We start from the raw sequence: 46,521 nt of genomic DNA, 5'->3' as shown, positions 1-46,521 counted from the left end.
ATACAATTTGACTCATTGATTTTATTAATGAGTTTAAGTTTTAATGCTGTTTTTAAGTTTATTTCTAGAAGGATATAAGTTATGATTAAGTCTTGATAGACTAACAATAAAATTATATTATATTTTCTGCCAGAAACCACCCTCATTCTTTATTGCTTCTTATTGAGAATGTATCTGAATCAATTTTCCTATCTAAAATTTGTTTTTTTATAGATAAATGTATTCTTTTACTCATTTTTCATCAATTTACCTCCGTAATCACCGTTTGTGACAGTCAAGGGTGCGGAATGTGGGTTATAGATAACGAAGATATACACCTTCACCACATTGATGGCAATCACAATAACCGGAAACCCAACAATTTGATGGCAGTACATCAATCCTGTCACCAATATATCCACACCAGCAAAAGGGAAGCCTGAGACTGTCGGGAGCCGGATACACGGAAACGGGTATGTCCGGTTCTAATTGGGAGGGGCGGGAGATAATACTCCCCCTCGACCTAACTCAATACCAAAAAGGCTGAAAGTTTTACTTCACCTTACCCTGTGCCAGTCACTATGCAATTTGCTGCTCATCCATTGGAGTCAGATGAATTACTAACCGCTGATTAAGAGCATGAGCGATTTTTTGCAGCATGGAAAGAGAATGTCCTTCATAGTCAGCATCTTCTAGCCGTGCAATTACTGGTTGTTTTGTGCCAATCAGTTCAGCCAACTGTTTCTGCGTTAACCCAGCTTTGGTTCTGGCTTCATATATTAACTGTGCCACTTCTGCATTAATGGTAGATACCGCTACCATTGCCTCAAGTTGAGGATCAGTACGAGTCATCTTGTCGATAATTTTAATCGCATCCTTAGTCTTGGACATCATCATCATCATCATCCTCGTGGTAAGTGTGCGCTTCTGGGCTTTCCTCAAATAAACGCTTTCGCGCTATCGCTCGTTCGATATCAATTGCTGGTACTGCTGCTTGTTCTTTCGTAATGGCTTGTGCCAGAATCGCCACGTTTTGCCCATGAAAGAAGTACAAAATCCGGTACTGGACACGAATATGCTTTGCCCGCAATTCATAAATTCCATCTCGCAGGTAATCCGCTCCAGGGCGACGCAGTTCGTATCCTAATGCCGCAAGCTGCTTGATGCGGGCTACACAGTTTGCATATCCTTTGCGGTCTTCTTTTAAAAGTCGCGTCAACCATTCCAGAACAGGTACTTCCCCATCCTCCTCCTGGTAAAAAACAACCTGGGTTTCAGGCACTGCACACTCTCTCACCATATCAATATTGTTATTATACACCAACTCGGATACTTTGGCACAATGACCTCTATGTTGGACTGGTTGCGGACGAGTGTGGGAATAACAGTTAAGCCAGGAACTAAAGGCATTATGATTAAAGGTCAAAACAATACTCTGCCGGCTTTGCTCGTTTGGCTGTAAGGTTTATCCTGAGAGCAGTTGCGACATCCTTGAAGCCTACAAAGAGTATCAACCGAGACTACGCAAAGAAGAAGAATCGCCCCCAACTAGAAAATGAGGCGATAGCGAAGCGCTCTGTAGGAATCGCCAGTAGACTAGAAAATCTGCTAAGTCCAGCGATCGCTGCTTATACTCAAAACGGCTAGAAGCTGGACTTTTTTATCATACAAAGAATAAGTTCAAAGCCTCTCCAGTATTAAATATTATTCCTTTTCCCTCTCCTCTTAGGAGAGGGTTAGGGAGAGGTGCAAAGGAGAGGTTTACCAGAGGGGTTTCATATTTGGTTAAACTATGAACCGTTTGCAGTATAAATTATTAATAATGGTGCGTTACGCTGTCGCTAACACACCCTACTGTAGAGTACCAAAATCAAATTTTCGATGATTATGGTGTTTCTGGAAATGTTTGCACTTTGCTATCAGGACTGAGGATAACTCGGATTCTCAAGTTTTGCCCAGCTTTATTACTAGAAACAAAGGGTTTGCCAATTTCGGGAATACCACTACTATCAATGTATTCTCTGGCGACTTGATTTAATGGTAAAATTCTTTCGATTTTGCCGTCAATACTCAATGTTAAACTATATTCTAGAGTTTGAGAAAGTCCGGTTGGTGGTTGCCAACGCTTGTTGAGGTATTCTCTCGCTTCTGCTATTTGAGGTGTATCAAATAACGTTTTATTATCAGTAGATGGGGTATCTGAGGTGGGTTTGGTTGCGGTTCTTAATCTGCTTGCTAAACTATCTTGATTTTCTGTTGGAGATGGCTGTTGTGGGGTAGTATTTCCGGCAACACTTGGCAATAATTCCGCAGCAGCAGGGGTGGGAATTAGGTTAGGAATATTACTCAAATTGTTGTTGGGGATGGTGGCAATAGACTGGGATGGTTGGGTAATCTCAGATGGTACATTCTTGGATTTGGGGGGATTTATTCCTTTTTTATTGGGAATAGTTGAAGCATTGGGGATGGCTTTTGTTACTTTTGTGATGTTGGCATTGGGGATGATGCCTGGTAGGGGAACTTGTGAAGTTAGGGGATAGGAGGAAGTATCGGATGGTATGGTTAATGGCGGTTGAGATGTTTTTGATGGTGCGGCTGGGATGGTTGCATTAGGAAAGGAAAGGGGTGGTGCGGGGGTACTCAGGTTAGGAAGTGGTGGTGTTAGTTGGGGTTGAGGGGTGATTAACGGCAGAGACGGTGTTGGTATAGGATCTTGTCGAGTAGGTTCTATAGCAACTGGTTCGGGAGACTGGAGGGCGTTTTTGGCGACTTTCTGGCGATTTTTCTGAATGTTATTGGCATATTGCCAGGTGAATGGTGTTAAACCGGCTGCTAATACTAAGACTGCGGCGATAGGGGCCCACTGAGGTAGACTCGGTTTAATAATTTGATGGCTGGTAGTTGGTAAGACGACCATATCAGATGAGTATTCGTCTAAAGCTGTTGCTAAATCAAATAGTTGTAGTAAACTCAGTTCAATTACTTGTCCAGATGTTTCGTTAGCAAGATCACCAAAAAAGAGTTGATGAGTTAAATTATGACTGGGTTCTAAATATGCTTTTGTTTGGGAAGTTTGGGTTTTAAAGGATGGGATATTTTGGGTAGGAAGGAGAGATGGGAGAATGTCTGTTAATTCTGGTTCTGATGTTGCGTGGGGATGATCACTGCCTAATAAGGTAATACTAAAATCTTCCGCAGATTGTTGCAGAAGCTGTTGAACGTAGGTGGTAACGACATCACATAAAATTTCTAGTTGCTGGCGATCGCCCTCAATGAGGATTTTACTTGCTTCTGGTAGTCGCGGATCATCAAATCGCAAGCTAAAACTGAGATCACTAATCACCGTTTTGTCTGTCCACCTTGACAAAGGGGAATTTTGCGCTGATATTTCTAATGTACAAGTCGGGGGGGTATAGCGACGAATTACAGAATTGGATGGAGACATAACAACAATTACAAAGAAAAAAAATAGTTATTTTGGATTTTAGATGGGGAATGAAAATCAAAAATCCCAAATTATTTTGTGGAAAGGTCTATGAGTGCTAACCACAACCGCCGATGTCCACCAGATGCACTATAAAAGAGTAAATTTATTAACAGTTTCAGGGCGAGGTTGGTCAGCAAATCTGTTGATGTTGCTTCTTCCTCTTCCATCCGGTCTTGGTAGGTATTACAAAAAGCGTCTATATAGTCTCCTAATAGGGCGGCTTGGTGAGGTTTTTGCTTATTTGCTGTCAATTGTTCTAATAAACCTACAGCCCGACGAATTAATTCTTGGTGTTGTTTGGCGAGATGGCAGATAATGAGAACTAGCGATCGCGCTTCTTCCACATCTAACTTTTTCCGTCCCCCTTGACTTTTGCGGAGGGGATTGGACTGCCGCAATCGCCACAATGCTACCCGATCTGGTACTTTGGATTCTAAGTTCAGACTAACTGCGGCTGACAGCATGGCTTCTGAACCAATACCAGTTAAGGTTTCTAGGGCTAATAGCACTAAATCTAACTGAGTTTTAATATTTTCCCATTGAGTTGTGTTTGGGACTGGGATTTGGTTTAAATCCTCCCAAGGTGATTTTGGTATAGTCGGATTAGCGGTTGAGTGCATAACTTTTAGCATAAATGATCAGGCTGAAAGAAGTTGTGACCAAAAATATGGGATACAAGCCCCGTTCTTCTAGGATGGCTTTATGGGAAACTAGATATAGTCGCCATAGGGCATTAGGAGACTATAAACGAACGTCGAGGGATGGTAAGACTAAATCGAAATAGCACAACCCAATGAAGCGTTAAGGAATCCTCGGACTGATTGACGAGGAGGTATGTCAATGTTACCTATTTGGAAACGAGATTGGGAATGGGTAATTGGTGATTGGGAGTTATTTCTCCCTGCCCCCTGCCCCCTGCCTGTTCCCTGTTCCCTTTAGATATGAGCAATAGTAACACCAGTACCACCATCGGCTTGTTCTGCTGGTTCGTAGTGGGTAACTCTGGGGTGTTGTTGTAAGAAAACGTGGACTCCTTGCTTGAGTTTACCAGTACCGTGTCCATGAATAATCCATAGGGGGCCAGCGGCTTCAGAAATAGCTTTATCTAAGATGTATTCGGCATCGGCTACTCGTTTTCCGCGCAAATCCACAGTATTTTTGGAGGTACGAATAGCTGGGGCTGGTGGTGGTGTAACTATCGTTGGGGCTGGTTTTGGTTTAACTATGGGTTCGGGTTTTTGTCCATCTAAGGATTCTATATCTTGGAGTTGGACTGTCATTTTCATGATGCCAAAACGGACATTAAAGTTGCCGTCAGCATCAGGAATTGTTAAAACTTCGGCGGTTTGACCTAATTTGGGAATTCGTACGCGATCGCCCACTTTCGGCATAAACCCAGGCTTAGGTTTAGGTGGTGGTGCAGGTTCGTATTTTTGGGCAATTTGACTTAGGGATGCGGTGGCTTGTTGGGCATCTTGGGCGTTAGGTGTGCCTTTTTGCAAGCGGCGGATTACTTGGGCAATTTCGCCTTTGGCTTGGGTAATTGCTTGTTGAACGGCGATTTCTTGGGAAGCCCGCAAATCTTTTTCTCTGGCTTCTAAGGACGCGGCTTTGTCAGAAACTTCTTTATATAATCTTTCGGCTTGACGTAATAATTTTTGGGCTTCGGCGGCTTTGGTTTCCTGATTGCGACGTTGGGCTTCTAAACCGGCGATAACTTGGTTTACTTCGTCTGTGGCTTCTCCCACTTGAGTTTTCGCTGCTGCTACTACCTCTGGTTTTAAGCCTAAACGCAAGGCAATACTCAGGGCGTTAGAACGTCCAGGAATCCCCCACAATAGACGGTAAGTGGGTGAAAGTGTGGTTTCGTTAAATTCTACGGAAGCATTTTCAAACCGAGGATCTTCGTATTTTAATGCCTTGAGTTCGCCAAAGTGGGTACTAGCCATTGTTAGCTGGGTATGATTGGCGAGATATTTCAGTAAAGCGATCGCTAATGCACTTCCTTCAACGGGATCTGTACCTGCACCAACTTCATCAAGTAGAACTAGGGACTGGGGACTGGGGATTGGTAGTTTTATTTCTTCTTCTTTCTCCCGACTTCTGGGCGGGGTTTCCCCGCCCCTACTGACTTCTGACTCCTGACTCCTGACTCCTTCTTCTTTTTCTTCCTGATTGTTGGGCGCAGGCCCTGCGCCCCTACCTCCTGACTCTAATGCTTCTAATATTCGACTAATGCGGCGAATATGCCCTGAAAATGTGGATAAACTCTGTTGTAAAGATTGTTCATCCCCAATATCAGCTAAAACTTGCGAAAACCAAGGCATTTCTACGGGTTCACGGGCGGGAACAAATAAACCTACTTTCGCCATGATAGCGGCTAATCCCAAGGTTTTTAAGGTGACAGTTTTTCCACCTGTATTGGGTCCGGTAATTGTAACTACCCGAATTTGGGGACTAATTAACAAATCTACAGGTACGACTGGATTTCCTTGTTCATGCTGCTGTTGCCAGACTAGCAAGGGATGGCGCAGATTTCGCAAGGTGATAATTTCATTGTCTTCTCGATTCACAAAACGTGGGGGATTAGAACCTATCCACAGACTGTAACGGGATTTGGCAACTGCTAAATCTAAGGTGGTGACAATAGCTAATAATCTTTCTAAGTCTGGGGTAACTGCGGCCACCTTCTCTGTTAAAGTCCGGCGAATTACTTCTGCTTCAGTTTGTTCTTTTCTGATGACTTGCCGCAGTTGATTACCCAATGGTACGACACTATTAGGCTCTATATACAGGGTTGCACCACTGGTAGAGGTGTCGTGAACAATGCCGGGAATTGCGTCCTTTTGGGGGGCTTTAACGGGGATAACAAAGCGATCGCTTCTTTGGGTAATTAACTGTTCTTGAACAGCGCCCGATTTAGCTTGAATAATATTTTGGAGTTTTTGGGTGATTTGTCCGCGAATTCTCCGCAATTCTATGCGAATTTCCCCCATTTTCTGACTAGCACGATCAGTTACTTGCCCCCGTTCATCAATACAACGGTGGATTTCCTGTTCTAATTCGGGGTAAGTCCGCAATTGGGAAACTAAATCGGATAAAACCGGGACATTTTCTTGATTATCAATAACACGACGTAAATTTCTTGTTCCTGCCAAGGTAGTAGCGATCGCCAACAGTTCCTCACCAGGTAAAATACTTTGGAGTATTGCCCGTTCCAGGGAATCACCAATATCCTGTATTCCCTCAAAGGACAACCCTGGATGTAAACGACTTTCCAGTTCGTAAACTTCTTTGGTTTGCGCTAATAACTGTTCACTTTCTACCTGAGTCTCAGGAATCGGCAGGTTACGCGCAACTATCGCCCCTAACTTAGTTGCCGCAAAGGTGGAAAGGTGCTGGCACAGACGGGGCCACTCTAGTAATTCTAAGGTTTCAGATTGGATCAAGGTTTCAACAACAAATCTGAAATTATCGTAACAATTTTAGCCCCTAGAAGACTACATTTTCCAGGATAAAATTTTCCGGTGTCCATTCGTGGGGGAAGCATGGGGAGAAGAGAGGTAGGGGAGGTAGGGGGTAGGGGAGGTAGGGGAAGTAGGGGGGGGCAGGGGAGGGAAGAACAGAAGTTTTTTCCGTCAAACCCACATTCAGCATGAGTAACTTAGAGCTTTCTTAAGTAATTGGACAAAAATATTTACAGTCATTGCGAGCGAAGGGAAGCAATCACAACCCTTGGAATTGCTTCATTTCACTTCGTTCCATATGGCTAACGCCACGCAACGCTTACGCAATGAAATTGTGTAATTAATTCTGTCTCACTACTTAAAGTATTTGATTATGGAGGTAATTGCTGAAAATTTAGAAAAATTTCCGATTTTATCCCGTATTATTACAGACAAGCATATATCATAATAATCAACTCTTTAAAAAAACTTCTCAGGTGCAATATGAGTTCAGAATCCCATGTTAAATTCACAATTACTCTTTCCAATCCAGATTTAGATGCAGAGGAGCAGGAACGGGAAACACGGAATCTGCTGCGAGACATTAAAGACTTAGATGTGGAAAGTGCTGGACTTGTAGAAGTGACAGAAGTACCAGAAGGAGGTAAATCTGTTGGTGGTTTTTTGGTCGGGGCTTTACAGGCTGAGGTCACTATTAGTAATTGTTATAAATTGTTGGCATGGTTGGGCGGCTTGCGTAACAAAACTATTGAATTGGAAATTGAAGTCAACGGCAAAAAAGTGAAAGTGAAAGCCAATGGTCAGAAAGAACTAACAGCAGCACTGGAATTAGCACAAAAATTTATTGCAGGTAACTAAGAAATTACACAATATAAGGAAAGAATAACGAGATGGCGAAAGTAGCACTACTAATTGCAGTTAGTGAATATGAATCTGGACTGAACCCATTGCCAGCGACAATTAAAGATGTTGAAGCCATGCAGCGAGTTTTACAAAACCCAGAAATTGGTGGTTTTGAGGTGGAATGCCTATTAAATCCTGATCCTCTGCAAATGCAAACAGCTATTGAGAACTTGTTTTTAGGTAGTCAAAGAGATGATATTGTGCTGCTTTATTTCTCTGGACATGGGATTAAACATGATAATGGCAAACTTTACTTGGCTACTAAAAGTACCCGAAAAAATGAACAGGGAGAACTGAGTAGAGCCTCCACAGTTCCAGCCGATTTTGTCCATGACATCATTAACGATAATCGTAGCCGTTCCCGAAGACAGGTCATAATTTTAGATTGCTGCTTTAGTGGTGCTTTTTCTCCTGGTACTAAAGGTGAAGATGATATATCTTTGAATTTTGAGAAGGTTCAATTGGGTGGAGAAGGTCGAGCCGTTCTCACATCTAGCACTTCAACTCAGTATTCTTTTGAATCTGTTTACACTCAATATTTAGTCCAAGGAATTGAAACTGGTGAAGCTGATGAAAATAATGATGGTTTTATTTCTGTTAATGAATTACATCAATATGTTCAAAGAAAAGTTCAAGAAGGTAAACATGAAATGAAACCGCAGATTCAAGCGGTGATTAAAGAAGGTTTTAACATTGTGCTAACTAAAGCACCTATTCACAACCGGGAAGATATATACAAGGTAATAGTTAAGTCTTGGATAGCTGATGATGGTCAGATTTCTAAGACCGCACGTGTGGCATTAATGGAGCAACAAAATCGGCTAGAAATAGAACCTGACAAAGCTAATGCAATTGAGGCAGAAGTTTTAAAACCTCATAAAGATTACTTGAGAAGATTGGATTTATATAAGACACAATTTCTCAGGATAACCCAGGAAAATAATCCGACTAGCGAGATTAATCATGATGAATTAAAAAGGCTACAACAAGAATTGAGATTGAAGAATGAAGATGTGGACAAAATTAAGAATCGTAAAATTTCCCCAATCCCTCCACTGAAGAAAATTATTCTATATTTGCCTAAGATCAATCTTTTACAATACGTAGTAGTTGGCATGATTGGAATAATGATTGGTTATGTATTTCGACAACCACCTATTGCAAATTCCTGTGATAAAGAGACATATAGCTCGAATGACAGAATTAGTTTAGGTGAAAAAATTCTCTTAACACAAGATAAAAACCCAGATAAAGAAGCTGGAGTTAAAGCATTTTTAGATGGTGATTGTAAAACTGCTATTGAGAAGTTCGAGAGCTATCGCAAAGCTAAACCAACAGACCCAGAAGCATTGATTTACTTGAATAATGCTAAAGCTCGTGAAAATAGAAATAGGCTCAAAATTGCTGTCAGCGTACCCATTGGTACTGATCCGAATGTTGCTAAAGAGATGCTACGCGGTGTTGCTCAAGCTCAAGATGAGGTGAATAATAATAATAGTGGTATCAATGGTAAAGCTTTAGAAGTAGCGATCGCTAATGATGATGAAAATCCTTTCACTGCTCGAAATATTGCCAAGGCATTCGTTACCGATAAGAAAGTATTAGCTGTAGTAGGCCATTCTTCTAGCGATCTCACAAAAGAAGCAGGTAAGGAATATAACTCTGGAGAACTTGTAGCTATTTCTCCTACTAGCACTTCTATTGGAATTTCTAATTTTAGCCCCTATGTTTTTCGCACAGTTCCTAACGATAGACTCGCAGCAGAGAAATTAGCCGAATATATGGTGACAAATTTGCAAAATAAAAAAGCAGCGGTTTTCTATCATTTTGATAGTGCTTATAGTGATTCCCTAAGAAAAGAGTTTGCTAAGGCTGTTCAAAGCAAGGATGGACAGGTACTTGAGACATTTGACTTGTCCAAGCTTAATTTTAATGCAACTACTGCTGTAAAAAAAGCGATTAGTCAAAACGTAGAAGTCTTGATGTTAATACCCAATTCTATCACAATGGACAAAGTACAGGAAGTAGTTAAAGAGGTTAAAAAGAATCAAAAACAGTTAAATTTACTGGGGGGAGACGTGCTTTATAGTCCAAAGATTTTAGGAATTTGGGGAAAGCAATTTGAAGGTATGGTGGTAACAATTCCCTGGAACATTGATAGTAATCCCAAATCAAACTTTGTCAAGAATTCCAAGACATTGTGGAAAGCTCCTGTGAGTTGGCAAACGGCGACAAGCTATGATGCAACGCAGGCAATAATTGGAGCTTTAAAGATAAATAACACTCGTAATGGAATACAAAAAACGCTTCATAGTTCAAGTTTTTCAGCTAATGGTGCAACAGGAAAAATTCAGTTTTCAGAATCAGGCGATCGCATAAACAATAACATTTTCTTAACCAAAGTTCAACAAAACTCCACCACTAAAAAATACGAGTTTGTGCCGATTAAACCTTAATTTTACAACTTTACTAAATAGCAATTACAAATTATCCCTAACCCAACTCCTAAAATTCCGCATAGCCTGACTTCTCCCAATAGTCAAACACTGCTGCACATACTCATTAACTAATTCAATAATGGGAATATCAGGAAAATTAGGACTAGATGAAGATTTTATATATTTCCCTTCCCGTAACAAGAAAATCTCCAAACCTTGTTGTTGATATCGCCAAAGTTCAGGAACTCCCAAAATCTCATAATTGTCAAATCGAGTCCGAGAAGTAATATCAATTTCAATAGCCAAATCTGGTGGTGGATCTATATTTAAATCAATCCGATTTTTCCCAATTACAGCAGCTTGATTTTGAATATAAAAACTGGTATCTGGTTCTACAGCTTGTCTCATTCTTTCATTTTTAAGTGTTGTCGAACCAAAAGGCTCAAAATCAATTTCTAATTTATCTAATAAAATTCTGACTAATTCACCAAATATTTCTTTGTCTTTTTCATGTTCAGGTAAAGGAACCATAATTTCTAACCAACCATCACTATAAGAAATACGTGCAGCACGTTTTTCTCCCATTTCTTCTAAAATATTTTCTAACTTCTGCCAACTAATATCCTTGAGTAACATTTGTTGACCAGGGTTGACAATAATTTGTTGCAGTTCTAAAAGCATATCGCCTCAGAGATAGATATGTACCTCATAACACCGGGAAGTGCTGTAAGAGCTATATTAGCTGGGATGGATACTGCACTTCTTCTAATTTGTTGAACCATAGCATATAGCTCGTCTTTGGGAAAAAGTTTAGTGAGGAAATAGCACTTTTCAGCAATATCCATGCCTTTTTGCCAAATCATTAAGTCTTTAAAGTCATTAATATCCGACATTCTTCCTGTTCCCTGTTAAGAGTTCCCTGTTCCCTAATCTTGTTAGTTTAGCATACTAAGTCCGGCAGATCCCCTTAAATTCAGTTACAGGTTTACTAATTACTAACTTAGTCGGTAATAAAAGAGTCTCATCCTTGGCTTTACCATCATTGGGTTTAGATAACATCAGGTAAGAAACTTTCTCCCCATTTGACTTGAACTTTACCGCTAGGACTAAATACAACCTTAAATTCAGTTACAGGTTTACTAATTACTAACTTAGTCGGTAATAAAAGAGCCTCATCGTTGGCTTTACTATCATTGGGTTTAGATAACAATTTTGGTAAAGGAGTAATTGACAGTAAATCAACTGCTAATTTATCAATTGGTTCATAGGAAACAATTCCGCCATCCGTATCTATTAACACCCGATAAACCAAATCCCGATCAAAATTAGCAGATGTTTCCGTAGATTCTTTTTTACTAGATTTTTGCCAATTCTGGAAAATTAGTTTTTGGAGATCCTCTTGTAATTTCTGGATCTTTTTCTGATCGGTAATAGCTGTCAGCGGATTAGCAACAGAAGAGTCTAAACTAGAGGGAATTTGTTTAGGTATCAGAATAGCTCCAGCTTGCAGAGGAATTGGTGTTTTGAGACTGTTTTTTTCTAAATTCAGAGCATCACCAATTAAATCATTAACTTTTTTCTGATCATTAACACTTAACAACTGATGCTGAAACACGACATATTTATATTCCATAGAAATTTTCCTCTCAATCACACTGATTGCGTGTGCAGCAGCTTCATGAGCCTCATAACTAGGGGATTCATCTACAATTGATTGTAGCGGTTGATTGGGATCGAGCAGCATATTTGCAAACTTAAGAGTTAAAGGCACAATGCCATACACATTTATCTTTTTCTCTAAACCCAATTCCTTAACTGCTTGCAGAGCAATTTCTGTAGTCATTTCCGAACCACCCCATAAAACATTTATCTTTGGGTGGCGTTTGAGCATCGCTTTCACCTTATCCACATCTTTTGGGGTTCTAGCATCAGTTGTTCCCGTTTTCGTCCACTTGACATTGGCATCTTTCATCCCTTTGAAAAAGCCCTGTAAATAAGGATAAAGACGGGTTGAATCTGCCCCATCCACTAAACCCAAATTTAGCTCTTTTACCTGTTTTCTATTATTATCTAATGCCGCACTTCCGATATACCGCCCTAGATCGTAACCCATATTAAAAGAGTCGCTTTCGTAACAAGCAAACACGACTTTCTGAGCTGCTTTGGGCAAGCAATCACCAATATTAACTACCACTACACCGGAAACATAAGCCTGGAGAATACCAGGTACAGATTTCTGTGGATCTAGAGGTCTCATAATGATCGCATCAATATCTTGGCTGAGTAGTTGTTTGATCCCTTGAGCTTCTTCCTGAACAGTTTCTCCAGTTTTAATGGGGATAATTTCGACTTGCTTATTTTCCTTAGCCAGCCTTTCTAAGCCTTGTTGATACAACTTATAGGTTGCGTTATCGTTGGGAACAATAAATCCGATTTTATAATTGTCTGGAGTGTCTTTGATAGTTTCTGCTTCCCAGTTTTTATCTTTGGCAGCTTTGTCCCAATTGTAAGATCGTTTTAGTTGATCCACTGACCAAAACTTAGCTCGTTTCAGGTTAGCACCCTCAAATTCAGTGCCAATTGTGATTGTTTCATTCCTCATATCTACATAGCGAAGCAAAGCTGCTTTGAAATTAGCTTTGTAGAGATTAGCACCTTGAAGATTAGCACGGCTAAGATTAGAACCTTGAAAATTTGCTTGGTTGAGATTTGCCCCTTCTAGATTAGCCCATACCAAGCGGGAATTAATTAGTGATGCTTTTGATAGATTGGCATCTTTTAAATAAACAAGGCTCATGCGAGAACTGTCCAGATTTGCTTCTTCTAAATCGGCCTTCTCTAAATTAGCAGCCCCGAGAACTGCTCCTTTGAGGTTTGCTCCCTGCAAATTTGCGCCTCGTAGATTTGCTCTCTCCAGATTTGCGCCCTCTAAATTAGTTTTCTCCAGATTTACACCCTCAAGGTTCGCTCCACTTAAATTTGCCCCAGACAAATCCATTCGAGAAAGGTTAAATCCTTCATACTTGTAAAACTGTGGTGGCCATTGGGCAATGCTCGTCCATTCCAATTGGAATTTATAGCATTTATTGAGTTCAATTCCTTCTAAGTGGGCATTGGGAGCAGATTCTCCTAACAGACTTTGACAGGATTTATTCAGCTTTTTCATAGCCTCGATTCTTGAACTAGAATATTCAACTCTGCTCTGATCTCTAATTTCCTGTCTAGCATCATCTAAAACTTGTTTTTCTCGTTGCGGAGCTTCTATAAAATAAGCTCCCATAGCTGCTAACAGTGTAAGTTGACCAATGACTGTGGCTAAACTATACAAAGAGACATTTTCACACCAGTGAACAAAGTCCCCCAAACGCTGATCTAAAAACTTTAGGGGATTGAGCCAGAAATACTCGTTTATGTTAGACATTTTTGCTATACAGTGACTTTCCCACATCCGCAGATAGGTTTCAGGCGGTATATCTAGTCGTTTCGCTTCCTGAAGTATTTTGTACTCTCGTTTGACAGGATCTTCAATAGCAGCAACTTGCTTAAAGCTATGCTCTAAATTCTGTGAAACTCCTTCTAATTCTAAAATTTCAGCTTGTTCTTCAGGTAATATCTTAGTAGTTATATTCTCTGTTACTTCCGTATACGTATATAGTATGTCTTTTTTCTGATTACTACCTGTAGTAATTTTTTGTAGCTGTTGAACATTTGCAGTTGGTCTGCGTCTAGAAAAACGATTAGTCATAATTAATGGTGTATTTGATAAAAAGACTTAAACTTAATGGTTCTTAGGTACTTGTTATGCTAAACCGAGAAGTTGAGAGAAGGGAACTCTTAACAGGGGAAAAATTTTAATTTTCTAGTTTTTTGATAAGACTAATAATCATTCTACTTTCTTCTTTTAATAAATTAAGAATCATTTCTATATCTTTTTCTGAACATAATCCTACTCGTTTAGATAAAATTAGGTGAGTTTCTAATTCATTAACTGACCCTTGCAATATGTTTAAAAATCTTATAAGTAGGTGGGCGTTAAAAATTGTCGTTGGGGCAAGGGAACAGGGAACAGGAAGAGAGTTTTGAGTGATTTTACTTTTCTTCACATACCTTTAAATTGCCAAATCATTAAGTCTTTAAAGTCATTAATGTCCGACATTCTTCCTGTTCCCTGTTAAGAGTTCCCTACTCTTGTTAGTTTAGCATACTAAGTCCGGCAGAGCCAACATTTTTATAACTTAACCAGTGTAGATATGAGCCAATCTCAAGCGACGAATCATCTCACGACGTACCTCATTTTTAACTCGTTCACCACGTCTCCAATGTTCTAATTGAATATTATCAATGTAGAACCTTACAGAAAATTGCATAGAAGAACCTTGAATATCTGTGATTTGAATTTGTGGTTCTTTCCAAGCAGTAGATGACTCTTTAAAATTAGTTTCTATCCAATCTAAAAACTTGACTGCATAGTCATCTAATCTAGTTTCATTAACACCGGGATTGGAAATTGTTTGAAACAATTTACTAAGTTTGATTTTTAAGACTTCAATTTTCTGTTCCCATTCTTCAGGTAAGATATCTCGATCTTCCAAAACTAAATCTGGATCTTCTAACCAAGCTTCATACCAAAGTCTCACTAAGTTAATTAGGTTTTGTTTTCCAGGGGCTTCTTCTTCTAACCAGGAACGTTGTCGTTTACCCTTACGTTCTGTAATCACAACCATTCCCATTAGGTCTAATATCTCCATATAGTCCTTCATGAGACCTTTCATTTCTTGTACATCTAACCCACCCTTTTCTACAATTATAATGTCTTCAATTAATTTCTCAAATGCAGCGTTGATTTTATTTAACTGAATATTGATTTCTTTTTCAACCAATATCCGTTTCCGTCCAGCTTCTTTTTTAGAAAGCTTATCTTCCTCACCTTCTTTTAACCCATAGAAGCTATCTAACGATTTGAGTTTTTCATCAAAATTAGCTAAAGTATCTGGATGTCCAGCCACAATTTCTCGCAGAATATTTGTTGCCATCATAGCATCCGCATCAATTCTCACTGCTACAGGAATTGTATAAGCATAATGAGTAGTAGGACGGCTAAGGTTAGTTATAGTTTGATTTCCTAAATTAGCATTAGGTACATACACTTCACAATGCTCATTAATCAAATACAATTTTGTTACCCGAATACCAATTTGTTTGATAATTGCTAATGAACCATCGGAAGTAGCAATAATATCTCCAAACTTAAATGGTGTATCAACTAAGAGAACCAACCCACTGAAAAAGTTGCTTAAAATATCTTTCACTGCTAACCCCAGTACAACAGTGATACTACCTAGAGCTAATCCTATTCCCGATAAATCTACACCAAGTGAACTAAAGAATAGGGAAATACCAATAATATAAGTAACTACTGGGATGAAATTCTGCAAAAGAGGTATTAAAACATCATCCCAAACAGCTTCTGTTTGCCTTGCATAAGCCTTCAAATAGGTGACGGCTGCTTCAGTGAATAACTGAGTAATCCAGTAAGTTAAAGCTGCTATGAGAAAGGCTGTGATTCCTTTCTGAATCCATTTCATTATCTCCCCTGAATCACCTAAATTGAATAGAGCAATTTTCAGACTAATCAGGGTGAAAATTATAGTCAAGGGAGTTTGGGAAACGCCAAGAATGAGAATTAATGTATCCTTTTCCCATTTGCGAACAAGAGGCCGCAAGACAAAGAAAAGTCCTACATAAATGGCAAAAGAGATTCCCGCACATAAACCTAAAGTGAAAAAGAACGTACCAAATTGTGCCGCAGTTGGCATAGCTAGTAGTGCTGTAGCTACAGGTTTAGTCGGTGAAGGTGATGATGCTGCTGCTTGACCAAGAAGATAAATCATTGATGCCTGTCTAAACTATTACAATTTTCAACAAATTGAAAAGATCAATTATCTAAAGAATCTCAGAAAATAGGAATATGGATAGAGTAGAGTAATAAATAAATTAGATTTTCTTGATATTTCTACTTTATTTACTACTAAGTTTGACCACATTTGTCATGTCACTATCCAATCTCAGAAATTAACCTCTAATGTGATTGATATTTGATGTATCTCTTATTTATCTAAGTGTAATTTTTAGATAATACTTTATTTTTACTCAAATTCAGCAATTAAATAATGGAGGAGTTCGCTTAAAAAGCTTCTGTAGTTTCGATTGTATTGTTATTTATATATTTGTTACAACAAATTTATATTGCAATTATTACTGATTCCATCCCTGTAATTTCCGCTAAAATCAACATCTGAATAGTTGTTAAACAGGAGAAATTAGGCGTGCCTACACTCGGTGTTAATATTGATCATATCGCTACCATTCGTCAAGCACGGCGCACAGTAGAACCAGATCCCATAGCAGCGGCAATTCTCGCAGAACTAGCGGGTGCAGATGGCATTACAGCCCATTTGCGCGAAGATAGAAGACATATTCAAGATAGAGACGTGCGACTATTGCGGGAAACGGTGAGAACCCATTTAAACCTAGAAATGGCAGCAACAGCAGAAATGTTAGCCATAGCCCTAGATATCAAACCCGATTATGTTACCTTAGTACCGGAAAAGCGGGAAGAAGTAACAACAGAAGGTGGTTTAAATATTGTCGGACAAATTGCTAGAATAGGAGAGATAGTTGATAAGTTGCAAAATGCTGGCATTCCCGTAAGTTTGTTTATTGATGCCGAACCACCACAAATTGAGGCATCTGTCAAGGTAAAAGCCAAATTTATTGAACTGCATACAGGACAATATGCAGAAGCCAAAGACGAAACAACTCGCCAAAAAGAACTAGCTTTATTAGCCCAAGGCTGTGAACAAGCCATTAAAGCAGGGTTACGGGTGAATGCCGGTCATGGACTCACATACTGGAACGTTTACCCCATTGCCGCCCTTCCAGGCATGGAAGAACTCAACATCGGTCATACTATCATTAGTCGGGCAGCTTTAGTAGGTATTGAAAGAGCAGTTCGAGAAATGAAAGAAGCAATGCGGGGTAATTGGTAATTGGTAATTGGTAATTGGTAATTGGTAATTGGTAATTGGTGATTGGGAAATATATTCCCCCCTACATTTTGCCTCTTTGGACTAGTAGGTCGTCAAATTTATTTTGACGGGTAATGATCGGAAAAAACTTCTGTTCTTCCATCCCCCACATCCCCCACATCCCCCACATCCCCCACCTCCCCTACCTCCCCCACCTCCCCCACCTCCCCCACCTCCCTGCTTGACAGACTACTAGAGGGGTGTTAGCTGCGTAATTCCAGAAAATTAGAGTCACATTTGGAAACTTCAAACTTCTATGACTTCTCAACAGTCTAACAACTTGCCCCTATGGGTACAAGATAGAGACAAGGTAATTGCAGCCAGCACTGATGCTCAATGGCGCAATCAAAAATCTCCTGACTATAGCCGTTCTCAGCAAAACCTAGCAAAAGAGAGTATCCACCATCATCTCGAAGGTACACTGGAAGCTATTGTCGAAAACCTGGTAAGAACCTTTGAAATGGAAGTGTCATGGAAAACTAACCCCGCACAGTGGTTATCTATCGTCAATGACAAATTCCGGGTAACAAGCAATGGTGGTCAAGAATACACCGCTGCCGAATTAGGTAAATCAGGTACTTATAATTTATTTATGGCTGATTCTGAACATTACAAAGCTTCAGAGGAAAGTTTTGAATCATCCCATGATATCTTTCATAGTACCTTTCCTCAAGGATTTCCCTGGGAAGTATTGGCGGTTTATTCTGGTCCTCCCAATGTTACATTTAAATGGCGACACTGGGGACATTTTCAGGGTAAGTATAAAGGTTATGCACCCACAGGGAAAACAGTTGAAATTATCGGTATGAGTGTTGCTCAAGTTACCGACGATTTAAAAATTGTTTCCTTAGAACACTATTTTGATAATGCCCTATTTTTAGAAAGCCTGACAGCAGGTGGCAAACTAGAAAATAGTGAAAATAAGGGCAGTGGTTGTCCTTTTGGTTCTTGGTTTCAGGGATTGAAGAAAAGTTAATCGCTCAGGGTACAGATTCAACACTGTACCCTGAAATTATAGCAGATCCCCGACTTCTGTTTTCATGATGTTAATAAATGATGAATTAATACTAGAAGTCGGGGATATTACCGCAGTAACCTAAAATTATAGATTAGTCAGCAAGCAAAGAAAATGCAAACATACTATTACGTTTTGGCCAGTCAACACTTTCTTATGGAACAAGAACCAATAGACGAAGTTCTCAAAGAACGGACTCGTAACTATCATGAACAAGAAAAAGAAATTGATTTTTGGTTAGTTAAGCAACCCGCTTTTTTAGAAACACCAAAAATGGCAGGTATTAAAAAGAAATGTCCCCAACCTGCGGCGGCCATTATTTCCACCAATTCGCAATTTATAACTTGGCTAAAACTGCGGTTAGAGTATGTGATTACTGGAGAATTCTCCGCCCCTAGCGACACTATACCAAATCCATTAGCATCCCTTACCACAGCTTCTTAATAGGGAACAGAGAACGGGGAACGGGGAACGGGGAATATATAAGAATTTCACCTCTTCCCCAATGACCAATTACCAATTACCAATGACCAATTACCAATTACCAATTACCAATTACCAATGACCAATTACCAATTACCAATTACCAATTACCAATTACCAATTACCAATTACCAATGACCAATTACCAATTACCAATGACCAATTACCAATTTATGCAAATATTAACAATCTTACCAAGTGCCTTATTACTAGCAGTTACTCCCTTAATTAGCAATATCAATCCTGTTATTGCTCAACAAAATCTTACTAATTGTCAACCACCAAATGCGGGAGAATATTTATTATTAGTAGTAAGTCCCACAACTGAAAATCAAAAGCAGTTGCGTAGTGCATTACCGACTGAATTAAAAACAGTTACTTGCAAATATAATAATCAAACAGTAACGCGAATTGGTGGGTTTAAAAATATTGATGATGCCAATCGCTGGGCAAGGTATATTCAGAATATAGTTGGTTTATCTGCCATTATCACCACTCGCGCTACCCAACAAGCACCTCAACAAGCACCTCAACAAGTACCACAAACAACACCAAAATTACCAACTTCAAAAATTAGCTATAACCCCAAAATATTAGGGGAAGGTTATGCAATTCTGGTTGATTATTTTAACCGTCCAGAAATGGTTAGTAGCCTGCAAAAATCCGTAGGAGGTGATGTGGGTTTTGTCTCCTATGGACAACGCCCTTACCTGTTGGCAGTTTATACTACCAACCAAAAAGAAGCATATAATACATTACAAAAACTCAGCGAAAGCGGATTTGTAGCCATATTAGCAGATGGTCGGAAAGTAGTTTTACTGCGCTCAACCGTCCGTTAAGAGTTAGTTAACAACTGACCACTGACGACTGACAACGAACAACCGACTAATAAACAGCCCGTGCTAACCAAGAAATAGCTACACCCAAAACTGAACCAGCGATAACTTGAACTGGTGTATGTCCTAATAATTCCTTGAGACGGTCTTGAAAAAAGTCCGGTTTTTCATGGAATAATTCATCAATCATTTGATTGAGGATTTTTGCTTGCTTACCAGCAGCTTGACGCACTCCAGCGGCATCATACATAACGATGATAGCAAAAACTGTAGCTAGAGCAAATTCTGGAGATGCCCAACCTAAAGTTTGGCCAACGCCGTCTGCTAGGGCTGTTACTAGGGCTGAATGGGCGCTGGGCATACCTCCAGTAGTTACTAAAACACGCACGTTTAATTTACGATGTTTGACTAACTCAACGATAAGCTTTAATCCTTGAGCTACAAAACAAGCTACAAGCGCAACCAGCAGCACCCGGTTGTTAACAATTTCGCCTATGTCCTGCATGGTATTTTGGTGAAGTTAGTAAGTGTAAGCAGTGATTGTATGGAGGAAAAACGGCAGTAGAAGCCAAAATTTAGTTAAAATCCACAATTGGGCTTAGTTATTGCGGCTGATGATAAAGTGAGCGAGCGCTTGCAAAGGAATGGCTTTTTCACCATAGGATGCTAATTCAGCACAAGCTTGAGCAACCAGGTGTTGAGCTTTAGCGCGAGATTCTTCAATTCCCCACAGACTAGGATAGGTAACTTTCTGGGCTGTGAGGTCTTTCCCAGCGGTTTTACCCAACTGCTCTTGGGTAGCGGTGATATCCAGAATATCATCAATGATTTGGAAAGCCAGACCGATATTTTGAGAATAACGAGTTAATTTTTGCACATCTTCGGCAGATGCACCAGCAATAATTCCCCCACAAACTACACAAGCTTCTAACAAAGCTGCGGTTTTATGATTATGAATAAAATTCAGGGTTTCTAAGGAAATATCTGACTTACCTTCCGATTCTAAATCTACCACTTGACCACCGACTAAGCCAGCCGCACCCAAGGCTTTACCGAGGCGAATGATGACTTGTAAAACTCTATCCCTAGGTACATTTGTAGGAGTTTGGGCGGCTACGTGTTCAAAAGCTAAAGCCAATAAACCATCTCCTGCCAAAATAGCCACATCTTCACCATAAACTTTATGATTTGTGAGTTTACCGCGACGATAATCATCATTATCCATTGCGGGTAAATCATCATGAATCAATGACATGGTATGGATCATTTCTACGGCACAGGCTGTAGGCATGGCCATTTCTATTGTGCCACCAATCATGTCAGCAGTAGCGAGACAGAGAATAGGACGAACTCGTTTACCTCCAGCTAAGAGTGAGTAGCGCATGGCTTCATAAATCTTTTCTGGATAAACGACGGTAATGGAATTGTCCAAAGCTTGTTCGCAAAGCTGTTGTCGTTGTTTGAGATAGGTAGCGAGGTTAAAACTAGCCGACTCTGATTTTTTTGGGGTTTCCAATCTTTTATCCGTTGCTACCATGCTTTGTATTCCTCTTGACTTTTGAAAATATTGGGTTGTTTGTGATCTATGTACCAATTTTACGGGGGTTTGGGGCGGAAACACTCACAGGATTTTAGATTTTGGATTGAAAATCTTAAAGAGTTTCAAGTCCCCGAATTTGTGCGGGGAATAAATCTAAAATCCGCTGTTGATTCCCGTTGTACTGAGGAATCATGAATATTCATAAAAATTATTTCTCAGTTGCCTGTTGTTTGTAAATAGCTAGAAACAGTATTTTGCAATAACATGGCTACTGTCATTGGACCGATACCACCAGGAACAGGAGTAATATATTCTGCCACATTAGCGATCGCTTCAAATTGAATATCACCAACTAACCGACTTTTGCCATTACTATCTGTAACCCGGTTTATTCCTACATCTACCACAATTGCGCCCGACTTTACCATATCAGCACTAATCATGCCGGGAATACCGGTGGCAGCAATCAAGATATCAGCATTTTTGGTAATATCTTGTAAATCCTGGGTTTTAGAATGGGCAATGGTAACTGTAGCATTAGCTTCTAGTAGCATCAAAGCCATCGGTTTACCTACTAAAATACTCCGTCCTACAACCACAGCTTTTTTGCCCTGTAAAGGAATTTTATATTCTGCTAACAATCGCATCACACCGGCAGGAGTACAACTGCGTAAACCTGTTTCACCTCGCACCAGTCGTCCTAAGTTCACGGGGTGGAGTCCGTCAGCGTCTTTATCCGGTGCAATTTGATGTAATAGACTGACAGCATCTAAATGATTGGGAAGGGGTAACTGGACTAAAATCCCGTCTACTCTTTCATCTTCGTTGAGTTGGGCAATTACTTCCTCTAATTCAGTTTGGCTGGTTTGGGTAGGAAAGTGGTTACCGAAAGAGGCGATTCCGACTTTAGCACAGGATTTTTCTTTGTTACGAACATAAGCGGCTGAGGCTGGGTTATCTCCCACCATTAATACCGCTAATCCAGGCGATCGCCCAATTTTACCTTGTAATTTGGCAATTGTCTCGCTAAGTTCTTGCTGAATTTTATCGGCTAATGCTTTACCATCAAGGATTTTGGCGGTTTGTTTCATAAGGGAATAGGTGACAGGTGACAGAGAATTGTTTCTTATTTAGTGCTTACGCACAAATCACGGAATAACGAACCACAGAGTCACAGAGGACACGGAGAAATGAGGGTTTCAGAGATATTTTCCGTAAGTCCTGTTATTTTTGTCTGTTCTGCACTTTCGTCCCTTCATTTTCTCATTTTCCCAGTCCCCCTAAAATTTAATTTTTAAAGTACAATAATTACTCACCAATTTTCATGACGCAAGTTGCGTGAATATAAGCTAAATCGCATACCCCAACCAGCTATCCATCGTGCAAGATACCGACTCTATGAATGATATTGCTGCTGCACTCCAACAGCCAGCAGATTTAGACTTTGCATTACCTGATCCAGAAGATGAACAAATTCCTGAGTCCGATTTTTTACAACAACTTGATGTAGCATGGCAGGTATGCGATCGCTTTGATTTACAAACAGAAATTTGGCGTGGTCGCATTTTACGCGCTATCCGTGACCGAGAGAAAAAGGGCGGAGATGGACGCGGTGCGGGTTTCCTTAAATGGCTCAAAGAACGCGAAATCAGTAAGACTCAAGCCTATAGTTGGATTCAATTAGCCAATAGTGCTGATACCTTGATATCAGATGGCAAACTGAACCCAGATACGGTTAATAACTTTAGTAAACGGGCATTTGTAGAAACCGCCAAAGCGTCTCCAGAAGTACAACAGATGGTCAGTGAAGCTGCTGAGAAAGGCGATCGCATTACCCGCAGAGAAGTCCGTCAACTCAGCGACGAATGGACAGCCATGTCCTCCGATTTATTACCAGAAGAAGTCAGGGAAAAAGCGGCAGATAACAGTCTGCCACCGCGCTACATTGCCCCTCTGGTCAAGGAAATGGAAAAACTGCCCGAATTGCACCAAAAGGCATTACAAAGGGATATAGCCGCCAATCCTGACGTTGATACAGTCAAACAAGCCACCTCAGAAGCTAGGCAATTAGCTAAATACCTCAAATCTGCCGCCCAAGTGCAAGCCTTAATCGCCGAAGACGTAGATATTGAAACCGCCTTAGAAGAAGCCCAGAGAGTCGGTTGTTTAAGTATTGCTGCTGACTTGGTAAATCAGGCATCACAAATTGAACAAACCATTGGCAAATTGTATATGACCTGGAAAAAAATCAGTAGTTTAGCAGATAGATTATATGTAGATACTGGTGCAAGTACGCCCAATTTGCGATCGCTCCTCACCTGCATAGAACCTCTAGGAGGGGAAATCATGGAACTGCAATTAAGCGGAACAATAGAACACACAATTAGATTACAGATTCAGGAAACGAGTTAGACTCAACTTAAACATGAAAAAGGCGGTTAGAAACCGCATCTACACAAGCAAAACCCACCTACTTGGGTTCAAACCCTTAATTTTTCTTTATTAGTCCGCGCAGGCGGACTTTGTTTGTATAGCCGTGAATTATATTCGCCGGGGCTGTTACGGCGCTAATTCCTCCATTTTCTTTGCCAGTTCCACATCTAAATTGCTGATAGCATTACCGATATCGTGGGTAATAAGATTAACCTGAACAGTATTGTAAACATTAAACCATTCCGGGTGATGTCCAAGTTTTTCCGCGTGAACACCCGCACTAACCATCCAACCCAACGCCGTTGCAAAAGAGCTAAATTTATATTCTTTGTATAATTTGCCCTCTTTGATTTGCCATCCTGGTAAACTATTCAGGGCTAATGTTAGTTCGGTTTCGCTCAATTTTTGGGCTGCCATTTTTCTAACCTACACAGAGATTTATAGATACTAATCCTCTCTAATTATCATCTTTTTCTGTGTTTATGCTTCCATCTTTTGAGTAATATTTGCTGATACTTAGGGCTTGCTGAATAAACCTACAACCCAGACGCATGAAGAGTCTCATCTGTATGAAAGATAAATGAGGTGCAAGGAAAGTGTGATCATAGCATCAAAAATCGTTCAATTTTCCAGACTTGATATTACTTCTAACTTCTTCTAAATCCTCCTGATAGCGCGGCGTGGCGTTAGCCATACTTCTAGCCCTCACAGAAATTGTTCTGGGTTAAATTTTTCAGAGTCAGCAGTTTAGCCCTCTTCATCATCACCAAAATCTGGTTCAACACCAAGAGCGCGTAATTGTGCTGCTAATCTTTCTGCACGTCTTCTTTCTTTCTCCCCTTGTTTTCTTTCCCGTTCTGCCGGTGTGAGAACCCAGTTACCTGAAGCATCATACCAGCGTAACCACTGCCGTTCAATGCCTTGATAGACACCTTGCCACAGTCCCAAACCTAATTCAATATCATTTAGCCATACACGCAGTTGATTGATTTCCAATTCAGCATAACTACTTCCCTGTAACTGAAATGCTCTTAACTGGTCAGTGTAACGGTCAAAAACTAGATAATAGGGTACTCTTAAAACTCGTTCGTAAACTTCCCACTTAGTTGGAGGTTGACTAGCATCTCGTAGGGTTCTCCCTAAATCTTCTTTTTCTGTTCCTGGTGAAATAAATTCTACCACTACAAAAGGATTAACGCCTTCTTGCCAAACTACATAACTCAGCCGCAGTTCTTTTTGTGCATACAACCTGGGGACATCAACGACAGCGAACCAGTCAGGGCGTTTATACCATAATGGATGATGAACATCGTAGTAAAGATTTAAGTCTGTGGCGATAAATACCTGATTTTCCGGGAACTTTGACGGACAAAAAGTTTCCCGTAATAACTGCGGTTGTAAAAGATGAAATTCGTCTGGCAACCCGGGTTCCTCTGGATCTTCGCTAGGTAAATCATACATTGTCGGTAGGAATTCCTTAGCAGAACGCGGTGGGTCTGTTTGATACATAACGGCTGCAAAAAAGAAATGTCAACTTCACTATCAATACCTTGTCCATTTTCTGCTTTGTTGGGTTAAGCGACAGCGCAACCCAACAAATGCGTTGGGTTTCATGCTTCAACCCAACCTACAAATCGGATCATCTGTCAGTCCAATAACTGGATCTAAGTTTAAGGTGACGGTATTCATTAACACTAAATTAGTACATTTGTTCTAATAAAATGATATTTTCAAAAGTAGAGAATTTTTCTTAGTAAAATTAAAAATTTACTGAAGTGTTAGGTTATAATAACTAATGAAATACTGTATCAACAGAAATTTCATCATCCAATGGTTTATGGATGATGTTAAAATTGATGATTATCAAATTACACAAGAGAAAGGAAGATACTTATGAACCGTGTTTTTGTCTTGCTTTGTTTGGCTTTAATAGCTACTAGTTTTGTAAGCCTAGCTGTTACAGCCAAGTCCGTAGAATCTGTTGTTACTCAGTTAAAACTGAAGTAAATTCAAAATATACATTTCGACAATAACGTGACGTTTCTCGCAAAAACATCTATATTGTCTTCTGTATCAAACTTAACCTTACTAGGGGTGGACTGCTCTGATAGAGGCCTCCCCTTTTTTTATTGAGTTACTTAATATAATACACTGGCTCTCTACCGTCGTCAAGTAGTTTATATAAAATATTTTTCTCTCTGTTCTTTCTCGTTCCTAGTCTCTGACTAGGAATGCAGTTGATGAGGCTCTGCCTCAAGTACCAGCACAAAATCGGGTAAAATGGCTTGTATTCTAGGATTGGAGGCAGAGCCTCCTGGTAGGCATTCCCAGTCGGAGTCTGGGAACGAGCAATTATCTACGGTTTAATTTCATTCTAAAATAACTAAAATAAAACATGGTTAAATATGTAAAATGAATGCTCTTGGTCAAATTGTAGTGGCTGCATATACATAATATAAAAATGAGATTAAACTTATCTATGCTCGCTTATAACCATCCTTCCCTTTAGAAGTCGCTGCAATTTGAATAATTTTGAATTTACAAAGGTAGGTAAATTATGCTTCAAGCCTTACCAAAAATAGTAACTTTTGCAGAATTTATAGAATGGCTACCTGATAAGGGACGCTATGAATTACATGATGGAGTAATTGTTGAAATGAATCCACCCGTAGGTTTTCATGAAGATATTATTTGTTTTTTAGCTGAGAGAATCACGGCTGAGTATTTACGATTGAATTTACCGTATGGAATCCCAAAAACCACTTTTGTGAAAACACCAGGAAGCGAATCCAGCTATTTACCAGATGTGTTAGTAATCAATAGAAACATTCTAGCAACTGACCCAAACTGGAGAAAATCAGCAGTAATTTCTGAACCTGATTCGATTCCTTTAGTTATTGAAGTTGTGAGTACAAATTGGCAAGATGATTATTATAAAAAGCTGGGAGATTATGAAAGATTAGGTATTGCTGAATATTGGATTGTGGATTATTTAGCACTGGGAAGTAAAAGGTTTATTGGTAGTCCTAAACAACCAACTATTCCTATTCATCAACTGATAGATAGAGAATACCAAATTAGTCAATTTACAGGTAGTGAATTGATAGTATCATCAACTTTCCCAGAATTAAAGTTGACTGCTGAACAAATTTTTAAAGCTGGTAATATTAATTAAACCTTCCTGCCTGAGTTTTTCCAATTTCTGTAAAACACTGTTTACTTTTTTATGTATAGGACTTACGCAAAATATCTCTCAAACCCTCATTTCTCTGTGAACTCTGTGCCTCTGTGGTTCGTTTTTCCATGACTTGTGCGTAAGTCCTAATGTAGAAATATTTATCTGGAATCTGCTGTACATTTAGGTGGGCAATGCCCACCCTACTGTTTAATAATAACTCGCGGATTTGCGATAATGTACCGCTGTGACAGCATCTTGATTTAAGACTTTACCATCATCAACAGTGGCATAAACTAACCAATGATCACCAGATTCCATCCGACTTTGGACAGAACATTCTAGATATGCTAAAGCACCATTGAGAATAATTCCGCCATTATTTGCCTCTTGAATGTCCAAACCTGCAAATCTATCTTGTCCAGGGGCGTAAACTTTCATAAACTGCTTACGGATTTCCTTCCCTTCTGCCAAGATATTAACTACGAATTTGTTACCCGTGTATGTCATAGTTTCCATAGCCCTATCCTTAGCTACCGCAATGGTTAAACCAGGAGGATTAAAACTGGCTTGTGTTACCCAAGATGCTAACATTCCCGTTTTAACATCACCTTGAGTGGCTGTAACCACACATATAGAACCAACAATCCGCCCTACTGCTTGTTCCACATTACTTGCAGGTTGTTTAGCGACAACTGATTTTTTCGTGGCGCGTTTCAATGCTTGGGCGAAATCAGTTCCCGCTTCTTCGCAGGTTTGCAAGGTAACTTCATTGGGTTTGAATTTAACGCGAATGGTGTCAAATCCAAATCTGTAACCTGCGTCTTTGAGTTTACTTTCGATTAAATCAACGGCTTCTCCACTCCAACCAAAAGAACCAAATACGCCGGCTAATTGATTGTTAGTTGCGGTAGAGAGGACAATTCCTAAAGCTGTTTGTACTGGTGTGGGTGCGTGTCCACCTAATGTGGGAGAACCAATCACGAAACCGGCGGATTTTGCAATGGCGGCTTTGATTTCTTCGGGTTCGGTAAATTCGCAATTGATAGATTCGACACTGACACCGGCTTTAGTGATGCCGCGAGCGATCGCCTGTGCTAAAGTTGCAGTATTGCCATAGGCTGAGGCGTAAATTAAAGCCACTGTCATATCAGCGGAAGTTTGCTGTTTAGTCCATTCCCGATAGCCTTTGGTGATGTCAATTAAACCATAGCGCACCATTGGACCATGACCAGTAGCGTACATTCGCACCGGCAAATCTGCCAATTTCTCCAAAGCCGTTTCGATTTGTTTGGCGTGAGGTGCCATTAAACAGTCAAAATAATAGCGTCTATCTTCGTTAAATACTTCCCAACCTTCATCAAAAACTTGATCTGAGCAAATATGCGCTCCAAATAATTTATCAGAAAACAAAATTTCTGTTTGTGGGTCCCAGGTACAAAGTTCGTCAGCGTAACGGGGGTTAGGAGTGGGAATAAATTGTAAATGATGTCCTTTTCCTAAATCTAGGGTATCTTCTCCCCGCATGACCAAAATTTGTAAATCCTGATTTTCCAAAGCTGCGCGGAGATTTATCGCCCCTGGGTTAGAACAAACAAAGGTAATTTGGGGGGCGATTTCTAGTAATGCTTTTAGTGTTGCGGCGCGGTTGGGGTTAATGTGACCAAGAATTACATAATCGAGTTTTTTGACATCAAACCGCTGTTGTAAGGCTTGGAGGTAAATTTCGGTAAAGGTTTCGCCAGGGGGGTCAAGCAGGGCATTTTTATCGCCTTGGATGAGATAAGAATTAGCCGTTGTTCCCTTGGCTAAAGCATATTCAATTTCAAATCTTAATCTGGCCCAACTGCGCGATCGCAATACGATTGTATCTGTCCCAATGGGCAATATTTGTACGTCACGGGGTTTAGTTTCTGACATAGTTTTATTTCCTTAAACAATTCAATAAAATCAAAATTTGTAAATAATTTTCTTGTCCCCCTCCTCGCTTGCGGGGAGGGGCTAGGGGTGGGGTTCTAATAATGATTCCCCACTTTCCGGTGGTGTACTGCTGTCATGGCATCGGGGTTGGAGACTCTACCGGCGTAGGCTGTGCTGTATACTGCCCAATGATCGCCACAATCCATGCGGCTGACAACTTCGCATTCTATGTATGCTAGGGCATCGGTGAGGATGGGTGCGCCGTTTTCGGCAGGTTGGGTTTTGACTCCTTGAAAACGATCTGCACCAGGAGCAAATCTTTTTAAGAAGTGTTTCATTAATGGTTGATAGTTGCCTTCTTCGAGTACATTGAGGACGAAGCGATCGCCTACTTGCATGAGTGATTCTATGGCTCGATCTTTGGCGACGGCGATGGAAAAGCCCAGGGGTTTAAAGCTGGCTTGACTTACCCAGGAGGCTAACATGGCGCTGGATACGTCGTCTTTTTTGGCTGTGATGATATATAAACCACCGCTAATTCTTCCCAAGGCTTTATCTAAATCAGCCGCAAGGGATTTCATGGCTTTGATGCTTTTGTCTCTTGTCACCCATTGTCCTAAGTCTGTACCCGCTTCTTCACACTTTTTATAGGTGTTGGCTGTGGGTGTGTCCCGAATTTCAATGACGGGGAAAGCGATATTTAAGCCTAAAGCCCGGAATTTATTTAATAGGGGATAGGTGGGTTCATCATCTCCTCCACCGGTTTCAAAAATACCAATTGCTTGTTTTTCTTTGGCAGAACCTAAAACGGTGCTGAGGGCGGCTTGAATGTTAGAATTGCCTGAAGTTGGGGGCATTCCCACAACTAAGCCTGTACAACGTCCTACCAGTTCCCGCAGTTCTTGTAATTCGTTAACGCTGGCTAAATCTACTATTTCGACAGCGACACCAGTTTTTGTCATCCCGTTAGCAATAGATTGGGCAATGCGATCGCCAAAACCGTACTCCCAGACGTAAAATATCCCTACAGGGGTTTCCGCTTTGGTTTGTCCTTGACTCCAACTGCGATAACGTCCGGTTAATTCTTCAACATTATGGTATAGTAGGGGTCCGTGTCCGGTGGCAATCATGCGAATTGTTTTCAATTCTCCCATGCGCTTCATTGCGGACAGGACGGAACGGGCATTTGGACCCATTAAACAATCGTAGTAATATTGAAAATCGGCTTCTATTGCTGCTAAATTGTCATCAAAGGTACTTTCTGAGCAGTAATGTAACCCAAAAGCGTCGCAGGTGTAGAGAATTTGGGTTTTGTGGTCAAAGCTGAAAATGGTATCCGGCCAGTGTAAATTAGGAGCTATGACAAATTCAAATTCGTGTCCATTTCCTAAATCTAGGCGATCGCCATTTTTGACAATTTTCCGGTTAAATGGTTGATGTACCATATCTTCCAAAAACTGAATTGCCACTTTTGACGCAACTACGGTTATATGAGGCGCGAGTTGTAACAAGTCTTTCACTAAACCGCTGTGATCTGGTTCAGTGTGACTCACAATTAAATAATCAATATCTTGGGGATTAATTAAACCCGTGAGAGTATCAAAATAAAGTTGGCGAAACTTTTCATGGGAGGTATCAACCAGGGCGATTTTCTCACCACGAATCAGAAAAGAGTTGTATGTCGTGCCATTTTGTAAACCAAACTCAATATCAAAGCGATCGCGCTCCCAATCTAAAGACCGAATTGCGGTAGTATCTTCACTAATCTCTACAGTATTTATAGTCAGACGCTTTTCTAGTTTCTCGGTAAGCAATACCATAACGCCCCTCTTTAATAAATTGAGTATTTATGCCTTGCTCTTATTGTGGCACGGGTTGAATATTAATTTTTCTTAAAAAACATATACCTCAGTTAAGAAAATTAAAACTGTGAACAATCATCCTCAGTCAAAAGACCAACAGCGTCTTTCCATAGTCCTAATTGTGGGCAATTCCCGCCTTCATTGGGCATTATTCATAGATAAAACCCTATACTCAACTGGGGACATATTTCATCTATCTGCATCTATTATCCAACAATTAGCTCAATGTCCAACCTTAGATAATTGGCTGACAGCGATTTCTCTACCTAACAATCTTCCCATTATTCCAGATTATCCTATACCCCTGATTCTCGCTTCTGTCGTTCCTAGTCAAACCGCACTGTGGCAAAGTTACCCTCATTTGCGTCTGATTACTTTAGAAGATGTACCATTAGAGAGAATGTATCCCACATTAGGAATTGATAGGGCTTTAGCGGTATGGGGTGCGGGAATAACTTGGGGATTTCCCACATTAGTAATTGATGCTGGTACAGCATTGACTTTTACAGGTGCAGACAATCATCAATGCTTCGTTGGTGGGGCAATTTTGCCGGGTTTAGGGTTACAATTTGCCAGTTTAGGGCAAGAAACCGGACAATTACCATTATTAAAACCTGGTTTAATGATATCTTTACCACTACATTTTGCCATGAATACATCAGATGCAATTCAAAGTGGCGTAATTTACACTTTATTAAGTGGGATAAAGGATTTTATTGAGGCTTGGTGGCGGTTATTTCCTGGTAGTCAGGTTGTAATGACTGGTGGTGATAGTAATTTATTGAAAACCTATCTTTATCAACAAGTTCCAGATATAGCAGAACGATTAATTGTAGATAATTATTTGATATTTCAGGGAATTGGAAATATAGTGATTAGGTAATAAATCTCTAAAACTCGGCTCTACCGTATCAGGAACAGATTTTTCCGAATCAACACCTAACCTCTTAACAAGTTTAGATCCCCGACTTCTTTGAGAAGTCGGGGATCTGGGTTTGACGATATATGGTAAAATTGAATTCAAAACCACACAGAAAACATGGCTACAAAAATCCCCGTTACCGTCATCACAGGCTTCTTAGGAAGCGGTAAAACCAGCATTATCCGTCACCTCCTCCAAAACAACCAAGGACGACGGATAGCAGTATTAGTCAACGAATTTGGCGAACTGGGGATAGATGGAGAATTATTGAAATCCTGTCAAATTTGCCCTGAAGATGAAACAGAAGCAAATCCAGAAACTAACATATTTGAACTGACAAACGGCTGTTTATGCTGCACGGTTCAAGAGGAATTTTACCCGACAATGCGGGAATTAATTAAACGCCGCGATAGCATAGATTATATTATCATTGAAACCTCTGGTTTAGCATTACCAAAACCCTTAATTAAAGCCTTTCGTTGGCAAGAAATCCGCAACGCTGCTACAGTAGATGCAGTAATTACAGTAGTAGATTGTGCCGCAGTTGCAGCGGGAACATTTGCTAGTGATTTAGAGGCGATCGCCGCCCAACGGCAAGAAGATGATAGTCTAGAACATGAAACACCATTACAAGAATTGTTTGAAGATCAACTTGCTTGTGCTGATTTAGTGATTTTGAATAAAACTGATTTGGTTGATAGTGAAACACAAGCACAAGTCCTAGAATTAGTCAAGGATGAATTACCTAGAGTTGTGAAAATTGTCTCTAGTGATTATGGTAAATTAGATCCATCTATCTTATTAGGATTTGCTGCCGCAGTTGAAGATAATTTAGATGATCGTCCTAGTCATCACGACACAGAAGAAGACCATGATCATGATGATGAAATTAACTCAACTCACGTGATTTTAGACCGGACATTTGACCCCGAAAAACTACAAGCAACATTAGAAAAGCTGGCACAAGAACAAGAAATATACAGAATTAAAGGTTTTGTGGCGGTTGCTAATAAACCCATGCGGTTAGTTATGCAAGGTGTGGGAAATAGATTTGATAAATTTTATGATCGTCCTTGGAAAGTAGAAGAACCAAAACAAACCAGTTTAGTTTTTATCGGTCGTAATTTACAATCTTCAGCAATAGAATCTCAATTAGTAGCTTTGTAATATGAATATCACAGATTTATTTAACGTTGCCAATCTTTTTGTTTTGCCTTTTTGGGCTTTAATGATTTTATTGCCTAACTGGAATATCACCCGCAAGGTAATGGAATCTTATTTACCTTTTGTAGTTTTAGCGGGTGCATATCTGTACTTATTTGTCACCAGCATTACTCCAGAAAATGCTGCTGCTTTATCAAATCCTCAATTAGCAGATATAGCCAAGTTTTTTAGTAATGAAACTGCTGCTGCTACAGGCTGGATTCACTTTTTGGTTATGGATTTATTTGTTGGTAGATGGATTTATTGGCAAGGTCAAAAAACCGGAATTTGGACAATTCACTCGATAGCTTTGTGTTTATTTGCAGGTCCTTTAGGTGTCCTTTCTCATATTTTCACCTATTGGATTACCAAGGCTTTTTCTAAAGATTCTGAAGGTGTGACAGTCACACAAAAAGCAGAAGTTTAGGAATTTATATCCCCGACTTCTTGGAGAAGTCGGGGATATGCGTATCCTAGAAACCTTGTAGAGACGATCTTATCCCCCTCATCGCTTGCGGGGAGGGGGTTGGGGGTGGGGTTCTTGTTCCGGGTTTGATGACAATTTGCTGTAAATACAACCTATGGGGTTAATAAGTAGGTTGGCGTTGAAAATTGTCGTTATAGCAAGGCAAGAGGCAAGAGTAAAGAAGTTTTCAGCGATTTTACGTTTCTTTACAGAGTTTGGTTTTATTGTGTTCACCTACTTACCAATTATAATTATAGGGTGAGATAAATCACCCTATGTAATTAATATTAAGCTGCTACAGATTTTCTTTCTCTTTCTCTAAATTTGGCATCTAACCAACAGCGTGGTAATTTTTCCCCAGAAGGAAACACTAGTTCTTCTTTTTGATAAATGTCCGTTTCTTGTTCTTCTTGTCCTTCTTGGTCTTGGGCATGGACAATTTTACTAGTGGGGTCTAATAGTTCTTGAACATCAACTATTTTCACTAAATCGCGGCTATCTTTGATTTGTAAAAACATATTGGTCAACCTCCATTATTTAAATGTGTAAATTTGCCAATGGAAAGAAAATGAAGCTTAGATTTCCCGTTGATATTTTTCGACAATATCTACTAAGGTAACTTGACATTGTAAGGGCAACAAATTAATTAAAGATATTTCATTTCTGCCACCGCCAACTTTAACAGTAATAGATTCTAAAGCAGCAATGACTTTTTCTTCATTAACAGCCTTAGCAGTAATTAAAGGATACAATTTTTCAGCAACAATATGGTGCAACTTGGCATCAGCTAAATAAAGATGCCATTTTGCAATATCTATATAAACACTTTCACCAATTTCGGCGGCTAGGGTTTCTAGTAATTCTGTGGTATTAGTTTTAGCCATAAATATAACCTCTTTGTTAGTAACATCGGGATATCTTAGCCTATTTCATATTATTACTCAATTAGCTAGACTTGATCTACTACCACAGGTGAGAATTCCCTAGCTTGTTTTTCTTTCTTTAGGTAGATTTCGGTGGTGTGGGGTCGTAATTAGCGATCGCACCAATGTAAATTAGATGCAGCAGCAATACTCCTACCCAACCAATTGTTACCCCAGGAAGCCATTCCCAGGCAGTAGTTTTCAAAATGTGGAAAAACCACAACCCAGAATTGACAGTTGCACAAATACCAACATGAACAGCGAAATTCATGCGATCATCTAGTTTACGGAAATCTGGATCTTGGCGATCTGGTTTGCGAGGCCAACGAGGAGGCATAAATATAAATGTTCGTGACAGCAGTTAACGCACCTTATTTATTGTAAGGTGTTTGGGGTTGACTTGCTCAGATCCGCAAATAATTTCACCCATCTGGGGATAAGATAATATTGATGGTGTTCCCCAGATGGTAATATGTTCTATAAACTCTGCACAGTTGACTCTGCATAGCTAGTGGGGGCAAATTCGCTACCTCTGGCACTAGGTACTAAAGTCCAACCTGCTTTAAGGAGTTTTTGATAAGTTGCCCAACCCTTAGAACCACGAGGAACGCGATAATCTGGAACTGAAAATTGTGGAAAAGCTGTGTAAGGTCGCCAAGGTTGTCCAGGCGCAGTTTGCAGGTGTAAAATCTTTTCATCATCGCCGCTAGACTTAGATAACCAGCACATTTGTCGAAGCATAGTAAACTCCTGGATTGTTTAGCTGAAATATCGCAAGGACGCTAACTGCGGATATTTAGTGGTGTGGGAAACTGTTATCAAAGTGTTTTTCATTCCCAATCTAAAATTCCGAATTAGTATGACATATTTTGATCATGTCATACTGCTACCAATTCCGATGAAGCTACATAGAATCAGATTTCTAGAATCATTGACCGCAGATAAACGCAGATAAACGCGGATAAGGACGGATGAATTCATGGATTCGATGATTCTGTGCAGTCTCAGATAAAGTTGGTATGAATTGTGATAGAGTTGTTTTGTCCTTATATTTAAGGCTGTAAAGATTATTCTTGTCAGGTAAATTATTTAGGAAGGCAAACTCCTGTGGGCTGCTGTTTATAAAGATGGAAAGATGGACAAGAACAATGGTTTTTTGGTTCTTGATGTTTTTTACTATGTGAATATTTTTATCATGTTATCCACGTTTGCCAGAATTGGATGTATCCATAGTTACGATTTTGCAAAAATTATTAAAAATTTATGGGTAAGGGAATTTATAAGTTAGGAGTTAAGACGAGTTAAGACTCAGAATGGTTGTCAAATCAGTATTTAAAAGATTGGAGATTTTTTGAATATCAACCATCACCGTTATGATTTAAGATAGCTATATATTTGTTTTTCTATTGATATAGATAAGCGCAGATAATGAATAAACCAGTTATTTGGATCAATGGAGACTGTCTGAGTCCCCAAAACCCTGCATTTCAGCAATATCCCCAAACCCCAGCCCTTTGGGTTTGGGATGATGCTTTAATTGCAGAATGGCAAATTAGCCTCAAACGCCTGACTTTCATTTATGAATGTTTGCTAGAATTACCTGTAGAAATTCGCCGGGGAAATATAGCAGAACAAGTTTTAGCTTTTGCGAAGGAACATAATACTAATTTAGTTGTAACTACAGATAGTCCCAGTCCCAGGTTTGATGATATTTGTGATCAAATAGAAAAGTCTGTAAAGTTGGAAGTTTTTGCTGTAGAACCGTTTTTTGAATATGACGGATATATTGATTTAAAGAGGTTTTCTCGTTATTGGAAAGTAGCAGAAAAATATGTTTTCGAATAAGAAAATAAATTTCAGAGGGAACAGGGAACGGGCAACAGGGAACAGGAAAAACTCATGTTTAAAAACATGAGATTGAAATAATGACACTGTTTTTTTCGTGCTACGCATCTTTTAAAAACATCCTTTTTTTGACTGAGCTTTAAACTCAGCAACTTTTGTTTCTTATTTGCTCCCAGTTAAGAGTTCCCTGTTAAGAGTTCCCTTCTTTTGTAATTTACAGCGATTTATAAAATGACTACTAAACTTGCTGATGTTCAAAATCTTCTCTCAGATTTAATTTCCCGTTATTCTTCCCGTGTGGATTATTTAATGATTCGCTTGGAGGAAGCTGAAGGAACAGATATTGTTTTGCGTGGTGATAAAGTGGAAACTCTCAGCGAGGGAATTTCTATTGGTGGTCATGTTCGCACTTGTTATAAAGGTGGTTGGGGATTAAGTAGTTTTAATAAACTAGCAACCATTGAAGAGCGCATAGAAGAGGCGATCGCCGCAGCCCGGATAGTGGGTGATGAGGAAACTATACTTGCAGCCATTGATCCCGTACAAGCCGTATGTAAATTACCTCTGTTGGGTACTGATCCCCGTCAGGTTTCGCTAAAGCAGAAAAAGCAATTATGCGATCGCTATACTGACTTACTTAAAACAGTTGATCATCGAATTACTACCACCTCAGTTCATTATAGTGACAGTACCCAAAGAGTAATTATTATCACATCTGAAGGAACTTTCATTGATCAATCTTGGGTAGATATGGAAATGCGCTTTGCAGCCACAGCCAGGAATGGGGAGACTGTCCAAACTGGCAGAGAAACCACTGGTTCTCGCAAAGCCTACGAAGATCTAACTAATTTAGACAAACAAGTTAAAGGTGCAGCAGAAAGAGCAGTTACGTCTTTATTTCTACCATCTGTTAAGGGTAATACGTACACTGTAGTTATTGATCCCATTCTCAGCGGTTTGTTTGTGCATGAAGCCTTTGGACATCTTTCCGAAGCAGATATGGCTTATGAAAATCCCGATATTCTGGAAGTCATGACTCTAGGACGACGTTTCGGACCAGAAGAACTGCAAATATTTGATGGTGCTGCACCCCAAGGACATCGCGGTAGTTATTTTTACGACGATGAAGGTACACCAGCGACAACTACCCAGTTAATTGAAGATGGTGTATTAGTTGGTAGACTGCATTCTCGTGAAACTGCTGGGAAATTAGCAGAAAAACCCACAGGAAATGCCCGTTGTCTGAATTATCACTATTCCCCTATTGTGAGAATGACAAATACCTGGATTGAACGGGGGAAAACCCCAGTCGCGGACTTATTTACGGGGATTAAAGAAGGTGTTTTTGCCCAAAATTGGTTAGGGGGAATGACGAACGGGGAAATGTTCACTTTTAGTGCTGGGGAAGCTTGGATGATTAGAAATGGCAAAATTGCTGAACCTGTAAAGGATGTGACCCTTTCCGGTAACGTTTTCCAAACCCTCGCAGATATCGAAGCCATTGGTGATGATTTTTACTGGGATGAATCCGGGGGTTGCGGTAAAGGTGGACAAAATGGTTTACCCGTCGGTTGCGGTGGTCCGAGTTTACGCATTCGGGATGTGGTGGTGGGAGGGGAAAGTGGAGAATAGTTCTTCCTTATCAAGATTGATTATAACATATTTTTTGGTGCAAGTCAATAGCTTCAACCCATAAAACGCGAAAAATTATCATTCAATTTAGATTCCTGACTTCTCCCCGCAGTCGGGGATTTTATTTTTGGGGACTTATGGGAGATATTGAGGAAGAAAGAATTAAATTGAGGACATTTAACTCATGAGAATTTAATAGGTACTTTTCTGTAAATATTTTGTTTCTGATTTCTTCTAAGCTATAACTTCTAAATACCACAAAGGGAAATTCTTTGTAATTATGACCAATTGGTAAAACATTACCGACGGGATATAGTGAACGAATGTAGGTGGATAAAATATCCTTAAATCTTTGATCTTCCGGTTCTTGGGGTTCATTTTCAAAATATTCTTTCATAACTTCCCCACTAATAAACGCAAATAATGGTAAAGCGTAATATTGATCATTGTGTTGACTACTTTGTTCGAGTTTTTGGGTTTTCTTGACATCATCTTTGAGATTTTTCACTAATTCTATAGCATCTTGAATAGCAAATCGTAAATTTTCTGGATAATAAGATTTGCGGCGGGTAATTTCGTGCATATTTTTCCACAGTTCTTCATTAGCGTAGGTTGCTATATCAGCTAGTCGCATTTGATAAGTTTCTTCTAACTTATTATTAGCAATAGGAACTACCAGCAAACCACCACTAATATAACCAGGTTCAAGTTTTCCAAAATCTAGTAACTTATCTAAAGTATGAGAAATTTCTGAAAACTTGCTGTTAAAAGACTTTTGTAGTCCTAAATAATTAGACTCAGTTGTACTTTGAATGACAAAATCTGCTCGTCCGAGGAGATTTTCTAAATTTGTATAAACTTGTTTTAGCAATATATCACTTTTAGTGCGTTGATATTCTGTTTTTAATTGACGAATCAGGTTGACCATTTGAGCAGAAAATGTTTCTCCAGCAGTAAAAACAGATTTTCCACCGATAGGAATCAGCATAAAATTATCTCGACCTATGCGACTATAACCAAAAATCCGGGTCATGATAGAACCTTTTAAAATCAATAATATATTTAATAGACTCAGCGCACTTTCTTGTAAAGATATTTCTGCATCATCTTGATAATATACTGCTCGTTCTGCTAAGTAAAAAATTAATTCTTTTTCTTGACTATCTATATGCTGATTTCCCCGACCTCTGTAAATAACTTGAATTATTTCCATAAGGTTTTTTTCAATTTCAAATTTAGGAATTTCTACTAAAATATGTTTAGCTTTAGGAAAGGATAAACCGCGACTACCGGAAGCAGTCATAAAAATAACATTGACATTTTCTTGAAATTTCTGAATTTCTTTCTTTTCGTGATCAGAAATATTTGCGTGTATTTCTAAATAATCTGTACATTTTTCAAACTTCCCCCAGTTCCGCTTAATTTTATCAATTAATTCTGCTAATTTACGCTTGTTTTGAATATAAACAATTATTTGTTCAACATCTGACCGTTGAAGGAGAGATTCAATATCTTTTAAAATCTCAGTTTGTAACCCAGATTCTAAATTATATTGTTGATTTAATCCCCCTTCTTCCCTAAATCTACAAGATTCAACTAATACTTGATAACTAATAGATAAACTACTTGCTGGGTAGGAGTTAGTATTAATAACAGTTGATTCTAAACCTTTAAATATTAATGGTTGAATAGAAAGAGGTTGAGCCGTATCTACCGCACGGCGGAAATATATTTTATCTGGTTCTGGGGAGGTATCAGATAGGTGTTGAATAATCACGTTTTTATCAACAATAGAAGCATCAGCAACAATTACTTTAGTATTAAAACCATGTTGAGAATCCATTAATTGATACTTTTCTATTATTTGATGAATTCCATTTAAAAACTCCACACCTCCATCATCACCTGTAATTTCATCTATCATGATAAATAGGTGTTTAATTCTCCCAGATATTTCTTGCATTTTTTGCGGTAAAACTTTACCATCTGAGGTATTATAAGCATTTCTAAATATCTTATCAAAATGCTTTAATGTATTACCAGCATCAGTCATTTTCAAGGATTGAATAGAAGCAGTTGCGATAATATTATTCGATATTTTTTGTTCGATAATCGTGGAAATAGCTTCGCAAATACTATTTAAAACACCCTGCTTTTTTTGTCCAATATCTTGAATTACATCTTCCTTAGTTCGCTGAAATCTGTCCGAACGTCTGGCTTTTTGTTCAATATCTCTACTATCGAGAAAGTCAACAGACTTTTCAATAAATTTACCCTGACGCTGGTTAGATGTGTATTGAACTGTGTAACGACCAAAATTATTTGTAATTAGGTTGCTGTTAGTGTTTATAGCTAATAATTTGTCATGAGATAATTTTCCGGTATTTTTATCTTTGAATTTTTCGATAATATCCAAATTAACTTGTTTGCGAGGACTAACATAAAAGAAAAGAAAACCTTCATTTATATGTGCTTTCAAAAAATCAACAATTGCGGTAGTTTTACCAATTCCCGGATTTCCCGTTAAAAATATATAAGTTGATTGAGAAACTAAAGCTTTTTTAATTAATTCAGCATGAGCATCTCTTAATGTTATACTTCCAGTTAAACCCAAATCATTCATTAATTCTGAAGGAACTGTCCCCACAGAATTGATAAATCCCGTAATTTTCTCTGTGTGACGCGGTAAAAGGGTAATTTTATCAGCAGGAATTTCTAAAAGAGAATCAACAAACTCCTTACCACGTTCAAAACTCCGGTAAGCACTGCTTTTAATTTTATTTAAAACTTGCTTACGTGCTTGGGGAATTTCTTGGGGACTGGAATCATGCTTGTAAATCTGATAACAGGTTTTTAAGATATCGACATTTTCTCGTTGAATGGATATTGTGCTAATTCCGCGATCGCTATATCCTATAGAATTGAAAACTACATTTGCTGTATCTGGGAGAATAGTGGTTTTTTGGAGAAATTCATAGAAGCTATGGAGATAACAAGCAGCTTGAATTGATTTGGTACTTTCTTTGTCTCTATATTTGAAAGCAGTAAAGTATGTCTTTAAACTTTCCGAAAATTCTAAACCTAAAGATTCAGTATCAATTCTCAGATTAGAAAAAACACTTTTTGACCGTAAATAACTAATATCTCGCAGCAATAACCGACGGATAATTTCTATATAATCAATATTTTCAACATCTTGATGAGAATTAATAGAAAATACTGATAAATCAACACAAATAACTCGATACTCTTTTCGATGACGTAATAAAATTAAAGTATCTGCATTCAGAAATTCACCTTTTTTCTGATAATTTGTAATATATTGAGGGATGTTATCTAAGTTATCAAATTGAGATAAGACTTCACCAAACCATTGAAAATTATCTTTGGTGTCATAAGTACCAATACTATTATCACCATTAAACCGACATTGATAATATAAGATTTCTATATTTTTTAACTTGTGTGGTTTATCCCAACCAGTAGATTTGATGTATTCTCGCAAGAAATTAAAGCCACTTAAAAACCCCTTTTGAATAAAGAACACACTCCAAGTTTTAGCCATTTCTCTTTCTACAGTGCTGATAACTTTATCAATAACTCGCTGTTGAATTTTAGATAACTTTAGTTGCTGTAGTTCCTGACGATATAAATCACCAAATTTGTGCTGAATTTTCTGTTCTTCAATATAAGCAAGAACCCCAATATTAAAACCTACTTCAAACAAACGTCCCAAATCTTCAGCTATTTTAGATTTCATGTTAATTTTCAGATAATTTTACAAAAAAAGGGAATAGGGAACAGATAAGAAACTAAAGTTTCACCAGTTTAGAGATTCAGTTAAGAAAAAGATGTTTTTAAAAGATGTGTAGCCCGAAAAAACAGTATCATTATTTCAATCTCATGTTTAAAAAGATGAGTTTTTTTCTGTTCCCTGTTGCTTCTTCTTCTGAAAGTTTTAGGGTTAATACCCTTCGGGAAGCAAGCTACATGAATTACCCCTACTGCTTTGCATTTAACACTTTTCTCACAAGAGTTAAAAATGCTAAAGAGTTAAATTCACCTTTTCCTTTAAAATGATTAAGTAAAGAAAGTTTACCAACGGATTTATCTCCGATTAAATTGTCGTAAGGATCTAGTTTAATGTGAATTTGTTTGTCGGCTTTTTGGTAGCGGGAGAAGTGAAATAAAGTTAAATATTGTAAGATATCGTCTTTTAACGAACCATCAAAAATAAGTCCTTTATGGATATCTTCATCATCAAGAATTCCTTTATAACTATTTAACAGCGTCGCATAGGAAATAACACCTCTATAATATCTTTCTTCCTCCTTACCTACTTTCATTCCATTAAATAAGTTGAAAAATACAACAGATTTCTTGCTAGGATCTTCAAGTAATTTTGTTAGTTCTACTGTGTCTTGAATATACAAAGAACTAGCTGCAATATTTTCTAATCTAACCGCATAGTATTTATCAAAAAACATGGGATAGATTTTAATATCATGATATTCAGATTTTAAACCTCTAATTACATCTCTTGACATAAAGAAAAGTCCATCGTCATCTTCTGTTTGTGTTAGATGCAATGTGCTGGTATAAGGTGCTTTAGCAATATAGACAATGTGCTTGTATCCCAATTGGTAAAGTTCAGTCACTTTATCAATAATCACGCTGGGATTTGTAAACATTTCTTGGTTATTACAGTTATCAGAAAAAGTTGTCGGTAACTGGAATTTAATTTTCCCATTTTTCATGTTTACACAGATGATTTCTCCCATTAAGTTGGAGATTTTTGCAGAACCATTCCAACCACGATCACTTTCACGACTGGAGACAATAATAATGGCTAATTTGTCTAATTTGGGAGATTTTGAGGAACTATTGAAAGTGAATTTTTTGGGTAAAACAGAGTACAAAGAACTCATGGTATTAGGGATTTTATATCCCAAATCTCGGATATCAATTCCCTGTTCATTCGCACGATGAGTTTCGTTGAATAAATGAGATAAAACAGCAGATAAAGAAACTATAAATTTTTCTATCGGTGCATCATCATCTTTGGCATTTAGATGTAATCTGAGAATGGGAATAAATAATCTTTTCTGCTTGTCTAATAAAACTTTAAGACAAATATAAGCAAGCAAACCGTAAGTAAATTTATAAACAAAAGCTTGAGGAGGTTCTAGTTTTTTATCTTCTAAACGATAGGGAAATAATAAAAGTTGTCGAGTTTTGAAGTGTTGACTATAAATACTTAAACATCTCGGATCATCTAAAGGTGCAAAAATTACTGGTAATGCACGGATAGCATTTAAATCATATTCCATGTTAAAGGTTTCTTGATCTTCTGTAGCAAAAAAGTGAATGTCGTTGATAGTAACTTTAGCTGGTAGGGTACAAAGAGAATTTGTTTCTGTATTTGGTTTTCCCAAAGATATGTATTTTAGAACTTCCTTGGGATTTCTTCTGACAACAGGTTTAAAAAATGTATTGTTATTAAAAATATTCTGGGTATCTTCTTCAAGAATGCCATTTTTTACAGAAATATGTACAGGATACTCTCTTGCGGGAAAGGAAGTTTTACGCTTGAGGAGACTTTGCAGAACACTCTTGAGACGATTAATTTTAAAATGAACATTAAACTCAGTAAAATCTCCAAGAATTTTCTGAAATAAGTCCTGTTTTGCTATATCATCAGACCCTTTCAGTATTGATATTACTCCTTGTTCAAATTCTGTAATAGGATCATATTTTAATTCATCATTCAGGTTGTAGTCCTTTTTTTTTGGATCTTGACAAGACGCAAATAAAAAATAGTACAAAAATGCTATTCTTAATACCTTTTTTGCAAATGATTCTCGCTGTAAAGGATCTGTAAGTGCATCTTTATGTTCTTGACTATCTGGATTCAGGATATTGAGACGATAATCAAAAACGCTTTTACCACCGTCAGTATGAACTTTACCATCAAACTTCAATTTTAGTCCAAATACAAATTGAATTGCTCCTTGATTTTCATCTTTTGTTTCTCCCAAAAAACCTTCTACTATGGGAATAATTGGCAGCATATTAAATGCTTCACCATTAGAAAAGGCATCTTTGTAATTAACTTCAGCACCCGCATAATTAACGAGGTAATCACCATCAGCTTTGTTACTATCATTGATGTATGTTTCTATAAGTCTGAGTCTTCTAATCAAATCTTCTAAATATATAGCACCTGGGATAGCACCTGTTGCATTTAAATTACTAGTCTTGGTCTTGATATTTTCTAGCAGGAACTCTAAATAATTTATCTGTGCTTGTTTTTTGAGTTTTCCTAATGTTTCCTTATTGAAAACATCCCGCAACCGGAAAAGGTCAGAATTTTTATCTTTTTCTAAGTCTTCAAGAATGTATTCTAAGTCTTGTTTTTCTTCAGCATTTGCACCCGCAAATTTCACCCGAATATAATTTTCTAACCCCTTTCGCAATTCTGCATCAAAATCACGGGTTTTCTGCACAGAAATAGTTAGCTTGTGAACTTTTAGCAATTCTCTGTTTTCATGATTCTTTTTATTAAAAGTTAACCGTTGCTTTTGCAAATTGTCATAAGGAAGAAAAGGATATGTAAAGTCTAATTTAGCTGTTGTCCCTTTGAATGTCTGTAAATCTGTAATTAGGTTACTAACAAATTCCTCTATTGATTTACTATTTCCTAATGATGATTCTAATATTTTTTCAACACAATCTTTAATTGCGTGAATTTGAGTCCGAAATTTTACTTCAGAACCTGGACTAATATTTACGGTAGCAGAACGAACACTATTTGCAGATGCTCCCAAGGGATTTTCTACTTGCAAATTAGCAACTTGAGTTGCTACCTGATCAATATTGATTCGTAAACGTTTATTATCATCAGAAAGTTTAAATATTTCTTGATTGGGTTTCTGTAATACTAACAAGATTTTTGCTAATAAATCAGTATAATCAACATTGGCTAAGTCTGGATTTATGGTTATTTTGTTCATTTGCACCCTTCATTGTTGTTTTTAAAATTAATTACTATAAATAATAATGCCTTGCGATTTGACAAGTCAAGATATATAAATAAAAAATAAATTATAGATCCCCGACTTTTCCAAAAAGTCAGGGATCTGTTTATCAGTCAGTTACACCAAAGCCGCTACCTTCCCCAACAAACCCTCAAACAAGCGCAAACCATCGCTATTACCTAACGCGGAATCTGCTGCTCGTTCTGGATGTGGCATCATGCCCAAAACATTGCCTTGAAGATTACAAATCCCCGCAATGTTGTTGAGTGAACCGTTAGGATTTTCTTGATAACGAAATAAAACTTGTCCGTTGGCTTCGATTTCTGCTAAAGTAGTTTCGTCACTGTAGAATCGCCCCTCTCCGTGTGCGATGGGTAAAGTGATGATTTCCCCTTCAAAATAACCTTGAGTCCAATGTAAATTATTACGCTCAACTTTCAAGGGAGAGCGATCGCAGATAAAATGCAAATCCTGATTTCTCGCCAATGCCCCAGGTAATAAACCAGCCTCAGTTAATACCTGAAAACCGTTACAAATACCGATGACAAATTTACCTTGTTGTGCATGGTTGATAACTTGCTGCATCACAGGAGAAAAGCGAGCGATCGCCCCACATCGTAAATAATCCCCATAACTAAAGCCACCGGGGACAATTACCACATCTATATCACTAATATCCGTCTCTTGATGCCAAATCATCCGCGTTGGTTGTCCTAGCAAATCTCTAGTCACATAGGCAACATCACGATCGCAATTAGAACCTGGAAAAACTAAAATACCGAATTTCATTGTTTGTCAGAGGAATAGGAACAGGGAACAGGGAACAGGGAACAGGGAACAGGCAAGAGGCAAGAGGCAAGAGGCAAGAGGCAAGAGGCAAGAGGCAAGAGGCAAGAGGCAAGAGGCAAGAGGCAAGAGGCAAGAGGCAAATTATTTATTTTCTCAATACTATTGCCAATTTTCCAAAATATGTCTGAAACCCAATAAAATCGTGAGGATATCAATAGGGTTTCAGGGATTTGGCAATAGTATTGTTTCTATTACCAATTACCAATCACCAATTACCCATTAGCAGTTTCAAAATACGCCAGTTTGTGATTCTACCTCAATCAAGTCAAAGCGATAATTTTCGATGACCGGATTAGATAACATTTGGTCACAGATTTGATTTAAGTCTCGACGCGCTTTCATTTCATCAGGTGCGGTAATGGTTAACTCAATGTACTTACCAATTCTCACCTGTTCCACATTGTCGTATCCCATTTGTTTGAGGCCAGATTGTACAGCCACACCAGCAGGATCTAAAACTGAAGTTCTCAGAGTCACGAAAATTTTAGCTAAATATTTTATTTGCACAGGCTTTTTGCTGAATGCTGCGATCGCTATCCTATAACTTTTCCGGTCTAACTGAGTGAAAATATAATCAGGAAGTAGAAGTAATTCATGAATTACTTCTACATAAATACAAATTTAACAACGATTTATGAGAGCCATACATACCCGTAGTCAAGAACGGATTTTAAACCTGTTACAAAATCTTAAACAAGGCATTTCTGCTCAAGAAATTTACGTAGAACTACGTAATCTCAACCAAAGCATGGGTTTAGCAACAGTTTATCGTTCCTTGGATGCTCTGAAATTAGAAGGCTTAGTGCAAGTGCGAACTTTAGTAAATGGTGAAGCCCTTTATAGTTTAATACAACAGGACAAGCATCATCTAACTTGCCTCCAATGTGGCATTTCCATTCCTATTCATCAATGTCCTGTCCATGAACTCGAAAATCAATTACAAACCAGTCATCAATTTAAAGTGTTTTATCACACTCTAGAATTTTTTGGACTATGTACAAAATGTCAAGCTAGTAGT

At 38.7% G+C, this 46,521-nt stretch carries 40 protein-coding genes; 15 read left to right on the top strand and 25 right to left on the bottom strand.

The genetic code is table 11. The annotated features are described in order from the left end of the window. Positions 1 to 558 precede the first annotated feature (558 nt). A complete protein-coding gene (locus AN486_RS13080; protein ID WP_039203067.1) occupies positions 559 to 870 on the bottom strand; it encodes a helix-turn-helix transcriptional regulator in 312 nt (103 codons plus the stop codon). Beyond that, complete coding sequence (locus tag AN486_RS13075) at positions 857 to 1,261, bottom strand: type II toxin-antitoxin system RelE/ParE family toxin (protein ID WP_039203161.1); 405 nt, start codon at positions 1,259 to 1,261, stop codon at positions 857 to 859. The genes AN486_RS13080 and AN486_RS13075 overlap by 14 nt, the downstream gene beginning before the upstream one ends. A 209-nt stretch (positions 1,262 to 1,470) precedes the next feature. Here AN486_RS13075 and AN486_RS13070 point away from each other — a divergent pair, with 209 nt between their 5' ends. Beyond that, the gene (locus tag AN486_RS13070) at positions 1,471 to 1,626 is read left to right on the top strand and encodes a hypothetical protein (RefSeq protein ID WP_160290008.1); all 156 of its coding nucleotides are present in this window, start codon (positions 1,471 to 1,473) and stop codon (positions 1,624 to 1,626) included. A gap of 238 nt (positions 1,627 to 1,864) precedes the next feature. Here AN486_RS13070 and AN486_RS13065 read toward each other — a convergent pair whose 3' ends face one another. The 3 genes from AN486_RS13065 to AN486_RS13055 form a co-directional block, all read right to left on the bottom strand. Further along, positions 1,865 to 3,424 carry a DUF4335 domain-containing protein gene (locus AN486_RS13065; protein ID WP_290600976.1) on the bottom strand — a complete coding sequence of 520 codons (1,560 nt, stop codon included), beginning with the start codon at positions 3,422 to 3,424 and terminating at the stop codon, positions 1,865 to 1,867. A gap of 71 nt (positions 3,425 to 3,495) precedes the next feature. Continuing rightward, positions 3,496 to 4,098, bottom strand: a complete 603-nt coding sequence (locus tag AN486_RS13060) for a DUF3038 domain-containing protein (RefSeq protein WP_039203062.1) — start codon at positions 4,096 to 4,098, stop codon at positions 3,496 to 3,498. 303 nt (positions 4,099 to 4,401) lie between these two features. Next, positions 4,402 to 6,915, bottom strand: a complete 2,514-nt coding sequence (locus AN486_RS13055) for an endonuclease MutS2 (protein ID WP_053538317.1) — start codon at positions 6,913 to 6,915, stop codon at positions 4,402 to 4,404. Between the two features lie 501 nt (positions 6,916 to 7,416). Between AN486_RS13055 and AN486_RS13050 the strand changes: the two genes are divergently transcribed. Together AN486_RS13050 and AN486_RS13045 are read left to right on the top strand one after the other, a co-directional pair. After that, a complete protein-coding gene (locus AN486_RS13050) occupies positions 7,417 to 7,791 on the top strand; it encodes a hypothetical protein (RefSeq protein WP_290600973.1) in 375 nt (124 codons plus the stop codon). A gap of 32 nt (positions 7,792 to 7,823) precedes the next feature. Continuing rightward, complete coding sequence (locus tag AN486_RS13045) at positions 7,824 to 10,292, top strand: ABC transporter substrate-binding protein (RefSeq protein ID WP_290600971.1); 2,469 nt, start codon at positions 7,824 to 7,826, stop codon at positions 10,290 to 10,292. A 24-nt stretch (positions 10,293 to 10,316) separates the two neighbouring features. Here AN486_RS13045 and AN486_RS13040 read toward each other — a convergent pair whose 3' ends face one another. The 5 genes from AN486_RS13040 to AN486_RS13020 all read right to left on the bottom strand — a co-directional run bounded on the left by AN486_RS13040 (position 10,317) and on the right by AN486_RS13020 (position 16,165). Then, positions 10,317 to 10,955 carry a Uma2 family endonuclease gene (locus AN486_RS13040; protein WP_290600970.1) on the bottom strand — a complete coding sequence of 213 codons (639 nt, stop codon included), beginning with the start codon at positions 10,953 to 10,955 and terminating at the stop codon, positions 10,317 to 10,319. Further along, positions 10,946 to 11,167 (bottom strand): four helix bundle protein, encoded by a 222-nt coding sequence (locus tag AN486_RS13035; protein WP_081424158.1) that lies wholly within the window; start codon positions 11,165 to 11,167, stop codon positions 10,946 to 10,948. Before AN486_RS13035 ends, AN486_RS13040 begins: the two co-directional genes overlap by 10 nt. Before the next feature lie 155 nt (positions 11,168 to 11,322). After that, positions 11,323 to 14,019 carry a pentapeptide repeat-containing protein gene (locus AN486_RS13030; protein WP_290600967.1) on the bottom strand — a complete coding sequence of 899 codons (2,697 nt, stop codon included), beginning with the start codon at positions 14,017 to 14,019 and terminating at the stop codon, positions 11,323 to 11,325. A gap of 106 nt (positions 14,020 to 14,125) precedes the next feature. After that, on the bottom strand, positions 14,126 to 14,377 hold the full coding sequence (locus AN486_RS13025; RefSeq protein WP_081424159.1) for a four helix bundle protein: 252 nt from the start codon (positions 14,375 to 14,377) through the stop codon (positions 14,126 to 14,128). Positions 14,378 to 14,509: 132 nt separating this feature from the next. Further along, the gene (locus tag AN486_RS13020; protein WP_290600965.1) at positions 14,510 to 16,165 is read right to left on the bottom strand and encodes a mechanosensitive ion channel family protein; all 1,656 of its coding nucleotides are present in this window, start codon (positions 16,163 to 16,165) and stop codon (positions 14,510 to 14,512) included. Between the two features lie 435 nt (positions 16,166 to 16,600). Here AN486_RS13020 and AN486_RS13015 point away from each other — a divergent pair, with 435 nt between their 5' ends. The 4 genes from AN486_RS13015 (at position 16,601) to AN486_RS13000 (ending at position 19,699) form a co-directional block, all read left to right on the top strand. Beyond that, a complete protein-coding gene (locus tag AN486_RS13015) occupies positions 16,601 to 17,323 on the top strand; it encodes a pyridoxine 5'-phosphate synthase (RefSeq protein ID WP_015079172.1) in 723 nt (240 codons plus the stop codon). A 295-nt stretch (positions 17,324 to 17,618) separates the two neighbouring features. Beyond that, positions 17,619 to 18,338, top strand: coding sequence for an ester cyclase (locus AN486_RS13010; RefSeq protein ID WP_290600962.1), 720 nt, complete (start codon positions 17,619 to 17,621; stop codon positions 18,336 to 18,338). A 153-nt stretch (positions 18,339 to 18,491) separates the two neighbouring features. Continuing rightward, the gene (locus tag AN486_RS13005) at positions 18,492 to 18,821 is read left to right on the top strand and encodes an MgPME-cyclase complex family protein (protein ID WP_053538323.1); all 330 of its coding nucleotides are present in this window, start codon (positions 18,492 to 18,494) and stop codon (positions 18,819 to 18,821) included. Between the two features lie 212 nt (positions 18,822 to 19,033). Beyond that, the gene (locus tag AN486_RS13000) at positions 19,034 to 19,699 is read left to right on the top strand and encodes a hypothetical protein (protein ID WP_081424348.1); all 666 of its coding nucleotides are present in this window, start codon (positions 19,034 to 19,036) and stop codon (positions 19,697 to 19,699) included. Positions 19,700 to 19,745: 46 nt separating this feature from the next. Here the strand turns inward: AN486_RS13000 and AN486_RS12995 are convergent, their stop codons facing one another. From AN486_RS12995 to folD, 3 genes are all read right to left on the bottom strand, one after another. Continuing rightward, positions 19,746 to 20,201: a divergent PAP2 family protein gene (locus tag AN486_RS12995; protein ID WP_015079166.1), complete on the bottom strand. Its 456-nt coding sequence runs from the start codon at positions 20,199 to 20,201 to the stop codon at positions 19,746 to 19,748. Between the two features lie 93 nt (positions 20,202 to 20,294). Further along, positions 20,295 to 21,233, bottom strand: a complete 939-nt coding sequence (crtE, locus tag AN486_RS12990) for a geranylgeranyl diphosphate synthase CrtE (protein WP_290600961.1) — start codon at positions 21,231 to 21,233, stop codon at positions 20,295 to 20,297. A 218-nt stretch (positions 21,234 to 21,451) separates the two neighbouring features. Beyond that, the gene (gene folD, locus AN486_RS12985; protein ID WP_168637174.1) at positions 21,452 to 22,327 is read right to left on the bottom strand and encodes a bifunctional methylenetetrahydrofolate dehydrogenase/methenyltetrahydrofolate cyclohydrolase FolD; all 876 of its coding nucleotides are present in this window, start codon (positions 22,325 to 22,327) and stop codon (positions 21,452 to 21,454) included. 289 nt (positions 22,328 to 22,616) lie between these two features. Here folD and AN486_RS12980 point away from each other — a divergent pair, with 289 nt between their 5' ends. Beyond that, positions 22,617 to 23,648, top strand: coding sequence for a hypothetical protein (locus tag AN486_RS12980; protein WP_039200963.1), 1,032 nt, complete (start codon positions 22,617 to 22,619; stop codon positions 23,646 to 23,648). 147 nt (positions 23,649 to 23,795) lie between these two features. Here the strand turns inward: AN486_RS12980 and AN486_RS12975 are convergent, their stop codons facing one another. Beyond that, positions 23,796 to 24,086: a 4a-hydroxytetrahydrobiopterin dehydratase gene (locus AN486_RS12975; RefSeq protein WP_039200962.1), complete on the bottom strand. Its 291-nt coding sequence runs from the start codon at positions 24,084 to 24,086 to the stop codon at positions 23,796 to 23,798. Between the two features lie 330 nt (positions 24,087 to 24,416). After that, positions 24,417 to 25,178: a Uma2 family endonuclease gene (locus tag AN486_RS12970; protein ID WP_053538326.1), complete on the bottom strand. Its 762-nt coding sequence runs from the start codon at positions 25,176 to 25,178 to the stop codon at positions 24,417 to 24,419. Between the two features lie 1,048 nt (positions 25,179 to 26,226). Between AN486_RS12970 and AN486_RS12965 the strand changes: the two genes are divergently transcribed. Further along, on the top strand, positions 26,227 to 26,844 hold the full coding sequence (locus AN486_RS12965; protein ID WP_053538327.1) for a Uma2 family endonuclease: 618 nt from the start codon (positions 26,227 to 26,229) through the stop codon (positions 26,842 to 26,844). A 210-nt stretch (positions 26,845 to 27,054) separates the two neighbouring features. Here the strand turns inward: AN486_RS12965 and AN486_RS12960 are convergent, their stop codons facing one another. Continuing rightward, positions 27,055 to 28,764, bottom strand: a complete 1,710-nt coding sequence (locus tag AN486_RS12960) for a diflavin flavoprotein (protein WP_290600957.1) — start codon at positions 28,762 to 28,764, stop codon at positions 27,055 to 27,057. A gap of 95 nt (positions 28,765 to 28,859) precedes the next feature. Beyond that, positions 28,860 to 30,584, bottom strand: a complete 1,725-nt coding sequence (locus AN486_RS12955; RefSeq protein WP_290600955.1) for a diflavin flavoprotein — start codon at positions 30,582 to 30,584, stop codon at positions 28,860 to 28,862. A gap of 109 nt (positions 30,585 to 30,693) precedes the next feature. Here AN486_RS12955 and AN486_RS12950 point away from each other — a divergent pair, with 109 nt between their 5' ends. From AN486_RS12950 to AN486_RS12940, 3 genes are all read left to right on the top strand, one after another. Then, complete coding sequence (locus tag AN486_RS12950; RefSeq protein WP_053538330.1) at positions 30,694 to 31,509, top strand: pantothenate kinase; 816 nt, start codon at positions 30,694 to 30,696, stop codon at positions 31,507 to 31,509. Between the two features lie 156 nt (positions 31,510 to 31,665). Next, positions 31,666 to 32,715 (top strand): cobalamin biosynthesis protein CobW, encoded by a 1,050-nt coding sequence (cobW, locus tag AN486_RS12945; protein WP_190382294.1) that lies wholly within the window; start codon positions 31,666 to 31,668, stop codon positions 32,713 to 32,715. 1 nt (position 32,716) lies between these two features. Next, a complete protein-coding gene (locus AN486_RS12940) occupies positions 32,717 to 33,178 on the top strand; it encodes an ABA4-like family protein (RefSeq protein WP_290600953.1) in 462 nt (153 codons plus the stop codon). A 326-nt stretch (positions 33,179 to 33,504) separates the two neighbouring features. Here AN486_RS12940 and AN486_RS12935 read toward each other — a convergent pair whose 3' ends face one another. The 4 genes from AN486_RS12935 to AN486_RS12920 all read right to left on the bottom strand — a co-directional run bounded on the left by AN486_RS12935 (position 33,505) and on the right by AN486_RS12920 (position 34,881). Then, a complete protein-coding gene (locus AN486_RS12935) occupies positions 33,505 to 33,735 on the bottom strand; it encodes a hypothetical protein (RefSeq protein WP_053538333.1) in 231 nt (76 codons plus the stop codon). 57 nt (positions 33,736 to 33,792) lie between these two features. Next, positions 33,793 to 34,101 (bottom strand): DUF3181 family protein, encoded by a 309-nt coding sequence (locus AN486_RS12930; protein ID WP_027401947.1) that lies wholly within the window; start codon positions 34,099 to 34,101, stop codon positions 33,793 to 33,795. A gap of 118 nt (positions 34,102 to 34,219) precedes the next feature. Next, the gene (locus AN486_RS12925; protein ID WP_053538334.1) at positions 34,220 to 34,477 is read right to left on the bottom strand and encodes a hypothetical protein; all 258 of its coding nucleotides are present in this window, start codon (positions 34,475 to 34,477) and stop codon (positions 34,220 to 34,222) included. A gap of 140 nt (positions 34,478 to 34,617) precedes the next feature. Continuing rightward, the gene (locus tag AN486_RS12920) at positions 34,618 to 34,881 is read right to left on the bottom strand and encodes a hypothetical protein (protein ID WP_190382292.1); all 264 of its coding nucleotides are present in this window, start codon (positions 34,879 to 34,881) and stop codon (positions 34,618 to 34,620) included. Positions 34,882 to 35,568: 687 nt separating this feature from the next. On the opposite strand from AN486_RS12920, the gene AN486_RS12915 reads away from it, so the two are divergent. Both AN486_RS12915 and AN486_RS12910 read left to right on the top strand, forming a co-directional pair. After that, the gene (locus tag AN486_RS12915; RefSeq protein WP_053538336.1) at positions 35,569 to 35,985 is read left to right on the top strand and encodes a DNA polymerase; all 417 of its coding nucleotides are present in this window, start codon (positions 35,569 to 35,571) and stop codon (positions 35,983 to 35,985) included. Positions 35,986 to 36,216: 231 nt separating this feature from the next. Then, positions 36,217 to 37,617 carry a TldD/PmbA family protein gene (locus AN486_RS12910; protein ID WP_290600950.1) on the top strand — a complete coding sequence of 467 codons (1,401 nt, stop codon included), beginning with the start codon at positions 36,217 to 36,219 and terminating at the stop codon, positions 37,615 to 37,617. Positions 37,618 to 37,738: 121 nt separating this feature from the next. On the opposite strand, the gene AN486_RS12905 is transcribed toward AN486_RS12910, so the two are convergent. From AN486_RS12905 to purS, 4 genes are all read right to left on the bottom strand, one after another. Continuing rightward, the gene (locus AN486_RS12905; RefSeq protein ID WP_290600947.1) at positions 37,739 to 41,377 is read right to left on the bottom strand and encodes a helicase-related protein; all 3,639 of its coding nucleotides are present in this window, start codon (positions 41,375 to 41,377) and stop codon (positions 37,739 to 37,741) included. 241 nt (positions 41,378 to 41,618) lie between these two features. Further along, entirely contained in the window at positions 41,619 to 44,630 is a 3,012-nt protein-coding gene (locus AN486_RS12900; RefSeq protein ID WP_290600946.1) for a hypothetical protein, read from the bottom strand. A gap of 141 nt (positions 44,631 to 44,771) precedes the next feature. Beyond that, entirely contained in the window at positions 44,772 to 45,443 is a 672-nt protein-coding gene (gene purQ, locus AN486_RS12895; protein ID WP_053538340.1) for a phosphoribosylformylglycinamidine synthase subunit PurQ, read from the bottom strand. 288 nt (positions 45,444 to 45,731) lie between these two features. Then, a complete protein-coding gene (gene purS / locus AN486_RS12890; RefSeq protein ID WP_027401955.1) occupies positions 45,732 to 46,010 on the bottom strand; it encodes a phosphoribosylformylglycinamidine synthase subunit PurS in 279 nt (92 codons plus the stop codon). Between the two features lie 127 nt (positions 46,011 to 46,137). On the opposite strand from purS, the gene AN486_RS12885 reads away from it, so the two are divergent. Then, positions 46,138 to 46,521: Fur family transcriptional regulator (locus AN486_RS12885; protein WP_290600943.1), on the top strand; the 384-nt coding region annotated here is incomplete at its 3' end.

This window comes from Anabaena sp. AL93 (genome assembly GCF_001672085.1).
Lineage (GTDB): Bacteria > Cyanobacteriota > Cyanobacteriia > Cyanobacteriales > Nostocaceae > Dolichospermum > Dolichospermum heterosporum.
This window is presented reverse-complemented; position numbering and strand designations above follow the sequence as displayed.

What these genes read in the sequence shown, in the direction of transcription:
- AN486_RS13080 (WP_039203067.1), bottom strand. Translation starts at nt 870, where the DNA reads ATGTCCAAGACTAAGGATGCGATTAAAATTATCGACAAGATGACTCGT.
- AN486_RS13065 (WP_290600976.1), bottom strand. Translation starts at nt 3,424, where the DNA reads ATGTCTCCATCCAATTCTGTAATTCGTCGCTATACCCCCCCGACTTGT.
- AN486_RS13060 (WP_039203062.1), bottom strand. Translation starts at nt 4,098, where the DNA reads ATGCTAAAAGTTATGCACTCAACCGCTAATCCGACTATACCAAAATCA.
- AN486_RS13050 (WP_290600973.1), top strand. Translation starts at nt 7,417, where the DNA reads ATGAGTTCAGAATCCCATGTTAAATTCACAATTACTCTTTCCAATCCA.
- AN486_RS13045 (WP_290600971.1), top strand. Translation starts at nt 7,824, where the DNA reads ATGGCGAAAGTAGCACTACTAATTGCAGTTAGTGAATATGAATCTGGA.
- AN486_RS13040 (WP_290600970.1), bottom strand. Translation starts at nt 10,955, where the DNA reads ATGCTTTTAGAACTGCAACAAATTATTGTCAACCCTGGTCAACAAATG.
- AN486_RS13035 (WP_081424158.1), bottom strand. Translation starts at nt 11,167, where the DNA reads ATGTCGGATATTAATGACTTTAAAGACTTAATGATTTGGCAAAAAGGC.
- AN486_RS13030 (WP_290600967.1), bottom strand. Translation starts at nt 14,019, where the DNA reads ATGACTAATCGTTTTTCTAGACGCAGACCAACTGCAAATGTTCAACAG.
- AN486_RS13020 (WP_290600965.1), bottom strand. Translation starts at nt 16,165, where the DNA reads ATGATTTATCTTCTTGGTCAAGCAGCAGCATCATCACCTTCACCGACT.
- AN486_RS13010 (WP_290600962.1), top strand. Translation starts at nt 17,619, where the DNA reads ATGACTTCTCAACAGTCTAACAACTTGCCCCTATGGGTACAAGATAGA.
- AN486_RS13005 (WP_053538323.1), top strand. Translation starts at nt 18,492, where the DNA reads ATGCAAACATACTATTACGTTTTGGCCAGTCAACACTTTCTTATGGAA.
- AN486_RS13000 (WP_081424348.1), top strand. Translation starts at nt 19,034, where the DNA reads ATGCAAATATTAACAATCTTACCAAGTGCCTTATTACTAGCAGTTACT.
- AN486_RS12995 (WP_015079166.1), bottom strand. Translation starts at nt 20,201, where the DNA reads ATGCAGGACATAGGCGAAATTGTTAACAACCGGGTGCTGCTGGTTGCG.
- crtE (WP_290600961.1), bottom strand. Translation starts at nt 21,233, where the DNA reads ATGGTAGCAACGGATAAAAGATTGGAAACCCCAAAAAAATCAGAGTCG.
- folD (WP_168637174.1), bottom strand. Translation starts at nt 22,327, where the DNA reads ATGAAACAAACCGCCAAAATCCTTGATGGTAAAGCATTAGCCGATAAA.
- AN486_RS12975 (WP_039200962.1), bottom strand. Translation starts at nt 24,086, where the DNA reads ATGGCAGCCCAAAAATTGAGCGAAACCGAACTAACATTAGCCCTGAAT.
- AN486_RS12970 (WP_053538326.1), bottom strand. Translation starts at nt 25,178, where the DNA reads ATGTATCAAACAGACCCACCGCGTTCTGCTAAGGAATTCCTACCGACA.
- AN486_RS12965 (WP_053538327.1), top strand. Translation starts at nt 26,227, where the DNA reads ATGCTTCAAGCCTTACCAAAAATAGTAACTTTTGCAGAATTTATAGAA.
- AN486_RS12960 (WP_290600957.1), bottom strand. Translation starts at nt 28,764, where the DNA reads ATGTCAGAAACTAAACCCCGTGACGTACAAATATTGCCCATTGGGACA.
- AN486_RS12955 (WP_290600955.1), bottom strand. Translation starts at nt 30,584, where the DNA reads ATGGTATTGCTTACCGAGAAACTAGAAAAGCGTCTGACTATAAATACT.
- cobW (WP_190382294.1), top strand. Translation starts at nt 31,666, where the DNA reads ATGGCTACAAAAATCCCCGTTACCGTCATCACAGGCTTCTTAGGAAGC.
- AN486_RS12940 (WP_290600953.1), top strand. Translation starts at nt 32,717, where the DNA reads ATGAATATCACAGATTTATTTAACGTTGCCAATCTTTTTGTTTTGCCT.
- AN486_RS12935 (WP_053538333.1), bottom strand. Translation starts at nt 33,735, where the DNA reads ATGTTTTTACAAATCAAAGATAGCCGCGATTTAGTGAAAATAGTTGAT.
- AN486_RS12930 (WP_027401947.1), bottom strand. Translation starts at nt 34,101, where the DNA reads ATGGCTAAAACTAATACCACAGAATTACTAGAAACCCTAGCCGCCGAA.
- AN486_RS12925 (WP_053538334.1), bottom strand. Translation starts at nt 34,477, where the DNA reads ATGCCTCCTCGTTGGCCTCGCAAACCAGATCGCCAAGATCCAGATTTC.
- AN486_RS12920 (WP_190382292.1), bottom strand. Translation starts at nt 34,881, where the DNA reads ATGCTTCGACAAATGTGCTGGTTATCTAAGTCTAGCGGCGATGATGAA.
- AN486_RS12915 (WP_053538336.1), top strand. Translation starts at nt 35,569, where the DNA reads ATGAATAAACCAGTTATTTGGATCAATGGAGACTGTCTGAGTCCCCAA.
- AN486_RS12910 (WP_290600950.1), top strand. Translation starts at nt 36,217, where the DNA reads ATGACTACTAAACTTGCTGATGTTCAAAATCTTCTCTCAGATTTAATT.
- AN486_RS12905 (WP_290600947.1), bottom strand. Translation starts at nt 41,377, where the DNA reads ATGAAATCTAAAATAGCTGAAGATTTGGGACGTTTGTTTGAAGTAGGT.
- AN486_RS12900 (WP_290600946.1), bottom strand. Translation starts at nt 44,630, where the DNA reads ATGAACAAAATAACCATAAATCCAGACTTAGCCAATGTTGATTATACT.
- purQ (WP_053538340.1), bottom strand. Translation starts at nt 45,443, where the DNA reads ATGAAATTCGGTATTTTAGTTTTTCCAGGTTCTAATTGCGATCGTGAT.